At 68.5% G+C, this 50716-nt stretch carries 43 protein-coding genes, 1 tRNA gene and 10 pseudogenes; 19 read left to right on the top strand and 35 right to left on the bottom strand.

Going from position 1 to position 50716, the window contains the following annotated elements; all coding sequences use genetic code 11:
• Nucleotides 1–338: 338 nt before the first annotated feature.
• Complete coding sequence (locus ABT147_RS40765; protein ID WP_351416120.1) at nucleotides 339–776, bottom strand: hypothetical protein; 438 nt, start codon at nucleotides 774–776, stop codon at nucleotides 339–341.
• Between the two features lie 464 nt (nucleotides 777–1240).
• Here ABT147_RS40765 and ABT147_RS40760 point away from each other — a divergent pair, with 464 nt between their 5' ends.
• The 3 genes and pseudogenes from ABT147_RS40760 to ABT147_RS40750 form a co-directional block, all read left to right on the top strand.
• Nucleotides 1241–1792 carry a hypothetical protein gene (locus tag ABT147_RS40760; RefSeq protein ID WP_351416118.1) on the top strand — a complete coding sequence of 184 codons (552 nt, stop codon included), beginning with the start codon at nucleotides 1241–1243 and terminating at the stop codon, nucleotides 1790–1792.
• 280 nt (nucleotides 1793–2072) lie between these two features.
• A complete protein-coding gene (locus ABT147_RS40755; RefSeq protein WP_351416116.1) occupies nucleotides 2073–2201 on the top strand; it encodes a hypothetical protein in 129 nt (42 codons plus the stop codon).
• Between the two features lie 585 nt (nucleotides 2202–2786).
• Nucleotides 2787–2993 (top strand): annotated as a pseudogene (locus ABT147_RS40750) (ISKra4 family transposase); the annotation flags it as partial.
• 894 nt (nucleotides 2994–3887) lie between these two features.
• Here ABT147_RS40750 and ABT147_RS40745 read toward each other — a convergent pair.
• Complete coding sequence (locus ABT147_RS40745; protein ID WP_351416130.1) at nucleotides 3888–4112, bottom strand: IS3 family transposase; 225 nt, start codon at nucleotides 4110–4112, stop codon at nucleotides 3888–3890.
• A 262-nt stretch (nucleotides 4113–4374) separates the two neighbouring features.
• Between ABT147_RS40745 and ABT147_RS40740 the strand changes: the two genes are divergently transcribed.
• A tRNA-Met gene (locus ABT147_RS40740) sits at nucleotides 4375–4448 on the top strand.
• Nucleotides 4449–4529: 81 nt separating this feature from the next.
• On the opposite strand, the pseudogene ABT147_RS47490 reads toward ABT147_RS40740, so the two are convergent.
• The 5 genes and pseudogenes from ABT147_RS47490 to ABT147_RS40715 all read right to left on the bottom strand — a co-directional run.
• Nucleotides 4530–4601: pseudogene (locus tag ABT147_RS47490) on the bottom strand (winged helix-turn-helix transcriptional regulator); the annotation flags it as partial.
• A gap of 381 nt (nucleotides 4602–4982) precedes the next feature.
• Complete coding sequence (locus tag ABT147_RS40730; protein WP_351416115.1) at nucleotides 4983–5516, bottom strand: ricin-type beta-trefoil lectin domain protein; 534 nt, start codon at nucleotides 5514–5516, stop codon at nucleotides 4983–4985.
• Between the two features lie 59 nt (nucleotides 5517–5575).
• On the bottom strand, nucleotides 5576–6106 hold the full coding sequence (locus ABT147_RS40725; RefSeq protein ID WP_351416113.1) for a ricin-type beta-trefoil lectin domain protein: 531 nt from the start codon (nucleotides 6104–6106) through the stop codon (nucleotides 5576–5578).
• A 53-nt stretch (nucleotides 6107–6159) separates the two neighbouring features.
• Complete coding sequence (locus tag ABT147_RS40720) at nucleotides 6160–6606, bottom strand: hypothetical protein (protein ID WP_351416111.1); 447 nt, start codon at nucleotides 6604–6606, stop codon at nucleotides 6160–6162.
• A gap of 81 nt (nucleotides 6607–6687) precedes the next feature.
• A complete protein-coding gene (locus ABT147_RS40715; RefSeq protein WP_502983250.1) occupies nucleotides 6688–7716 on the bottom strand; it encodes a glycoside hydrolase family protein in 1029 nt (342 codons plus the stop codon).
• A 171-nt stretch (nucleotides 7717–7887) separates the two neighbouring features.
• Between ABT147_RS40715 and ABT147_RS40710 the strand changes: the two genes are divergently transcribed.
• From ABT147_RS40710 to ABT147_RS40700, 3 genes are all read left to right on the top strand, one after another.
• Nucleotides 7888–10227: a sensor histidine kinase gene (locus ABT147_RS40710; protein WP_351416107.1), complete on the top strand. Its 2340-nt coding sequence runs from the start codon at nucleotides 7888–7890 to the stop codon at nucleotides 10225–10227.
• Nucleotides 10212–10901 carry a response regulator gene (locus ABT147_RS40705; RefSeq protein ID WP_351416128.1) on the top strand — a complete coding sequence of 230 codons (690 nt, stop codon included), beginning with the start codon at nucleotides 10212–10214 and terminating at the stop codon, nucleotides 10899–10901. The genes ABT147_RS40710 and ABT147_RS40705 overlap by 16 nt, the downstream gene beginning before the upstream one ends.
• 391 nt (nucleotides 10902–11292) lie before the next feature.
• A complete protein-coding gene (locus ABT147_RS40700) occupies nucleotides 11293–11820 on the top strand; it encodes a hypothetical protein (RefSeq protein ID WP_351416105.1) in 528 nt (175 codons plus the stop codon).
• Here the strand turns inward: ABT147_RS40700 and ABT147_RS40695 are convergent.
• Complete coding sequence (locus ABT147_RS40695; RefSeq protein WP_351416103.1) at nucleotides 11768–12562, bottom strand: IS5 family transposase; 795 nt, start codon at nucleotides 12560–12562, stop codon at nucleotides 11768–11770. The two genes, ABT147_RS40700 and ABT147_RS40695, sit on opposite strands and share 53 nt — an antisense overlap.
• 271 nt (nucleotides 12563–12833) lie before the next feature.
• On the bottom strand, nucleotides 12834–13337 hold the full coding sequence (locus tag ABT147_RS40690) for a GNAT family N-acetyltransferase (protein WP_351416101.1): 504 nt from the start codon (nucleotides 13335–13337) through the stop codon (nucleotides 12834–12836).
• A gap of 215 nt (nucleotides 13338–13552) precedes the next feature.
• Here ABT147_RS40690 and ABT147_RS40685 point away from each other — a divergent pair, with 215 nt between their 5' ends.
• A complete protein-coding gene (locus tag ABT147_RS40685) occupies nucleotides 13553–13864 on the top strand; it encodes a transposase (RefSeq protein ID WP_351416099.1) in 312 nt (103 codons plus the stop codon).
• A gap of 83 nt (nucleotides 13865–13947) precedes the next feature.
• Here the strand turns inward: ABT147_RS40685 and ABT147_RS40680 are convergent.
• Nucleotides 13948–14316: pseudogene (locus ABT147_RS40680) on the bottom strand (IS110 family transposase); the annotation flags it as partial.
• Between the two features lie 58 nt (nucleotides 14317–14374).
• Between ABT147_RS40680 and ABT147_RS40675 the strand changes: the two are divergent.
• Nucleotides 14375–14794: a DUF4259 domain-containing protein gene (locus tag ABT147_RS40675; RefSeq protein ID WP_351416097.1), complete on the top strand. Its 420-nt coding sequence runs from the start codon at nucleotides 14375–14377 to the stop codon at nucleotides 14792–14794.
• Nucleotides 14795–15052: 258 nt separating this feature from the next.
• Here ABT147_RS40675 and ABT147_RS40670 read toward each other — a convergent pair whose 3' ends face one another.
• Nucleotides 15053–15598, bottom strand: coding sequence for an IS1096 element passenger TnpR family protein (locus ABT147_RS40670; RefSeq protein ID WP_351416095.1), 546 nt, complete (start codon nucleotides 15596–15598; stop codon nucleotides 15053–15055).
• A gap of 114 nt (nucleotides 15599–15712) precedes the next feature.
• Here ABT147_RS40670 and ABT147_RS40665 point away from each other — a divergent pair.
• Nucleotides 15713–16191: pseudogene (locus ABT147_RS40665) on the top strand (transposase); the annotation flags it as partial.
• Here ABT147_RS40665 and ABT147_RS40660 read toward each other — a convergent pair.
• The 7 genes and pseudogenes from ABT147_RS40660 to ABT147_RS40630 form a co-directional block, all read right to left on the bottom strand.
• Entirely contained in the window at nucleotides 16118–16507 is a 390-nt protein-coding gene (locus tag ABT147_RS40660) for a transposase (RefSeq protein WP_351416093.1), read from the bottom strand. The pseudogene ABT147_RS40665 and the gene ABT147_RS40660 sit on opposite strands and share 74 nt — an antisense overlap.
• 121 nt (nucleotides 16508–16628) lie before the next feature.
• On the bottom strand, nucleotides 16629–17000 hold the full coding sequence (locus ABT147_RS40655; protein ID WP_351416091.1) for an ArsR/SmtB family transcription factor: 372 nt from the start codon (nucleotides 16998–17000) through the stop codon (nucleotides 16629–16631).
• A gap of 198 nt (nucleotides 17001–17198) precedes the next feature.
• Nucleotides 17199–17573, bottom strand: a complete 375-nt coding sequence (locus ABT147_RS40650) for a roadblock/LC7 domain-containing protein (protein WP_351416089.1) — start codon at nucleotides 17571–17573, stop codon at nucleotides 17199–17201.
• Between the two features lie 1230 nt (nucleotides 17574–18803).
• Nucleotides 18804–19109, bottom strand: a pseudogene (locus ABT147_RS40645) (transposase); the annotation flags it as partial.
• An 837-nt stretch (nucleotides 19110–19946) separates the two neighbouring features.
• Complete coding sequence (locus ABT147_RS40640) at nucleotides 19947–20558, bottom strand: transposase family protein (protein ID WP_351416087.1); 612 nt, start codon at nucleotides 20556–20558, stop codon at nucleotides 19947–19949.
• Nucleotides 20559–20926: 368 nt separating this feature from the next.
• Nucleotides 20927–21589 carry a response regulator gene (locus ABT147_RS40635; protein ID WP_351416085.1) on the bottom strand — a complete coding sequence of 221 codons (663 nt, stop codon included), beginning with the start codon at nucleotides 21587–21589 and terminating at the stop codon, nucleotides 20927–20929.
• Nucleotides 21586–22713: a sensor histidine kinase gene (locus ABT147_RS40630; protein WP_351416083.1), complete on the bottom strand. Its 1128-nt coding sequence runs from the start codon at nucleotides 22711–22713 to the stop codon at nucleotides 21586–21588. Before ABT147_RS40630 ends, ABT147_RS40635 begins: the two co-directional genes overlap by 4 nt.
• A 228-nt stretch (nucleotides 22714–22941) precedes the next feature.
• On the opposite strand from ABT147_RS40630, the gene ABT147_RS40625 reads away from it, so the two are divergent.
• Complete coding sequence (locus ABT147_RS40625) at nucleotides 22942–23316, top strand: DUF6223 family protein (protein WP_351416081.1); 375 nt, start codon at nucleotides 22942–22944, stop codon at nucleotides 23314–23316.
• A gap of 214 nt (nucleotides 23317–23530) precedes the next feature.
• Here ABT147_RS40625 and ABT147_RS40620 read toward each other — a convergent pair whose 3' ends face one another.
• Nucleotides 23531–24565: an IS110 family RNA-guided transposase gene (locus ABT147_RS40620; RefSeq protein ID WP_351416079.1), complete on the bottom strand. Its 1035-nt coding sequence runs from the start codon at nucleotides 24563–24565 to the stop codon at nucleotides 23531–23533.
• A 323-nt stretch (nucleotides 24566–24888) separates the two neighbouring features.
• Between ABT147_RS40620 and ABT147_RS40615 the strand changes: the two genes are divergently transcribed.
• Nucleotides 24889–26643 carry an ISKra4 family transposase gene (locus ABT147_RS40615; RefSeq protein ID WP_351416077.1) on the top strand — a complete coding sequence of 585 codons (1755 nt, stop codon included), beginning with the start codon at nucleotides 24889–24891 and terminating at the stop codon, nucleotides 26641–26643.
• An 84-nt stretch (nucleotides 26644–26727) separates the two neighbouring features.
• On the opposite strand, the gene ABT147_RS40610 is transcribed toward ABT147_RS40615, so the two are convergent.
• From ABT147_RS40610 to ABT147_RS40595, 4 genes and pseudogenes are all read right to left on the bottom strand, one after another.
• Complete coding sequence (locus tag ABT147_RS40610) at nucleotides 26728–26925, bottom strand: hypothetical protein (protein WP_351416075.1); 198 nt, start codon at nucleotides 26923–26925, stop codon at nucleotides 26728–26730.
• Between the two features lie 144 nt (nucleotides 26926–27069).
• Nucleotides 27070–28812 (bottom strand): endo-1,4-beta-xylanase, encoded by a 1743-nt coding sequence (locus ABT147_RS40605; RefSeq protein WP_351416073.1) that lies wholly within the window; start codon nucleotides 28810–28812, stop codon nucleotides 27070–27072.
• Between the two features lie 568 nt (nucleotides 28813–29380).
• Nucleotides 29381–30099, bottom strand: a pseudogene (locus ABT147_RS40600) (IS6 family transposase).
• A gap of 933 nt (nucleotides 30100–31032) precedes the next feature.
• Nucleotides 31033–31992 (bottom strand): SCO4651 family lipoprotein, encoded by a 960-nt coding sequence (locus ABT147_RS40595; RefSeq protein ID WP_351416071.1) that lies wholly within the window; start codon nucleotides 31990–31992, stop codon nucleotides 31033–31035.
• Nucleotides 31993–32991: 999 nt separating this feature from the next.
• Between ABT147_RS40595 and ABT147_RS40590 the strand changes: the two genes are divergently transcribed.
• Nucleotides 32992–34206, top strand: coding sequence for a hypothetical protein (locus ABT147_RS40590; RefSeq protein ID WP_351416069.1), 1215 nt, complete (start codon nucleotides 32992–32994; stop codon nucleotides 34204–34206).
• A gap of 119 nt (nucleotides 34207–34325) precedes the next feature.
• Here the strand turns inward: ABT147_RS40590 and ABT147_RS40585 are convergent, their stop codons facing one another.
• Nucleotides 34326–34850, bottom strand: a complete 525-nt coding sequence (locus tag ABT147_RS40585) for a hypothetical protein (protein ID WP_351416067.1) — start codon at nucleotides 34848–34850, stop codon at nucleotides 34326–34328.
• A gap of 89 nt (nucleotides 34851–34939) precedes the next feature.
• Between ABT147_RS40585 and tpg the strand changes: the two genes are divergently transcribed.
• A complete protein-coding gene (gene tpg / locus ABT147_RS40580; protein ID WP_351416065.1) occupies nucleotides 34940–35533 on the top strand; it encodes a telomere-protecting terminal protein Tpg in 594 nt (197 codons plus the stop codon).
• Nucleotides 35534–36079: 546 nt separating this feature from the next.
• Complete coding sequence (locus tag ABT147_RS40575; RefSeq protein ID WP_351416063.1) at nucleotides 36080–36310, top strand: hypothetical protein; 231 nt, start codon at nucleotides 36080–36082, stop codon at nucleotides 36308–36310.
• A 45-nt stretch (nucleotides 36311–36355) separates the two neighbouring features.
• Here ABT147_RS40575 and ABT147_RS40570 read toward each other — a convergent pair whose 3' ends face one another.
• The 4 genes and pseudogenes from ABT147_RS40570 to nadC form a co-directional block, all read right to left on the bottom strand.
• Nucleotides 36356–36652 carry a DUF1330 domain-containing protein gene (locus ABT147_RS40570; RefSeq protein WP_351416061.1) on the bottom strand — a complete coding sequence of 99 codons (297 nt, stop codon included), beginning with the start codon at nucleotides 36650–36652 and terminating at the stop codon, nucleotides 36356–36358.
• A 345-nt stretch (nucleotides 36653–36997) separates the two neighbouring features.
• Entirely contained in the window at nucleotides 36998–37276 is a 279-nt protein-coding gene (locus ABT147_RS40565) for a PhzF family phenazine biosynthesis protein (RefSeq protein WP_351416126.1), read from the bottom strand.
• A 383-nt stretch (nucleotides 37277–37659) separates the two neighbouring features.
• Nucleotides 37660–37845: pseudogene (locus ABT147_RS40560) on the bottom strand (hypothetical protein); the annotation flags it as partial.
• Complete coding sequence (nadC, locus tag ABT147_RS40555; protein WP_351416059.1) at nucleotides 37833–38720, bottom strand: carboxylating nicotinate-nucleotide diphosphorylase; 888 nt, start codon at nucleotides 38718–38720, stop codon at nucleotides 37833–37835. The pseudogene ABT147_RS40560 and the gene nadC, both read right to left, overlap by 13 nt.
• Before the next feature lie 450 nt (nucleotides 38721–39170).
• On the opposite strand from nadC, the gene ABT147_RS40550 reads away from it, so the two are divergent.
• Nucleotides 39171–39539 carry a winged helix-turn-helix transcriptional regulator gene (locus tag ABT147_RS40550; RefSeq protein WP_502983249.1) on the top strand — a complete coding sequence of 123 codons (369 nt, stop codon included), beginning with the start codon at nucleotides 39171–39173 and terminating at the stop codon, nucleotides 39537–39539.
• Between the two features lie 167 nt (nucleotides 39540–39706).
• Here the strand turns inward: ABT147_RS40550 and ABT147_RS40545 are convergent, their stop codons facing one another.
• From ABT147_RS40545 to ABT147_RS40530, 4 genes and pseudogenes are all read right to left on the bottom strand, one after another.
• Entirely contained in the window at nucleotides 39707–40771 is a 1065-nt protein-coding gene (locus ABT147_RS40545) for a hypothetical protein (protein ID WP_351416134.1), read from the bottom strand.
• A 366-nt stretch (nucleotides 40772–41137) separates the two neighbouring features.
• Nucleotides 41138–41562: pseudogene (locus ABT147_RS40540) on the bottom strand (TniQ family protein); the annotation flags it as partial.
• 7 nt (nucleotides 41563–41569) lie between these two features.
• The gene (locus tag ABT147_RS40535; RefSeq protein WP_351416056.1) at nucleotides 41570–42388 is read right to left on the bottom strand and encodes an AAA family ATPase; all 819 of its coding nucleotides are present in this window, start codon (nucleotides 42386–42388) and stop codon (nucleotides 41570–41572) included.
• A gap of 558 nt (nucleotides 42389–42946) precedes the next feature.
• Nucleotides 42947–44101, bottom strand: coding sequence for a hypothetical protein (locus ABT147_RS40530; RefSeq protein ID WP_351416054.1), 1155 nt, complete (start codon nucleotides 44099–44101; stop codon nucleotides 42947–42949).
• A gap of 215 nt (nucleotides 44102–44316) precedes the next feature.
• Here ABT147_RS40530 and istA (ABT147_RS40525) point away from each other — a divergent pair.
• Nucleotides 44317–45949: pseudogene (gene istA, locus ABT147_RS40525) on the top strand (IS21 family transposase).
• A gap of 107 nt (nucleotides 45950–46056) precedes the next feature.
• Here istA (ABT147_RS40525) and istB (ABT147_RS40520) read toward each other — a convergent pair.
• Together istB (ABT147_RS40520) and istA (ABT147_RS47485) are read right to left on the bottom strand one after the other, a co-directional pair.
• Nucleotides 46057–46773, bottom strand: a complete 717-nt coding sequence (gene istB / locus ABT147_RS40520) for an IS21-like element helper ATPase IstB (RefSeq protein ID WP_502983248.1) — start codon at nucleotides 46771–46773, stop codon at nucleotides 46057–46059.
• Between the two features lie 52 nt (nucleotides 46774–46825).
• A pseudogene (istA, locus tag ABT147_RS47485) lies at nucleotides 46826–48422 on the bottom strand (IS21 family transposase).
• Between the two features lie 229 nt (nucleotides 48423–48651).
• Here istA (ABT147_RS47485) and ABT147_RS40505 point away from each other — a divergent pair.
• On the top strand, nucleotides 48652–49269 hold the full coding sequence (locus ABT147_RS40505; protein ID WP_351416050.1) for an NUDIX hydrolase: 618 nt from the start codon (nucleotides 48652–48654) through the stop codon (nucleotides 49267–49269).
• A 158-nt stretch (nucleotides 49270–49427) separates the two neighbouring features.
• Nucleotides 49428–50192, top strand: coding sequence for an IS21-like element helper ATPase IstB (gene istB, locus ABT147_RS40500; protein WP_502983247.1), 765 nt, complete (start codon nucleotides 49428–49430; stop codon nucleotides 50190–50192).
• Nucleotides 50193–50202: 10 nt separating this feature from the next.
• Here istB (ABT147_RS40500) and ABT147_RS40495 read toward each other — a convergent pair whose 3' ends face one another.
• Nucleotides 50203–50514, bottom strand: coding sequence for a GNAT family N-acetyltransferase (locus ABT147_RS40495; protein ID WP_351416048.1), 312 nt, complete (start codon nucleotides 50512–50514; stop codon nucleotides 50203–50205).
• Between the last annotated feature and the right edge of the window lie 202 nt (nucleotides 50515–50716).

Here is a 50716-nt window from a genome sequence, read left to right as displayed (position 1 = left end):
GGCGGCAGAACGAGTACGTCCGTTACCGCAAGCCGCTTACTTGATCGAACGGCCATTGGGCTGTCTGGTCAGTCCACAGGATTTGACAATGCCTCGGGCTTCGAACCACAAGTCACGAGCATTGCTCAGTGACAGCTGAGTCTCTTGTTCCTGTCGAGCACGGATGTCGCGGTGCCGTCGGTCGACGTGAGCATCGAGAACGTGCGCGTTGATGCGCAATGCATCCGGCGGGCGACGTAGAGCAGAAGTGTTGCGACATCTCCCTCGGCAACGAGACGTGGGCGTTGGTGGCTTCGGCCCTGAGCTTCATGGCGTGGTCGAGGATGGGCCAGCCGTTTTCAGCGGTGGGCGCTTCTGCGGTGAGAGCGGTTGATAAGTATCAGGGTGAAGCAGACGGTGGCGCAGGCCAGCCCTGTGTAAAGAAGAGGCGTGATCCAGAACGACACGTCGTTGGTGCTGTGTCCGCTGCTCCAATGGCAGGTGACGGATGGGGGGAAGTGGTGGATGGTCGCTGACGTCAGGCTGTAGTCGCGTCCGACGTCCATGTAGTCGCCACTGGCGGTCTTCGTTGCGCAGAGGTCGACGGGGTGTGTGTAGGCGAGACCGTAGAAGGTGCCGGCACCGTAAGCGGCGAGAGCTGCTGCGCTTCCGATCGCAGCCAGGCGGGCCGTCCGCGTGGGCTTCTTCCTGGTAACCCACAGCGCGTATGGGAACACTGCGATGACGAAGAGTAAGAGCGTGATCGCGGGCGGGCCGAAGAGTGCGAAGAGTTCCATGCGTCCTGACGCTACTTCGATCCAATCAGCCGGTGCTGGTTGGCCTGGTACTGAGCTCGCCGGAGAGTTTCACCGACGGCACCGCGACATCCGTGATCGACAGGAACAGGAACTCCTTCAGCCGGAATTCGACCTCTCCCACGGGCCATCTCCGGGCGACTTCGCGTAGGCCTCGGAGAGACTTGGCTGTCACTCAGAGTGGCTGCGTCACAGAAGTTGAGCCAGAGCCTGAGAACGGACTATCGAGTTTGATCAAGGAACCGGCCCACGCGGGGACTCCCGAAGCCGTCGACAGACGACTTCCGTTCTCGGGCTCCGGCTCAACTTCCGGGCTGTGAACGTAAATGCGCTGGTGGGCAAGGGTCGGGTTGAAGGTGGGGCGTGGATAGACTCGTGGCGTCGACGCGGTCGATGTTCGCTGGTACGGCGCCAGCGGGCGGATGGGAGGCACGCTGGTGTGCAAGGTGGATCACGAGGCCGCAGCAGTGACCGCGACAGCAGCTCTGACGGCGGCGTACCCGCACCTGAGCCATGAGGCTTCTCCGCATCCGGCACTGGAAGGGTGCGAGGACGTGGAGTGGTTGTCCATTCCTGGCTGCCCGGTTGATGTCCCGGTCGTCCTACGCGGGCTGCTCGATCCCGACGCGGCTGAGATGGCCGAACGAGCACTGGACTGGCTTGTGATGTCAGGACCAATGGCCATTAGTGCCACAATGCCGGCGGTCGTCCCGTACCTGCTGCGACTGACTGCCGATCCATCGATCCCACGCCGGAACGAGTTGTTCGGGCTCGTGCTCGTAGCCGCCGCCCTGTCCGCACCGACAGACCCCGACAACGCGTGGGACCTGGCGGTCAGCGGCCCTGAGAAAGACCACCCTGAACGGGCCCTGTGCCGAGCGGCATTCGTTGCCGACGCCGCCTGGGTGCGACGTCTGCTGGCTGACGACGAACTGCTGGCCGGCCTTCATCTGGACGAGGGCGAGAGGGCGTCCCTGGTCCAGGCGGCCGGACTGTAACGCGCAAAGCACCCCCGGGCAGGCTGACTGGCACTGCTGCCAGACTCCGATCCCTGATGGTCAGCCTGCGTCGGCTTCCCGACTCGGAAGCCTCGGGCACCCCCGTGCGCACGGACACTCCGGCCACATGCTGCACAGAATTTGAGCCAGAACCCGTGCTCGTGTACAAGGCCACGGCAGCCGAGCCCATCCCGATCCGGTCGGCATCGACGAGCCGTTCGAGCCGACGAGGGCACGGCTGTCGATCGCGAGGCCGGAGGACGTCGTCCTCTCGGCGCGGGTGGAACTGTTCGAGGATGAGACGGTGAGCCGCCTTCAGGACGTGATCGACACGGTGACGCGCGACCTCGCCGGGGCCAAGGGATTCGGCGCGTACGCTCTCGTGCCCGACGTCGCGCTGAGGTCATGATCGGCGTGCGGCAGGAACTGCCACTCCACACCGGCCACGTCGCAGGCCTCACCCGGCTCGTGCAGGCCGCCACTGGCACCCTCCTGAGGGTGGGCCTCGCCCGTTACCGGAACCGAGTTGGGTGTAGATCTTCTGGGGGTGCCTCGTTGGGATGATTCGCAGAGGTTCGGGGCGTGGCTGGTCGTGCCGGCTTCTACCGTCGCCGGGGTCGAGCCCGCCGTGAGGGGTGCGGGTGCTGAGCGAGGATGGGTGTGGTGTGCCGTCGTTGATGGAGGCGTTGGAGGCCAGGCGGGCTGAGGTGCTGGGCCAGGCCGAGCGGGCTTCGTGAGCAGATCGCTGGCCTGGCCGAGGAGTTGTCACGGGCAGAGGAACGGCTGGCGCGGTTGCAGATCGCGCGGGAGACGGTGGAGGAGGTACTGGCCGAACCGACTTCGCCGGTGCCGGGCGCGGACGCCGCGGGTGGGGGTGGCGGTGGTGTCGCCGTGGCGCTGGTGAAGGCTGAGGCGGAGCTGGACGTGACGGTGATGTCGCCACCCTGGGAGCCGTCTACGATGCCGAACCCGCGCCTCGCGCAGCCGACGACGTGTCGAGGGAGCATGCCGGCACCTGGTCAAAGACCGCCTGGACATCACCGGCGCCCGCTGGGGCCTCTCCGGAGCTGAAGCCGTGCTCAAGCTGCGTGCCGTCCGCGCCAACGCCGACTTCGACACCTACTGGACCTGGCACCAGCAGCGGGAATTCATCCGCAACCACCAGACGCGCTACCGCGACCAGGTCATACCCACCGCCTGATCAACAGCACCTTCATTGGATCTACACCCAACCGCGTTTCGCCAGGCCGACGCGCCCGCCTGGGAGTTGGTAAGCCACTCAAGGGATCAGAGCGGCGATCAATAGGGTAAGGGGCAGGAAAATTAGGGGAGTTGCCATCACCCAGCCCATGCGCGAAGACGTTTTCGCACCGACAAGGATGCAGAACGGTGCCATGAGGAGCACGTAGAAGAAGAATACAAAGACTATGACGCCTGCGCCCACGATGTCCTCCTAGCGGTGCCTGCCGCGTGTTCGCGCCAGCTGCTGCGCGGTCACCCGCACAGAGCTATTTGAACACGTTCAACTTCAATCGGTGTTGTCACGGCCCGGGATGCCTCGGGGGGCACGAAAGCGTGCACACGTGCACGAGCACACGCGTGCAACGAGACGTGACGGCAGGACGGGAAGCCGTCGATGGTTCCCGGGAGGGTCCCGACGCGTGCCGCGTGGCGGGCGTGGCGCGGTTTCAAGCACACGCGGTGCATGCGTGAGGGCGCGCCACGGCACGGGTGGGCCCGGCGGGTGCGTCACGGCCCGTGTCACCGCGTCGGCCAGAGTCCGGGCGCGGCGGGGCTGACCCCGTGCACACGGCGCCCGGAGAGCGGGTGCGCGGGCTTCGGCTCGGCGGCGCTGGGACGGCGGGCAGGTGTTCGGCGGCGAGCTGGGCCCGCGGCGGCGGGTCGCTGTTTCGCGTGCGGGACGCATCGGCGGATGGGTCCGGTGCCCAGCGGGCGGTCGGTCATCGCCTGATCCTCGCGGGGTGCAGCCGGAGTTCTTCCTCACGACCCGGCCGTGCGCTCCGGGCCAGGCCAAGACGCCTACGAGGCGGGGGACAGTCCGTGGTTGCCAATCCCCTCGCAGCGTGGAGACGATTTACGCTGCTTGCTGCCAGACTTGCTGAGCCCAGTACTGCTGCTCGAAATCCACCGGGCTGACGAAGTCGCACACGCTTTGGATCCTCCGGGTGCTGTAGAAGTCCGTGATCCACGTAGCGCTCTTCAGCCGGGCCTCGCTGCGGGTGGCGAACCGGTGCCGGTGTACGTACTCCGCCTTGAGCACGCTGTTGAACGCCTCCGAGACGGCGTTGTCGAAACTGATCTGCTCACGAAGCCCGCTCGGCCTGGCCCAGCACCTCAGCCCGCCTGGCCTCCAACGCCTCCATCAACGACGGCACACCACACCCATCCTCGCTCAGCACCCGCACCCCTCACGGCGGGCTCGACCCCGGCGACGGTAGAAGCCGGCACGACCAGCCACGCCCCGAACCTCTGCGAATTATCCCAACGAGGCACCCCCGGAAGATCTACACCCAAGCAGATTGGGCCGATCCGGGTCGGTGCCGTACAGTTCACCGAACCGACGCGGGGTGGAGCAGCTCGGTAGCTCGCTGGGCTCATAACCCAGAGGTCGCAGGTTCAAATCCTGTCCCCGCTACTTAAACGTGAAGGCCCGGTGGATACCGGGCCTTCACTGCGTCTGGCTCCGCTCGAATCCGGTCCGTAGGCGACACGGCTATTCGACACGCGGCGGGACGATGGGGTGCACGCTTCGCTCCACCAGGCCGTTGCGCTCCAGCATGTCCAGCCGCACCATCAACTCTGCGACCTGAGCTTCGAGTTCCTCCACCTGCCCCCGGACCACGACCTCCTCGGCCTCGATCGCCTCAAGCAACGTCCCCACCGACACCGCCTCCTCCAGTCAGGAAGAGACCTGCCCATCCACACACCAACCAACGTCTCCGCAGTTCAGCCCATCTCTCGAAACGAGCCGCAGCCGAAACAGTCTGCGGGGGCCGGGGCGGAACGGTCGAGGGTGGTCGCGGAGTTGGCGGTGGTCCGGAGGGAGGCACGGGGGGCGGGGCCGGCAGGTATGTGCGGTTCCTGCTGACCGGACGGCGAGAGGGCCCGCCCTTCCACGGTCCGCCGAAGGAACCAGCGGACCGTCAGGCAGGATCTACGCCGGTGGAGGTCAGGCCGGCTTGAAGGCCCATTTCTGCTGCTCGTTCTTCACGCACTCTCGGGTGTACAAGCGTTCCGGAAGCTGGCTCTCGACGTCCAGGCACTGCTTGGTTGCCCAGTTCTTCACGAAGCCCTCCGAGTAACGGGTCCACTTCTGGTCGTTCGCGCCGCTGCACGCGGTGACATTGACCTTCCCGCCTCCGTCGGCGCCAAGGCAGAAGTGCTGAGGACCGTCGATGGTCGACTCCTTGATGAGGTGGCGGATGCTGTTACCGGATCCCTGAACCCAGATGGCCTCTCCCATCGCGCACACGTCTTCCACAGGACGTGAGAGCGCCCACACGTACAGGGATTCCGTCCAGGTGGCCGCGCAGCCCTTGGTCTGATAGTTCTGCATCCTGAACAGGGTGCCGTCGGGGAACTCCCCGGCGGCGCTCGCTGCAGGCGCGGGGATGCCCGTCAGCAGGGCGGTCATGGCTGTCACCCCGAGCAGTGCGCGCGTGAGCGGTTTGCGGCTGAGGGTCTTCATGGCGTGCACGAACATGGCTGGTGTCTCCTTGGTGGGATGGCTGATCTGCCTGACGGAGGGGTCAGCAGTCACAGTCACCCACCGAGTTCGCAGGGACCGGGCCTCGGGACGACATCCCAGGCCTGCTTCGCGTTCAGTTCGCCGCTGGAGAAGCGCATGCTGACCGTCTTGTCGTTCCAGAACGTCAGCTTCGTCGTCGGGCCTGCGCTCATGAGGGAGCCGTCGTCGCACTTGAAGATCCAGATCTGGCCGCCGTCGTTGCGGTCGCAGGGCGAGGTGTACACCTTCAGCGAGGGCTGGCCTCCGGCGTCCAGGCACTCTCCCGAGGCCCAGTTCTTGGCCATGAAGTAGCCGTACTCGTTGTAGGGGATGATGCGCCAGTTGCCCCGGAGGTTGTCCGTGTCGCACCGTTCGAGAACCATCGGGTCGGTGGACCGTTCGTACGCGGTGAGACATTCGCTCAGGCCGTTGCCGGCCTTGATGCGCACCTTCTCCGCGACCCACTGGTCAGCCGAGGCGGACCCGGTCTGAGCCACCGTCAGCACGGCGCCCGCCATGGCGACCACGGCTGCCCGCGCCACCGCACTGCTCCTGAATCCAGTCATGTGATGCCTCCACAGGTCGTTCTTCCTCTCTCCCTCTCTTCCGCCGGCTCGCTTCACCAACTGCATATCCCGGTGTTGCCGTGGAGGCTGAGCCCGTCGTTGCCCGCCTTGAAGGAGGCTTCGCTCTTCCATCCACAGACCTCCAGGGCCAGGAACGATCCCCTCACCCGGATGTAGTGCTTTGCCTGCAGATCGATTCCCTTCCTGTCCGTGGCGGCGACGACGTTGATGTCCAGCCAGACCCGGTCTCCCGGGTTGTGGACCGTGCCCAGCCGGAAGGAACCGATGCTCCCCTTGTTTCCGCTGCAGGCGGCGTCCGCGTTGCCGCTCGTCGTGGTCAGCAGGCAGAAGTCGGCGATGTAGCCCTCGGTCAGTTTCTCGATCTTGATGTTGTAACTGCCCGCGGCGTGCGCCGTGGGGGCGGTCACGGTGGCCAGCCCTGCGGTCGCCAGCAGCGTCGCGCCCGTTGCCAGTGCCTTCTTGCCGATACGCGTCATCATTGAGTCTGTCCTTCTGGTTGGTTGTGGTGGGGTCGTGGTGGCTCGGTGAGACGAAGAAACAGGTTTTCCGAGGAGGAGCGCTCAAGCGGAGGGAACGGCGCGTGCGATACAGATACGCGCGCTGAGCCGCGAGCCGGCTTCATAGAACATGTAGTCGACACCGTTCTCGGTGCCGAACGACGGCGCCGCCACACGTCCGTTGTCGGAGGCGATAGGGGCGTGAAAAATACCGAGGTGGTTTTCGCGGTCGAAGGCGTTGCCGACCTCGGTAATGCGCATCCGGCCGTCGTTACCGTGGTAAGCGACGTAGGTGGTGCCGTTGCGCTTGACCAGACTTGGGCCGGAGATGTCGGTGACCCCGTCGGGCTCGGGGTTGACCAGCGGCGTCGGGCTGAACTGCCAGTTGTCCCAGCCGTTGGGTGACCAGCCGTAGAAGATGCGGCGGCCGTTGCGTACGCCCATGAAGACCATGACGTACTTGTTGTTCCGGCCCGGCAGGGTGTGTTCGAAGACGCGGGCGTACGACGTCTCCGAAGTGCCGGGCACCATACGGGTGCTGAGGATCGGTGTCTCGTCGGTGAAGTGGAGGCCGTCGGTGGAGCGGGCCACGCGGGTGACGGTGTTCTCGCCGTGGAAGTAGCAGAAGAACTGTCGGGTGGCGGCGTCCCAGGTGACGTGCGGGGAGGAGACGTGGGTGACGGTCGTGGTCGGCAGGGCGTTGTCGATGAGCGGGTTGCCCGGGTACTCGGTGAACGGGCCGTCCAGCTTGTCGGAGAAGGCCACGCAGATGCCGCCCGGCCTCTCGTGCGGCGCGTAGTACAGGTAGTACTTCGCCCGGGCCCCGCTGATCTTGTCGTACACCCCCCGGATACAGGGGAAGATGAACTCGTTGGTGGGGTTGTGCGCCGGTACGGGCGGCAGGACGATAGCGTCCCGCAGATAGCGGTACGTCGGCATCCCGGCCGGCCCCGCTGCCCTCGCCGCCCCCGCGCCGGCGAGCGTCCCGCCCGTGCCCAGGGCGATCCCGGCCACTCCGGCCGCCGCACCGCGCAGCACGCTGCGTCTGCCTACCGCTAACGGTTCACTGTCATTGCCATGTGTCGCTTCCATCCGGTGTCCTCTCCGAAGCGGCGCCGTCGTCATGTCAACCAGCATTTCGGGCCGGTCGGGCCGCAGCGTCCGCCCGCAGCACGAACGGCGGGTCTATCGGTGGGTAGAGACCGTCCTCTTTCCCGGGGTGGAGACTCCGGGGCCACCAGCACCTTTAGGCTCAGGCGCGAGATGGAGAACTTACGGAACTGGCTTTTGCCGAGCCTCCTCGCCGCCGTGCAGGTGGCGCTGTTGTGGTCCAATCCGCTGGCCGAGGCGCCGCCCGGCCCGGTTGCCCTCGTCGGGGTTCTGATCGCCACGGTGCTCGTCGTCGCGGCGCTGGGATGGCGGCGGCGCGAGCCGGTGTGGGCGCTGGCCGGGACGCTGGGGGCCGAACCCGTCGGGGGTTTGACGGCCCCGGACTACTCCCTCGGGATCGGCGTGTTGATCGCGCTGTACTCCGTGGCGGTGCGGTGTGGCGGGCGGGTCTCGGTGGTCGGCACCGCCGCCGCCGTTGGCTGTGGGTGCGTGCTGGCGGCTCTGCAGGGCGGCCCGCCGGTCTCCGTGGTGTCGACATGCGCCATCACGACCGTGCTCTGCCTGGTGAGCGCAGCTCTGGGGGAGGGGCGGCGGCAGTGGCTGGCCGGGCGGAGGGCAGCCGCGAGACAGCTGGCCGGAGCCGAGGAGGGCAGGCGGCAGGCCGCCGACACCGAGCGCCACCGCCTGGCCCGGGAACTCCACGACGTCAGCGCCCACCACCTGACCTCGGTCGTCGTCACGGTGGACGCGGCCCGCCGGCTCGGCCGGACCCGTCCGGAACTCACCTCCGACGCCCTGTCCTTCGCCGCGCACGCCGGGCGCGAAACGCTGACGGCGCTGCGGCGACTGGTGACTGTGATGCGGGACGCCGACCCGCCGGACCCGCGGCCGATGACCGGACGTATCCAGGAACTGGTCGCCGGATTCAGCCGACTGGGCCGCCCCATCGTCACCGAACTGCCCAGCGACCTCGCCGGACCGGCGGCCGAGGCCGCCTTCGGCATCATCCGCGAAGCCCTCACCAACGCCCTGCGGCACGCCCCCGGAGCAGCCGTCCGGGTCCGCGTCCGACGCGACGCGGACACCCTGGAGCTGTCCGTGGAGAACGACGCACCACGTGCCGCGGCGCGCCAGCACTCCACAGCGGGTCTCGGATCGGGCCGCGGTGTGACGGGAATGCGGGAGCGGGCAGCGGCCGTCACCGGCACCCTGACCGCCGGACCGTGCCCCGATGGCGGATGGCAGGTGATGGCACGCCTCCCTGACACCACCGGCCCGTGGCGGCAACCCAAGCCCTCCCGACGACGCGACTTCCAGAAGGAGCAGCGCCTGGTCGACGCCTCACTGGTCGTCGCCGCCACGGTGTCTCCGCTGTTCGTGGTGGCCGGCGACATCGAGGACGGCGCGGTGTTCGAACCCTCCGCCGGCGTCGTGCTGGCCCTGCTGGCCCTGGTCCACGCCCTGCCATTGCTGTGGCGTCGGCGCGCGCCGTGGCCGGCGCTGTTCTGGGTGCTCGCCACCACCTGGATCTGGACCGTCACAGGCGCCGGGGACCTGCTGCCGCAGAACTGGGCAATCTATTTGGCATTCACCGGTGCCGCCGAGGCCATGGCGGTGTACGCGGTGGCCGTCTACGGCGGTGGCGCCGCACGGACGTCGCTCTCCGTCGTGGCGGCCACCGCCGGGCTGACCGGTGTCCTGGTCGAGACCATCACCTCCGACATATCGCCGGAGGGCCGGAACGCCTTGCTGGACGCGGCGGGGTGGCGCGCCGTCAACTGGATGGTGGTGACCGTCCTGCTGCTCCCCGTGATGTGGGGCGTGGGCATGGCCGTGCGGGCCCGGCGGCTGCGGGTCGTGGCCCGCGAGCAGGGCGCCCTCACCGACTCCGTACAGCAGGCGGCCCTCGCCGCCGACGCCGAGCGCCGACGGATCGCGGCGGAACTGCACCAGGCCGTACTGGACCGGACGGCACGGGTGGTGGAGCTGGCAGACCGAGGAGAACTCGACGAGGTCGCCGCCCAGGCCAGGTCGGCACTGGCCGCGATGAGACAGCTGCTGGGCAGCCTACGCGGCGCCGCCGACCCCGAGCGCCGTCATGCCCCGCAGCCCACCGTGGCCGACCTGCGGGACCTGTGCGACACGCTGCGTGCGGCGGGCCGGAGCATACGCCTGCACGGCGCGTCCCAGGCCGCCACCGCGCTGCCCGCACCGGTGTCCCTGGCGGCATACCGCATGGTGGAGGCAGCCCTCGGCGCGGGCGACCGCGGCCCCGCCCGGGTGACGCTGCGGCTGCGCCGCGGCGCGGTGCACATCACGGTCACCGGCGTGCCGCTGGCCGCGGCGGGACCGGTCGCCGACCGGCTGAAAATCCAACTGGACGCCGCCGAGGGCAAGTTGAGCGTGGACCCGCCAGGTACGCTGCGAGTCACCCTGCCCGCCGGAAGCCTTCCGGCCCCTGCCCAGGAGGTGCCCCCATCGCCGTACGCGTGATGGTCGTCGACGACCAACCGATGGTACGCGCGGGCTTCGCCGCCGTCATCGATGCCGAACACGACCTGTCCGTGGTCGGCGAGGCCGGCGACGGGACCGCCGCGGTATCCCTCGCGCAACAGACCACTCCCGATGTCGTCGTGATGGACATCCGGATGCCCGGCATGGACGGCCTGACCGCCACCCGGCTGATCACCGAACTCCCGAACCCGCCGAAGATCCTGGTGCTCACCACCTTCGACCTCGACATCTACGTCTACGACGCGCTCCGCGCGGGCTCCTCGGGTTTCATGCTCAAGGACGCCGAGCCCGAGGACCTGCTCACCGCGATCCGCGTGGTCGCCGCCGGAGACGGCATTCTCGCCCCGGCCGTCACCCGCCGGCTGATCGGCACCTTCGCCCAGGGAGCGCCGTTGCCGACGGCAGCGGCGGGAGCACTGACGGAACTGACCCCCAGGGAGCGGGAGGTGCTGCTGCAGATCGCCTCGGGACTGACCAACGCGGAGATCGGCGGCCGGCTCGGCGTCACCACCGGCACAGTCAAGTCCCACGTCAATGCCCTGCTGACCAAGCTCCAACTGCGCGACCGAGTCCAGGCCACGATCCTCGCCTACGAAACGGGCCTGATCCAACCCCGAGGCACACAAGACGACCACGCTTCCGCGCCTCGCTGACAGGCCAACTCCACCGCAGTGCCACGTCAACATGACGTCCTGGGCCGCTACACCTTCACTGATCCCAGCCAGCCGGGGGCCTGTGGTCCCTTCACGTTCGGGCGCTGCCTCAACGAAGAAGAGCCGGGTGCCGATGTCTCTCCCGGCCCGCCGGATCGTTGTCCGCGGTGAGGCACCGGCCAACGACGACCAGCCGCGGAGCTATACGACAGGCATCGAAGCGAACCACCGCACCCACCAGTCTGCGAGCTGGACAACGGACTGAGCTGTACTGAGAAGCCGTCTCTCAACCGAACGTGATCCGTTGATTTTTGCTGGTCAGGCATGGTGTAGCTCGGAATGAGAGAGGCATCCGGCGTCTTGTTTCCGCTCCGTGAGCGAGGGGTGCGCGATGGCGTCGGTGCTGGGAATGCTGGAGGAGCGAGAGGCGGCTGCCCGCGTGCGGGTGGAAGGGCTACGGGAGGAAGTCGCCCGGTTGGCTGAGGTGTTGGAGGCCGCCGAGATCGAGCTGGACCGGCGGGTGATCGCGCGGGAAGAGCTGGTCGAGGCCCTAGCAGCCTCGGCTGCCGAGACCACCGCCGGGACCGAGGCCGAGGAGAAAGCGGTGCTGTCGCTCGCGCCAGTGCCGGGCTCGACGGTGCCGCCCTGGCGGGAAGGGCTGCCGGTGACGGTTCTGGCGCCGGACTATCAGTGCATTCTGGGCGTGCTGGAACAGCAGCGATCTCCGGGTCACGGACCGCTTCGGGCCAAGGAGATCGCGGTGGAGCTGGGCCTTGACGCGACGCCGGCGAAGGTCGAGGGACTGCGGTCGAAAGCCCGGCGCCTGGCGGAGCGCGGGTGGCTCCTCCTGGAGGCGCCGGGGGCGTTCAGTGCCGGCCGGCGGACCGTGGCCGTCCCAGACGCCGGCTCATCCGCGTGACCATCGACCACCGGATCATCGCCTCGCTGGTGGCGGGCAGGGTCTCGTAGTCCCGGGCCAGACGGCGGGAGTTCATCAGCCACGCGAACGTGCGCTCGGCCACCCAGCGCCTGGGCAGCACCACGAACCCTGCCATGTCGTCGGTGCGCTTGACGATCTCAAGGGTCAGGGCGAGTTCGTCCCGGCACCAGCCGACGAGCGAGCCGGTGTAGCCGCCGTCGGCCCGCACGAGGGTGATGTCACGGTGCAGACGGCGCAGCCGGATCAGCAGGCCCGCCGCGGCGTCCCGGTCGCCGATGTTCGCGGCAGTGACCGCGACGACCAGGAGCAGGCCGAGGGTGTCGGTCACGATGTGCCGCTTGCGGCCCGGCACCTTCTTCCCGCCGTCGTAGCCGCGTGAGGCGGCCGGCACCGTCGCGGCGGCCCGCACCGACTGCGCGTCGATGATCCCCGCAGTGGGCTCGGCCTCGCGGCCCTCGCGCTCACGGAGCGTCCCGCGCAGCCGGTCGTGGAACTCGGCGATCAGCCCGTGCTCGCGCCGGCGGCGGAAGCAGGCGTAGACCCGGCCCCATGCAGGGAAGTCCGCGGGCATCGCCCGCCATGAGATCCCGCCCGCGACCAGGTAGCGGATCGCGTCCAGCAGTTGCCGGTGGCAGTAGCCCTCGGGCCGTCCACCCCGCCCCTGGAACCAGGCCGGCACCGGCAACAACGGCCGGACGGCCGCCCACTCCGCGTCCGTCATGTCCGACGGATACCGACGCACCCGGTCCGGATGATCGCCCGCGTTGCCGTACAGGTGCGCAAGGCAATCGCACGACACAGCGGGCGAGTTGAAGTCAACGTGCTCGGGCACGTACAACAAAGACAACAGGGCCTCCGGGAACCACTCGGAATGGGATCGCACCCCCGAGCTACCAGGAGGCCCTGCTTTCACGCGCGGAAACCGCCGCAGTCACCCGATCGAGACTCCCGTTCGATCGACAGCCTTCGAGATCGGTACGTGCAACAACCACTTACGTGTCGGGATGCTCCGGCAGGGCGAGCCAGTCCGACCAGGAGATCTCGCGGCCGAGGAAGCGCGGCTGCTCGAACGGCCAGTCGGCGGCGATCCACTGCGGCACCAGCACATCGAGGGCCTGCTCGACCTTGCTGCCCACCAGCTCGTCCACCACCCACCAGGAGATCTCGCCGTCCGCGCCGGCCCTCTCCGGTGGGTCGATGTAGACACAGCCGAGCAGAGCTGTCTCCGCCGCGTCGAACAGCGCGTAGTTGAAGGACTGGTGTGCGGCGATCTCCTTCTCGTGCCGCAACAGGTCGGCCTGGTCAGCCTCGTAGGTCATGGTGGCCGCGGGCCAGCCCCAGGCCGGGCCGAAGATGGTCCACAGCCGCTCGCGCGAACCCATCACAGCCGGATAGTCGAGCGGGGTGTCCGCCTCCCGGATCGGCCGCAGGTGATGACCACCGCCCGGCAGCGGTACCAGGACGGGGTGGACGAAGTCATCGGGAAGCCAGCTCATGGCGCCCGACCGTAGCAGCGCGCGGCCGTCCGCTCCCCTGGATTTTCCCCGCATACCGCCAAGCCCTGCTCTCATGCTGGGCAGGGCCCGCGATCACCCGATCGAGACTCCCGTTCGATCGACAGACTCCATGATCGGTATGGCAACGGCTTCTGAGATTTGTGGAGTCCCTGATGCCAGGGTTACGGTCCTGGCGAAGGAGATCCACCAGCACCATGCCAGCACCCCGTAAGTACCCCGATGAACTTCGTGAGCGGGCGGTCCGCGAGGTCCGCCCCACCGGCCGCCCGATCGCGCACGTCGCGAAGGACCTCGGCATCCACAAGGAGGCCCTGCGCGGCTGGGTCCGTCAGGCAGAGGCCGACCATGGCGAACGCGACGACCGGCTGACCACCGCCGAGCACGACGAGCTCAAACAACTCCGCAAAGAAGTAGCGGAGTTGTGGCGGGCCAACGAGATCCGCAAGGCCGCCTCGGTGTTTTCTGCCCAGGAGATCGACCGTCCCCGGACGAGGCCGAGCAGGTGATCGACCACCTGCGTGACAACGGTCTCGGGGTCGATCCCGTCTGCCGGGTGCTGGACCTGTCGCCGTCAATATACTTCGCCCGCCCCCTTCGCCAGCCGGAGCACCATCGCCGCGGCCAGCGTCTCGCCGGGCAACGCGGTGTACTGGGCCTGGGCGGCCTCCACCACGGTCTTCGCGAGAGCAGCGGCACCGTGGACCTTGCGGTTCTTCAGCCAGTTTTCGAGCCGTTTGGCGCCGGCGCGGCGGATGGCGGCAGGGGTCTGGTAACCGGTGAGCAGGGTGATTGGACCCTTGTTCGTCAGATCCAGAGCCCGCTCCAACGCTGGGAAGATCTCGACCAGTTGTGCGCGGAGCCGGTTGATCTGCCGGGTGCGGTCGAAGACCACGTCGAGGCGGCGGGTGGTGAGGGTGCGCAGGTCGACGGCGATCTCATCGCCGGGCCGGAGCAGACCGTGTCAGTGGCTGCTGGAATGCTGGCTTCGTCCGCGAGAGCGATACCAGGAGCCGTGCATGGGAACGTGGGGAACAGGCCCATTCGACAGCGATCTCGCTGCCGACTTCGTCGATGAACTCGAGGGACTGACTTCTCAGAAGGTCATCGAAGTGCTCGAGCGAGCCTTCCAACGAGTCACGGATTCCGGAGCACGCGTGGATGGCGGCGACGGCACCGAAGCGGTGGCCGCAGCGGCTCTCGTTGCCAGCACAATCCCGGGCAGCGGGATTGTGATCGACCCTGATGACGGACCCAGAGAACCTCTGCCGCAGCTTCCGTTGGCTCTCCGCTCGTCAGCCGTGCTCGCTCTGCAGTGTGTACTCCAAGACGGATCGGAACTGCTGACCGGCTGGGTGGACAGTGCCGACGCCGCTCAGTGGCGCCACGACGTCCAACGGATCGCGGAAGCCCTGGGAGCGATCGGTCACGAAAAGTAACCGCGTCACAAGAACTGGACCAGAGCCCCCGGAGATGAACAGAGCCACGTGCCGGGCCGGTCGAGCCGCACCCCAACCTGACCACGCTCTCACCACCTGCGCTCGACGTCTGTGCGGTCGCGTCCAAGCCGTCGTCGTTTGAAGGGCGAGGCTCGTTGTCAGCCGCCAGTTGGATTTCCCCGCTCGCGGCCACTTCAGCTCCCCACCGTGGCCACTGCGATTCCCCACTGGCGGCCCCTTCGTTTACGCAGCGTGAGGTCATTCTCGGCGGCGCTCGCCCCACCACGGCAGGATCGGAGGCAGGTCGCTGAGCCCGCGGGCTGGCCGCTTCGGCATCGGCGACTCTCCGTCGTCCCCGTCCCAGCGGCGTGCGTACTGGTCGGGGAGGCTGCCCCAGCCCCAATAGGGAACCGGGCGGTCGGGTGCCTCACCGAGTTCGTCGAGGGGATCGATGCGCTTTTCCGCCACGGTGCACAGGTGGGCCCAGTCGTCGCCCATGTCGAAGACGTAGGCGAACTGCTCGCCGGTCTGCAGCCTGCTCAGCTGAGTGGCACGGCCGTCCGCGGTGCCGTCCGGGGCCTCCTCGTCCCACCAGTCCAGCGGGCTGACCCGGGTGCCGTCGGACAACGTGAACAGGTGCAGGTGGGCCATGTCCCAGCGGCCGAAGGCGAGATCGATGGCCGTGGCGAACTGGGCGAAGGAGTGGGAGCGCGCTGCGGCGAAGACCCGGCCAGGGCGCGGCCACAAGTCCGCACCGCGCCCAGAGACCAACTCCACCCGGATGGACAGCCAGGTACGTGCCACGATTCGCAACCCCTTCAGGCGCCAGGTCCCCGAGCCAGCACCGAGGCTACTGAGTGTGACTGCCAAGTGGGGAACCGAACTGTTCGTCGCGGAGCCGGCGGGCCGACTTCGGCCGCTTCTTTGGTGATGGCCCTCGACGAGGAGATCGCCGAACTCGATGCTCTGATCGAGGCCCGGTTTCGCGAACACCCGCACGCCGCGGTGATCCGCAGCCTGCCCGGGATGGGCCCCAGGCTCGGCGCCGAGTTCATCGCCGCGACCGGCGGCGAGATGGACGCCTTCGGCACCGCTGACCGGCTGGCCGGCTTCGCCGGCCTGGCCCCCAGACCCCGTGACTCCGGCCGCGTCAGCGGCAATCTGCACCGGCCTCGGCGCTACCACCGCGGGCTACTGCGAGCCATGTACCTGTAGGCCATGGTCAGCCTGAAGTGCTGCCCGCGTCCAAGGCGTACTATGACCGCAAGCGCAACGAGGGCAAGAGTCACAAACAAGCCCTGCTGGCCCTCGCCCGCCGCCGCGTCAACGTCCTATGGGCGATGATCCGTGACGGAGAGTGCTACCAGCCTGCACAACCCGCTGCCGCGGCGGCTTGACAACAAGATTGGGAAGCTCCATCTCCAGCTCGCGGATGCGCTTGTCCTTCTCCCGGGCCTCGGCCCGCAGCCGCTCCAGCTCGGCCCGCTCACCCTCCCGCAACCGGCCACCCGAGCCTGCTCCTGCCGACGCCTGGACGGGCGTGTCCGACGACGGCGAGCCGTTGCGCTTGGCCCGCGACACCCAGCTGTGCAGCGTCCCCGGATGCACACCGAGCACCTCGGCCACCTCCGGGATCGGCTTCCCGGTCTCCGTCACGATCCGTACCGCCCCCTCGCGGAACTCCGCGTTGTAGATGCGCTTCCTGGATCCCACGACCCTCAACTATCCCTCCGGTCACGGTCTCCACGCTACGAGGGGAGGCTCAGTCGAGGGGTGACAAGTCTGGTCCGCAGAGTGCCCCGGTGCTCGGGGCTGGGTAACGGGGCCCGGACGGTCAAGAGCGTCTGCCGGCCCCGCCCGGGGTGAGGGCCGGTTGAGGTTCTGCCTGCTGGAGTTCGGCGAGCAACTCGCTCTGGCCGGAGATCAGTTCGGTCAGGATCCTGCGGGCCGCGCGCAGGAGTTGGGCCACGTCGCCGCCGGCCAGGGCGTAACTGACGGTGGAGCCCTCCCGGATGGACACCACGATCCCCGAGCGGCGCAGTACGGCCAGTTGCTGGGAGAGGTTGGACGGTTCGATCTCGATCTCGCTGAGTAGGTCGCGTACGGGGACGGGTCCGTTCTGCAGCAGTTCCAGGACCCGGATGCGTACCGGGTGTCCGAGCATGCGGAAGAACTCGGCCTTGGCCTGATAGAGGGGGACCTGCATGGTGAATCGCGCTCCCTGCCGCATTCGACGGATTCCATCCGGCCTGCGGTGGCCCTGGACGTGCCACCGCAGGCGGTCTTGCGGACCGATCCTCGTACATCCGGCCCGCACGCCCATGGGATTGACCTGATCTCGATGTGACCAGTTGAAGAATTCTTCAATTCATGGGCGCGCGGGGGCTGCGAAGCAGGCGGATTTCTACACGTCCAGTTGACCTTCGACATTCTTGAGCTGGTGGCGGGCCATCGCGAGGTTCGACTTCTTCCTGTCGAGGACGAGGTAGAGGAACAGGCCGTTGCCGCCACGGCCCTTGAGCGGCCGGAGGATGTGGTACTGGCTGCCGAGTGTGATCAGGATGTCCTCGATCTCACCCTTGAGCCCGAGGTGTTCCATGGTGCGGGTCTTGGCGCGGATCACGTCCGTGTTGCCCGCCGCCGCGATGGTCAAGTCGAGGTCCTTGCCGCCCCCCAGCGTGCCCAGAGCCATACCGCTGGTGTAGTCGACCAGAGCCGTTCCCAACGCGCCCTCGACCGACGTCATGATCTCCTTCAGGCAGATCTCCACATTGCTCATACGGGCATCTCCTCCTTCGCATTGCGAGGCTCGGGCGTCGCCCTCCTCGTCGATGCCCGGGACCTTACGTAGGTCCTGCGGCCGGCGGCCCTGTTGTTCTGGTAGTGACCGAGGGAGCCCCGAAAAGTCGGATGACGCGACATCTGTGACCGCTCCTGTCCGGCGAGCGGCTACCGGTACCGCAGAGGCCGAGGCAGCAGACGGCGTGGGTCGCAACCGCTGCTACGCCGCCGTCAGCAGCAGACTGAAGCTGATCCACCTGACACTCCAGCGGCTCTCTCCGTTCGAGCCGGCCGCGTACCCACACCCGCGACATCGGCCGCGGACATCAGGCGGATCCTTGCGGACCTCCACGGTGTCACGGACGCCTCGGACGACTCCGGCCTGTCACCGCGAGCACCCAGGTTCATGACGCTCTGCGACATCGCTGAGGGCAGCCCAGGTGCACGGTCCACACGTCAGGCGTCTTCCCGAAGATGCAGGGTACGGCCGCTGCGGGGCGTGGCCGGGCCCTCGGGGCCGTATCCGAGGCGGAGCACCATCTGTGGGTGGCAGGTGTGGGGGCCGGTCGGGGGCATGAGGCGTTCGCGCAGGTCTGGCCATTCGAGCGCCTGGTGCAGGAGGGAGGCGCGGACGCTGTGGGCCGTGGCGGTCAGCAGGACACGTTCGAGGGCCTGGCCCGCGCGAAGCCAGTCGGCGCGGCGGTCGTGCGCGGTGGTCAGTACGGCGATGGAGGGCCGTTTCTCGAAGGGACGGGCGGGGGAGTGTGTCCGGGTGGCGGTGGGCGCCGAAGTCCCGCATCGGGATGCGGTCCAGGAAGTCCTGGGGGCCCAGTACCTCGGGCGGCATGCCCAGGCCGGTGCCGGTGTCCGGCCCGGTCAGCCAGCGGCGGCTCTCCGCGGCTCGGTCGGGATCGGTGGTGTTGCGGTGCTCGGCCTCCCGGGTGAGGCGTAGCACGGTGTCGGTCCTGGCGGGAGGGAGGTGGTGGAGCAGGGCGCCTTCCGTGTGGGCCGCCTCGGTGAGTTCGGTGAGGACGGGGGTGGGCGGCAGTCGTTCCGCGAAGGGGAGGCGGCTTCTGCGCCGGCGCCAGACGGTGTCGTACAGGGCAGGGTGGGTGGTCGTCGGTCGGGTGGTGTCGGCGAGACGGACTGTGGCGAGGAGGTCCGGCTGTCGGGGCGCGGGAGCAGGCGGGTCACCGGTGTCCAGCCGAAGCGTTCGACCGCGATCCGCATCGACGAGGCGGGAGACGGTGGGATCGGAGGCCACCGGACCGAACACGGCCGGCTGGGCCCGCAGCATGCCCACATCGGCCAGGCAGTCCCCGCCGAGCGCGACCGCCAGGGCCACATCCAGCAGGATCTTCCCCGTGTCGTGCACCGCCGGCGCTTTGCACCACGGCGCCAGAGCCGCCGATATCGCCTGGTCCAGCCCGGTCTTCCGGGCCGTCTCCACCAACAGGACGCCTCCCGCCTGCGAGACCACCGCCCTGCCATCACCCTCGACGCGGACACGCGGGTAAGACCCGATACCGTCCAGGTGCCGTCAGCGTTCTTCTCCACGCCACGGACCTCGACACCGGACTCGATCCGGTCCGTCAGCCCGTACGTCTCGGCGAAGGACGTCAGGTACGACAGGATGCCGCGGCACCGCCGAGCCCTACGGCACGGGAGGAGCCTCTCCGACGGCAGCCCACTGCCCCGGAGGGGCTCCGGGCATTCCGCCTTCCGCCCGGTCCAACTTCGCCGCGACGTCGCGGTTCCCATGCTCCCGCAGATGGTCCCGGCAAACAGCCCTGCTCGTGTGGCGTCTCGTCCGGCCCAACGTCTGTGCTGTGCCCCATCCGGCACCTGCGGGACGACGCCAAAGCCGCGGTCGCGTCGCCCAGACTCTCCTGACAGCCGTTCAGCTCATGGTCGAGAACCTGAGGAGCATCAAGTCCTTCCTCCGCCCACGGCACCTCTGGAAGTTAGGGCGCTACACGATCGGCACCATCCCCGAGACGCCTGACCCGTACAGGGCGACGACCCGACCGAACGAGAGTGACGTCACCACACCGCCGCCCGGAACTCCGAGAACGATAGAAGGCGGATCGGGGCGAACGAAGCCACACCACCGTGCCGTGGGACCACCAGCACTCCGGTCCCGCGGCCGCTTCGGCATGCCCGCGTACCTATCGCACGCTCCACTCGGCGCGTCCACGGCACCGCCCCGGGGCTTCCCGAAGCGGCATCAATGCCGAACCAAGCTTCAAAACCACGAGATCCCGTCCAACTCTGCGAGTTGGACGGGATCTCGTGATCCGTTGACGAGCTGACGACCTTGGGAGCGATTGAGATCCGGGTGGGCCGGCCTGGTGGATCGGCTGGTGGGTGATCAGCAAGCAGCCTGTCGGGCGAGCACCAGTTCGGTGCTGGCCTTGCGGCGGGTTGCCCGCCGGGCGGAGCGGTCGGAGATGAGTCCCGCGATCGCGAGGTGGGTCTCGGCGTAGGCCTCGCGGCGGCCGGTGAACCGCTGCAGTGGGCGCCACTGCTTGAACTCGGCATTGGTGTGTTCGACGCAGATCCGGGCGGAGGACTGGCGTCGCCGCTGCTCGCGCCAGGCGTGGTGCTCGCCCGCTGGCGCGTCGTCCTTTGGCTTCTTCGGCGGGGCGCTGACCTGGCTGGGGAACTCGTTGGCCAGGCCCCGGTAGCCTTCATCGACCGCAGCCTTCACCTGCGGGTGTCGGCGGAACTGCTCGGCGATGCCCTCGGTGCGCACAGCGGTGTGGTCGTGCATCCGGCCCGGCCTGACCACCCCGCTGAACAGGGTCCGCCCCTGGCCGTCGCTGAACGTGGTGGTCTGCTTCTCTTTGCCGGACACGAATGCCCTGCGGCCTGGGCGGCCCACGCGCGGGCGACGGACTTGCACCTCGGTCCCGTCGATCCGCAGGTCCACGTCCTCCGCGTCGGCGTAGGCGAACAGGTCCTCCAGCGTACGTAGCCGCACACCTGGACGGTCGGGGACGGCGAAGCCGCGGGCCGCGAGCAGCGGGCGGACTCGCGGATCGCTCCGGACACGGTGGAGCGGTCCACCGTACAGCTGGGCCAGCGCAGCGTGCGGTAGCCCCAGCCGCGGGTGGACCAGTGTGGCCAGGAGTCGGTCGGTGAACACCAGGCGCGGCACTGTCAACTTTGACTGGGCATCAGATGATCAAGAAGGAAAACCCCAGCCAGATTCTCCCTCCGGCAGGCCGATTCGGCGCTTCATTCGCGGAATCAGAGGTGAATATTGCCAATCACCTCTGTGGTTATCTGACGGTGTGTCAAAGTTGACAGTGCGCCGTAGCGTCCTGGCCAGTCAACGACGCGCTGGGGTCAGAAGTTGCGCGGGGCTACTAGACCGGATTCGTAGGCAAGGACCACGAGCTGGGCGCGATCACGGGCGTGGAGCTTGGCCATGGCCCGGTTGATGTGGGTCTTGGCGGTCAACGGGCTGATGACCAGGCGGTCGGCGATCTCTTCGTTGGACAGGCCCTGTGCGGCCAGGGCGACGGCCTCGCGTTCGCGGCTGGTCAGCTCCTCCAGCCCGCTGCCGGCGCGGGTGGGGTGCGGCTGGGTGACGTACCGGTCGATGAGCTTGCGGGTGATCGCGGGCGCGAGCAGGGCGTCGCCGCGGGCGGCGACACGTACGGCGTGCAGGAAGTCCTCCGGCACGATGTCTTTGACAAGGAACCCGGCGGCGCCGGCGCGCAGCGCGTCGAAGACGTACTCGTCCAGGCCGTAGTTGGTCAGCACGACGACGTGTACGCCGGCCAGGGCCGGGTCTGCGGCGATGTGCCGGGTCGCTTCGATGCCGTCCATGACGGGCATCTGGATGTCGATGAGCACGACATCGGGCAGCTGCTCCTTGATGAGCGCCAGGCCCTCTTGGCCGTCGGCGGCCTCGGCCACGACCTCGATGTCGTCTTCGAGGTCGAGTAGCGCGCGGAAGCCGCTGCGGATGAGCGGCTGGTCGTCGACCAGCAGGACCCGGATCACGACGCTCCGTTCGTGGGGAGTTCGGCCTGGACGGTGAAGCCGCCGGCGCTGCGCGGCCCGGTGTGCAATCGGCCGCCCAGGGCCGTGACGCGTTCGCGCATGCCGAGCAGCCCGAGGCCGGGCGTCGGCGCGAGGTGCGGGGTGGCCTTTCCGTTGTCGTCGACGCGGATGGCGAGGGCGTCCGGCCGGTAGTCGATGAGCACCGAGGCAGTGGTTGCGGCGGCGTGCCGGGCGACGTTGGTGAGCGACTCCTGAACGATCCGGTAAGCGGTACGGCTCACTGCGGCCGGCACGGCGTGCGGATGTCCTTCGATCGTCAGCGTCGTCTCCAGGCCGGTTGTTTGGAACCGTTTCACCAGGTTTGAGATGTGGTCGAGTCCGTGCGGCGGGGTGGTGTCGTCGTCGCGCAGCGCCTCAAGGGTCGCGCGCAGGTCCCGGCTCGCTTCCCGGCCGGCTTCCTGGATCGCCAGCAGGGCCTCTGGCACCTGCTCGCCCCGCCGCCGGGCCACGTGGACGGCGACCTCGGACTGCACCTTGATGACCGAGATCTGGTGGGTGAGCGAGTCGTGCAGCTCCCGCGCGATGCGCAGCCGCTCCTCGTCGGCCCGGCGCCTGGCGGTCTCCTCGCGGGTGCGCTCGGCTTCGTCCGCCCGCCGTTCGGCCTGCCGCACCGCCTCGCCCGCGGCGAAGGCGGCGATCAGCCAGGCGATCTCAAGGGTGTTCCGGGCCTGCGCCACGACCTCGCGCGCGGGCCCGTCGTGGAAGACCAGGGCGGTGAGGTGGAGCACGGCCACCAGGCCCACGGATGCGACCACTGCGACGGCGCGGTGTCCGGCACGTACCGCGCCGTAGACGGCGACCAGGTAGGAGACGGCGAGCACCTCGAACCCGGCCGCCAGGTAGCCCACCGCAGACAGCCCGGTGACGGCCAGGACCACGAGCGGTGCCCGGCGGCGCGCGGCCAGCGCCAGCCCGCCGGCCGCCAGCAGCACGGAGCCGGACAACTCGCGGCCCCCGGCCGGGGGTGGCCCGGACAGCCCGGTGCCCAGCAGCAGCGCCGCCACGCCCACGGCGATCGCCCAGTCGGTGACCGGGGCCGGGAGAGCGAACCGTCCTTTGTCCATGGGTGCACCGTAACCGGGTGCGGTTGTGGGCGAGTCCGGCTCTTGGACGAGCGATCGGCTACCGCGTGTGCGGTACCGGCGCGCCGCCTGCCGCATCCGCGGTATCCGGATGCCGCGGATGCGGCAGTGGAAAGTGCCTGCGTCTGCTGGACGATCGGCAGGGGGCCGGCGCGCATGCTCAAGACGCATCGAACCTCGCAGTCAGCGACGGAGAAGGAGAAGAGCGGCATGAGTGGTTCAGCAGCGCTGAAAGTGGCCGCCGAGGGCGGGATCATCGGCGACGGGCGGACCGGGGCCAACCTGGCCCTGGGGGTAGGGCTGCTCGGCCTGGCTATCGGCTGGCTGGCCCTTGCCCGCGCCGGCGGCCGGATCAGCATCGGCAACGCGCGCACCGGCGGGATGTCGGCCATCGCAGTGGGTCTGGCCGGCACCGCCCTCGCGGTGCTGCACCTGGCCACCTCCAGCGGCGGTCCCGGCACCGGCAACGGGCTCGTCGGCGCCATCGTCGCCGTCCCGCTGGGGCTGGGCGCCGTGCTCCTCGGCCGCCGGGCGCTGACCCGCTCCCGCGGCGCCGACCGGCCGATCGATCGGATGACCGTCTGACCGCCACCGGGGCACGGCGTGCGTGCGGCCACCGCGCGCCGGACCCCGTAGGCGGAGGCACTGACATTGATGCTGATACTCAGGTTCCGGTGGCCGTGACTCGGGCACTGACTGACGTCCTGCTGGGCTGTCCTGCGGCTGTTCTGTCCGACTGCCGGGACCTGTTCTCATGGCTCCGGCCGGGCGGAACATGACCTGATAGCGCCTCTGTGTGTCAAGCGGCTTGGGCGAGGTGGTTCCGTTGGTCGCGTTTCATGATCCGGTAGACCACGTTGGACAGGCGGCGTTTGAGGGCCCTGCGGGCTTCGGATGGTGTCTTCCCCTCGCTGATCTTGCGGAGGTAGTAGTCCTGTCCGCGCCCGCCGTCACGGATCTGGCAGATGGCGATGGTGTGCAGTACCGAGTTCAGCGCACGGTTGCCGCCGGTGTTGAGCCGGTGGCGGACGTTGTTGCCGCTGGAGGCGTCCAAGGGCGCGCTGCCGGTGTAGCTGGCGAAGTGGTGCTCCGTGGGGAAGCGGCTGACGTCCCCGATGTGGCCGATGACCTTTGCGGGCAACACGGTGCCCAGGCCGGGCAGGGTGGTCAGCGTGGTGCGGGTCGCCGCGACGGCTTCGCGCATCTCGGCTTCGTTGTCCTTGACCTGCCGGTCGAGGCGGCGCAGGTCGGCCAGCAGGTCACGAGCTATGTCACGGCGGCAGTTGTCGGTGGCCGTGACCGGCCGGATCCTCTTCATCAGGATGGCGGCCTTGTCGGCCGACAGCCCGGTGGGGGCACCGCCGGGCAGCAGATCGCGAAGCACGGCGTGGAGTCGGTTCAGGACGCGGGTGCGCTCGTGGACCAGGTCGTCTCGCCGCTCGGTCAGGAGCCGCAGGATCGTGGTCTGGTCCTCCTGGACCACGGGTCGCAGGTCATGGCGAAACAGAGCGACCTGGGCAACATGAAGGGCGTCCTTGGCATCGGTCTTCCGGTCTCCGCCGGTGGCCAACAGCCGGGCCCGGGCCGAAAGGGTGGAGGGCACGTCGACCACGTTCTCGCCCGCGGCGGCCAGCTGCTGGGCGAGCGAGCGGCCCAGGCCGCCGGCACCCTCCACCGCGAAACGGCGGTCGGGCCACTGCTCGCACCAGCGCATCAGCTGGCGGAAGGTTCCGGCGTTGACGACGAACCGGCGCTGGGCCACATGGTGGCCCGCGGTGTCGACGGCGACGGCAGTGTGGGACGACTTGTGGGGATCGATGCCGATCAGGATCACAGGCTGGCGCTCTCACACTCGATGAGACAGGAAGGGGAGTGCGGCGGGCACCCTGACTTGAAGTCACCGTGTCACCTTCATGCCTCTGTCGAGCCACACCGCGCGGGTGTCGGCCGGCGGCGGCACGCTATCAGTGAGCCAGCCCGCGAGGGGCGGCAAGGAGCACTGCGGGCCCGTGCCGACCGACACCCTGGACGCTACGGCTGCAGACCGAGCATCTGGGCTCAATTGAACAAGTCAGGAGCGTGCCGCTGTCCCGATTGAGGCGTGCCCCCGGCGCCGGACGATTCGGTTCATGTCCGGCATCGTCGCAGGGAGGCACGTTGATCGTCGTCGGGATAGACGGGCACAAGAACACGCACACGCTGGTGGCAGTCGATCCGCTGGGCAAGCGGCTGGCGGAACTGACCGTCGCCGCCAGACCCGCCGGCCATCTCAAGGCGCTGGCATGGCTGCACGGCTTCGGCCCGGTGCTGGTAGCAGTCGAGGACTGCCGCCACCTGACCCGCCGGTTCGAGGCCGACCTGCTCAACAGCGGACACGCGGTGGTGCGGGTGCATACCCGGCTGATGGCCGGCGCACGACGCTCGGCCCGCGAGCGCGGGAAGTCCGATCCGATCGACGCCGAGGCGGTGGCCCGGGTCGCTCTGCGTGAACCCGACCTGCCCAAAGCGTGCCTGGACGGGCCGAGCCGGGACATCAAACTGCTGGTCGACCACCGACGCACCCTGGTCGCTCAGCGCACCGCCATTGGCAACAAGCTGCGCTGGTTCCTGCACGAGCTCGACTCCGAGTTGGCAGTCGCCTCTCGTGGCCTGCGCCGCCTGTGCGTCCTGGACCAGCTGGCCCAAGCCCTGATGAGGGTCACCCGGTGCGCGCTCAGGTCGCCGGGCCAGGCCAACTGCTATCCGGCCGACAAGGTGCTTGGCCTGCCGCACGAGCGGCACAGCCTGGGAGTGCGCAAGCTGGCCGTGCTCGAGGCGGTGCGCGGCTCGTATGACACCGCAACGGAGGCGATCACCCGCTGCTGCGGGAAGGTCGTGGGCAAACGCCAGGTCGAACACCTCGTGCAGGCAGCGGCGGTGGACGTGGCCGCGTTCTACGCCGCCCGCACCCCGGTGCCGCAGGGCGCATCCACGCTGCTGGTGCTGTCCGTGGACGGCAAGGGGATCGTCATGCGCCCGGGCCATCTGCGCGAAGCCACACGCAAGGCGGCCGAGCGTGCGAAGCGGACCTTCCGCACCCGCCTGGCCACCGGGGAGAAGTCCGGGCGCAAGCGGATGGCGACCCTGGCCGCCGTCTACGACGCCGACCCGGCCGTGCGCCGCCCGCACGACATCATCGCCCCGCCCGGCGGCCGCAGCACCGCCCGCATCCCGCGCCCCGGCCCGAGAGCCCAGGCCAAGTGGCTGACAGGATCGGTCAAGCACGATCCCGAGCACGTCATCGCCGCCGCCTTCGACCAGGCCCAGGCCCGTGACCCGCAGCACCGCAGGTGCTGGGTTGTCCTCGTCGACGGCGCCCGCCACCAACTCGACCTGATCCAGGCCGAGGCCGAGCGCCGCGGCGTGAACATCCACATAGTCCTCGACCTGGTCCACGTGATCGAGAAACTCTGGGCCGCGTCCCGCTGCTTCCACACTCCCGCCGATCCGGCTGCCGAGGACTGGATCGCCGTCAAGGCCGCCCGTGTCCTGCGCGGATGCGCCCAACAGGCCGCCGACGAGATCCGCGCCGAAGCCGACCACCGCAAGCTGACAGGTGATCAACGGACGGCTGCCGACAAAGCCTGTCAATACCTCAACAACAACGCCGACTTCGTCCACTACGACCGGGCACTCGCCGCCGGCTGGCCCATCGCCAGCGGTGTCATCGAAGGCGCAGCCCGCCACCTCATCGCCGACCGACTCGACATAACCGGCAGCAGATGGAGCATCCCCGGCGCCGAGGCCCTCCTCAACCTCCGCGCCGTCATCAGTAACGACGACTTCCCGGCGTACTGGAACTTCCACGTCCAGGCCGAACACCGACGCCTCCACCCCACCGCCGACCAGGCCGACTACAAACTCACCGCCTGAGCAACGACCTCACCGCAGAAGAGCTACACCCCTCGCGAATCGACCCCGAACTGGCGCCACGCGTGACCACGGTGTAAAGCACTGTCACGAGCTCGCCGGCCTATGCCGCAATACGCTGAATCGCTGGACCACTGCATCGACGCAATCATGCAGATGCGGCGTTGGTAGGCCGGCATGCTCACGCATCAGGGCAATGGCCTGCACGTTTCGACCGGCCGAAACAAGGCTGTCCACCTCCCGGCGGACCTCCGCGGACAGCCGGTCCCACAAGGCGTTCTTCATACCTGCATTGAATTTCACGTGCCACCCTCTCGAGCGACCGTGACCTACTCAACTCGCCGCCTTATCAAACGCCCCTGGCAGAACAAGACGCTCTTTGACTCTCACTGCCATCGACACCCTACCGAGAGATCGCACCTTGATTCCTCACGCCTCGTCAAAGGCCTCGAGCAGGCGCTCGTACGCCAGCTTCGGCCGCAGGGCCGCGTCCCACGGCAGGGAATCGGCCGTGCGCGGAGGATAGATCTTGGTGTCGGCGGTGGAACCGTACCGGTCGGTGAATCCCCATGTGGAGAACGATGTGCAGTTCGGCTCCTCCAGGCATACCCGCAGCTTGCCCGCCATCTCATCAGCCTGGGTCTGCCGCCCGTCCTCCTCGTCCTCACCTATGGTGACGTCCATCTCCGACACCCGCGCCTGAACCCCGAGCTCCGCCAGATCCCGCACATGGCTGCGGAAAGTCTCCGGGTCGATGCGGTCGCCGGGTGCGTACTCGTGGTTCTGGAAACCCACGCCGTCGATCGGTACGCCGCGTTCCTTGAGCCGCTTGACCAGATCGTAAAGGGCGTCCCACCGCTCGCCTTCCTCCTCGACCCCGTACTCGTTGAGGAACAGCCGTGCCTTCGGATCGGCCCGGTGGGCGGCCCTGAACGCCTCGTCGATGTACTCCTCGCCCATGGCCTCGAACCACGGGCTCTGCTCGGAGCGCAGACCGAGATCCCCGTTGGTGTAGCTCTTCTCGTCGTCGGACATGGGCTCGTTGACCACATCCCATTCCGCGACTCTTCCCTTGAAGTGCCCGGCGACCATGGCGATGTGCCGGAGCATGGTCCGGCGCACCTCCTCGGGGTCGTCGTTCTCCCGCATCCAGTTGGGCAGAGCCTCGTGCCAGACGAGGGTGTGCGCGTGCACCTTCATGTCGTTTGCGCGGGCGAAGCGTACGAGTAGGTCCGCGTCGCGGAAGTCGTAGACGCCCCGGCGTGGGTGGAGGAACTGTGGCTTGAACGCGTTCTCCGGAGTGAGCATGGAGAACTGGCTCCCCGCGAGCGCCCGGTAGCGTGAGTCGGTGAGCAGCGGGTTCTCGGCCAGGGCGGCGCCGACGTCGAACGGCCGCCCCACGTCTGCGGCCCGCGCACGCAGCGAGTCGTCGGACTGCTCCTGGCGTAGCTGCGGCGCCTTGATCACGCGGAGCGAGTCACCGCTCTCTGCCCGCGCGATCAGCTGCGTCAGACGCCATCCCTCTCGGCGCTCGTCTTCGCCCGCGTCCGCCTCCAGACCGAACCAGACAGTGCCCTCGGCGAACACCCCCGGGTCCTGCACAGTTCCCAGCCGCCGCCCGTCGGCTTTTACGCGGAAGGTGTCACCGATGCTCGACACGGCGAGCGTCACCGTCCCGGAGCAGCCGCAGTCGAAATCCTTGGAGGTGGCCGGCTCATCGCCTTCGCCGTCCCATATCTGTACCTTCACTTGTCCGTCGGCGGTCACGCCGACGCGGAGTGAGGGCCGCTCCTGCCGCCACTCGTCGTAGATGACCGGTACCCGTCCGTACAGCCGCAGCCATGAGTCGCCGTCATCGTCACCCACACCGGACATGCGCGCGGTCACGGTGAAGTCGCCATCGGACCTAAGATGCGGGCCGGCCAGGTTCAGCGGGGGGTTGGGCTGGCCGCCGGAGGAGTCCTGCTCCACGATGTGCCGATCCAATGCGCTGACCCGCAGGATGTCGTTCCGCGCGGTGGTGCCCGGCATCTGCGTCCAGTCGTGGTTCCGCAGCAGGTCTTCGTCGTTTCCGCCGCCCGCGCCTTCGCCCTGCCCCGTACACCCGGCCGCCACCGCCATGACGAGCACCACGGCGGTCAGTCGCTGCCACGTCCCCCCACCAAGGTCCACGGTCCCCCCCCACTCTCTTGTTCGAGACGAGATCAACGTCTCGAAGCCGGGCCACAGTTCATCACGCATGAGGTACGGCGGCCTTGTGTGGCACGTCCCAGCTCGTGTGGCGGAGCGGGCCCGGACTGTTGCGGCCTGCGCGGAAGGCGCATCAAACACGCGTGTGCCAGCGAACTTCAGGGTATCCACGGAGACGGTACGCAAGTACGCTCACTGTTCGCTGACCGGCGGATGGTGGGACTGGCGGACGAGCCGCGGCCGGGCCGCCACAAGTCAGAACTGGTACTCAGCGAGGCTGAGCGTACGGAGTTGACGCGCTGGTCGTGACAGGCGATGACGACCGGGCCGGGATCGGCGCCGGGGCTGTTGGTGTCGACATTGGTGATGCACTGCCTGCACGCCGACACCACGCCTGACGAGAAAGCCAAGCAGGCTCGGTGCCATCGCAGACTCCGTCCTCTCCGGCCGCGGACAGCCGATCCCACAAGGCGGGCGGTGTCACGTTGTTGGGTGTGGTGTTGTCTGACGGTGTGCCGGGGCGTGGAGGAGTCGGGTTCCGGCTGTGTGCTCACGGCGCGGTGGGCAGGCCGGCGGTTCCGGTGCTCTGCTCCCAGATCGCGAAGCGGACGGTCATCTCGGCTCGATAGTGGGATGCGGGGATCAGATGGCGGCGGGGCCGGAAGTGGGGCGAGATGCCGCTGAACGCGGACAGAAACCGCTGTGCTCCGCCCACCGAGCGGAAGCCTTTCATCGCCCGTTCGCGCTGCCTCGTTGGCTGGTGACTGTTTTCCGCCCGGTTGTTCAGGTACATCGACTGCCGATGCTCGACGGAGGGCATGACCTCGCGGTGGGCCGCGCCGTAGGAGCGGAGCTTGTCGGTGACGACCACCCGCGGCACCGCACCCGTGTTCTTCAGCAGACGGCGGAAGAAGCGTTGGCCGCAGCGGTGTCCCGCCGGTTTTGTACGAGGATGTCGAGCAGCGTCCCGTCCTGGTCGACGGCCCGCCACAGGTACCGCAACCGCCCGTTGATCTTGATGAAGACCTCGTCCAGGTGCCGTTTGTCACCAGGCCGGGGCTGCCTGCGGCGCAGGGCGCCTGCGTAGGTCTGCCCGAACTTGGCGCAACAGCGACGGATGGTCTCGTAGGAGACGACGATCCCGCGCTCGAACATGAGCTCCTCGACCTCGCGAAACGACAGCGGGAAGCGGTAGTACAGCCACACGCAGTGGGAGATGACCTCGACCGGGTACCGGTGGCCCTTGTTCGACGGCGACACGGCCCCCACAGACAGCCCCCCGCACGATCAACCAGAAGATCATCCCATCCAGTCAACCAACGTGACAGCGCCTTCCCGTGCGCTGCGGCTGGGACGATAGAGCGCGGCAATCCTCTCAATCGGTGGCCGCCGTGCCGTCGAGTTCGGCACGGGGCGCCCTAATTGCGAGTGGTCGAGCGCCTGGCCCTCGTGGACGGATACTGGGATCGCGCGGCCCAGCTCTACGCTCGGCTCGGGCACCCCGGACTGGGAAGCGCTGGAAGCGAACACAGCGAAGAGCCCATCCCCGGGTGGGACCAACTCGTGCGGCACCCCGATGCCCCGTACGCCTTCAGGCTGCGCAATGCCGCATACCTGCGGGAGGCGGCACTGGGACGGTCCCGCTGGGGCGGGAGCTGAACGGCGCCGGCCAACACCCCGCGTCGGCGACGACCTGCGGTCAGAGACTGCGGAAGAGTCGCAGGTGCGAGCACCTACAGTGAGGCATGGATGGCCCGCGGTCGCTCAGCGCGGTAGGCGTCGAATGCCCCGTCCTCGCGTCCCGTCCCACCGGCTACCGCCGACGGCCGGGTTCGAGGTGCTGCGCGAGGTCTCCCTGCACACCAACCAACATCAACCGCGCGGTCGCGGAAACACTGATCGCCTGGGCGCGGTCAGGGATACAGGGCCTGCTCCAGGGTGCGGTGGCAACGGATGACAGCGTCGACACCGACCAGCTGCGGGACACGCAAGGGGGGAGTCCCGGTCGACTGGTTCACCAACCAGTGCCTCCACACCGCGCGGAGACGTCCCACTCCACGAGCACGAGACCACCACTGCTCGACTCCAGCCCCAGCCGGCGACTGGAGTCGACGCGTCGAGCCTCCACTGATCCCGGAGCGGTTCACACAGGGGCGGCCCCGAGCCATTGTCGGGGCCGCCACCGTCAGTCCTACGTTCGGATCAACTCTGCTGCTGTCCCTGCCGCATGGCCTCGTCCGTCATGTCGGTCACCTGGCCTGCCGGCGGTGCCTCGGCGTCGACCTCGGTGCCGAAGTCAAAGTAGTTCATCACCATGGTCATCTTGACCTGCTCGGGCGAGGCGCTGTTGTCCGCCTTCGCGCCGGCCCCGGCCGGAGCCTTGACCGTCATGTCGATCTGCTGGCGGCGCAGCCGGCCGTCGTCGTCGAGCCAGACGTGCATCGGCAGCTTCGGGCCGACCTGCTCGCGCAGCTGAGCGCCACCCGGCAATTCGGCGACGTTCACCGAGACCCGGTAGCGGGTGGTCTCGACATCGTCGACCTTCTCGGTACCGACCTCGGTGACGTCCTTGTCGGTGATCGCCTTGGCGTACGCGGCGGACTGGGCCGGGTCGCCGATCTGCTGGCCGCTCACTCCCTGCGCCTGCGCGGCCTTCTTCAGGTCGATCTTCATCCAGGGCTTGCCGCCCTGGGCCTTCTGCCCGGGCACCTTCTGATACAGCACCTGGTCGACGACACGCTGCTCGATGCTCTTACCCTCGGCGGTGACGGTCATGACGCTTTCGCCCTCTTGGAAGTCGAGCGCGCCCTGGCCGTCCGTGGTGATCGACTGGCCCTTTGCGGACACCTTCATGTCGATCGTGATCTTGGCCGTCTCAGCCTCGGCCGTCTTGTCGTAGGCGGCCCGTACCGCGGTGGTGCCGTCCTCCTGGGCGCCCGCACTTCGGCTTGCACCGGACGAGGAGCCGGCCTTGTCCGACGCCGGTTCACTGTCATTTCCACAGCCCGCCAGAACGATGCTGCCCATCACCGCAGCCGTCCCGATCGCCGCGGCTTTCATCCTCCTGTTGCCCATGTGAATACCCATCCCCTCATCGACCGCCGGCCGACTTCTGCAGACCGACTTTCTGTCGTCCCGAATTCCCAAGATCCAGCTGAACACGCCTGTCGCCTAAGCGCCTTGGCGAGAAAATGCGGGTATGGCGAGGTGTAGGCGGGCTCTCTGAGACAACAAGCCGTTCAGCGCGAATGGACCTTGCGATCGGGGGAAACATGCGCGCATTCCGGCAGTGGAAGGTCATCACGGCCATCGCCGGAATCCGGAATCCATTCCAGCATTGATCTCGCTGAGTCAGTAGCCAGAACTTGCCGTGTTCGCGCACCGGATGCGGGTGCGGGTGTAGCTGGTCGACGACTCGGTGGCGTCCGAGGCGGGGGAGGCCCGGTGTCCCGCTTCGCCGGTTCGGGCCAGCGGGGGCACGGGTGGGGCAACCCGGGCCGCCCTTGATCGGGACCTGAACTGGTCAGGTCCGCTGGCCGCACTCGGCTGAGCCGCAGCCCGGGCCGTGTCGTCGGCGTGGCGGAATCCTGGGCCCCAAAGGAAACTCCAGGATCAGGGGTCAAGGCCCAAGCCCCGTGCTCGCTGCAGCGTGCGGGGGCGGCGGCTGTGTGGCGCCGCCCCCGCTGAGTGCTGGCGTCAGGTCATAGGTGTTCGCGCAGCCACGCCAGGATCGCTCCGGCGGCGAGGGCGCCGATGGCGGTAGCTGCTCCGCGGACCAGTCCGCTCAGGGCGGTACGGGACAGGTGGCGCCGTAGTGCGGGGCGGCAACGTCGGCCGGACGGGGGGTGCGGTTTGGCGCTGATGGTCGTGCTCCAGTCGTGTGGGCCTGTGGGCATACCGGTGGCCTGGCACCGGGTTGCGGATTCGGCCGTGTCGGGCGTGAACACCTGAGAAGATGCCGGGACCCGATTTGTTGCCCAAGCCCCAACAATGGCTTTGAGCAGGCTTTTTGGAGTGAGTTAGGTCATGGCGAGCGGTGGCCCGGAAGGGGCCGGCGGCGGGGGAGCGGGCCGTGGACGAGGCCGTCCTCGTAAGGATCTCGACCCGGCATTAGCGTCCGAAGTAGCCCGGTGGGCGGCCCACTTACGGCAGCTTGTCGATGTGTCCTTCCCGAAGGACGCGGACGCGGCCCTAGCGCTCCAGATCACCCCGGCGACCCTGTCGTGCTTCTTGTCAGGCAAGAAGGAGGTCCCCGAACGGGGCTTCGTGCGGCGGCTGCACGAGGTACTCGCCCGGCGCGAGGGCAGGCCGGTAGACCCCCAGGCCCTGGAGCACAGCGATGAGCTGTACATGGCCGCGCTCGCGGTACTCCAGCCCTTGGTGTGGAAGGTCCACAACCTCACCGACCAGCGCAACGCCGCCCGCCAACGCGAGCAGGTAGCGCTCACTCAGCTACACCGTATGCGCACCTCCCTGGAAACAGCGGAACGCGATGCCACAGCGCTGCGCCGGGATCTGCGCCGTGCGCGCAAGGAACAGGAAGCCTTCGCCTCCCAGACCCAGGATCTCCTCGAACAGCTGCGCCAGGCACAGGTGGCAGCAGACGAAGCCGTCGTGGCGGAGGCGATCAGGATCGCCGAGCAGGCTGCGGTGGCCCTGTCCGCGCGCCGCTCAGCTGCGCGCACGGCGAGCAGGATCGCTCTGATCAGCTCTGCGGTGCTCTGCGTAGCGGGCATCGGGATGGCGGTCGTCGGACCGTCGTTGACCGGAGACCTGGCCGCCTGGCTGATCGGGGGAGCGGGCACCACGATCATGGCAGTCCTGGCCGGGATCAGGGTGGGCCGGTGGCGCCGGCGCCAGCTGCAACAGCTTGGGGTGCACTGGGACTGGGCTGCTCATGCGCTCGCCATTTCCTTCGCCGGGGCGATCGCTGTGGCCTCGCTCGTGCTGCTGGCCATCGGCGTCCACTACCATCAGGACGCTCTGGCACACCGGCTGCAGGTCACGGCTGCGGTGAGCGAATGCACGAAGATGGGCACGTACCGGACTGAGCACGGCGAGTTCCCGTTCTACGACTGCACCTATGAGTGGACGCTCAACGGCGTCACCTTCGCCCAGAGGGACAGTGGGCTCAAGGAGCTCGAGGGGAAGACCGACACGGTCCTGGTGGATCCGACGAAGCCGGACGAGATGGTCCCGGAGCGCATCGCCACCCACAAGTCTTTCTACTGGCTCGCGGCCGCTGTCCTCTTCGCGCTCGGGTATCCCGGCTTCAAGATTTGGGAGTTGTGGGAGAGCGTCAGCAGTCGTGTACAGGATGCGGTCAAGAGGGCCGAGTACAAAGAGAAAGCACGGGTCAGCGCGATGGCCGGGTGAGCAGCGCTCTCGCCTCGGCACTGTGCGTGCGTCCGACGTCAGGACCGTGCCGGCCCCCGCGCCGATCCATCTGAGTGCGGGCCCGAGCGGGACGCCGATCTGCCAGTGGCACGGACTCGTCAAGCAGCTGCCCCGGACGGTTCGCCGCGCAGCAGGTCCGGGCGGGCATCGGCCAGGGCGAAGACCCTGGTGAGCCCGGGGAGGAGGGCGTTGTCGATGCGGTAGTGCCGTGCCCGCTCATCCCGCTGCAGCACAGGGCCGGCGCCGTCCGGGCCGATGCGGCCCTGCACCGCCTTGATGCTTGTCAGGCTCCCGCCGATCCGCGAGACGGGGATCGGATGCGTCGGATGGTGGGCGAAGTGCTGCTGGACGTCGTCGTACGAGGCGGTGCCGCCCTGCTCGGTGATGCGGCGCAGGACCGCCCGGGCCCCGGGCATCAGTGCGGCAATCAGCTGGAACAGCAGTTGGTCCGTCCAGCCGTCGGCGAGGTTTTCGTCGGCGAGGTCCCGCGGGCCGGGGCGTGGTTCGGCGGCGGGTGCGTCGGGCCAGGCGACCGGGACGTCCGGCCGCAGCCCGTAGGCGGCCTGGACGGCGGCGATCGCCTGCTCGTAGGTGTCCGTCCCGGTGTCGATCGTCAGCCGCACAACCGCCCCTTCCCGTGATGATGTGCTCGCCCATCCTGCCCGGCTCCCGGTGGCCCCTGTCCACAGAGGACCGGCCCGAGGCTGCCGGTATGGATGATCAGCACACCAACGCGGCGTCGGCCACGCTCCGGCGCAAGCTCTTCGACGGCCTCGGACGGGCCGAACGTGCCTTGTTCACCCGTCCCGCGCCGAAATCCGCACGAGCCCAGATGAAATTCCTCCTCACGCGCGCCAAGGGCTCCACGACGGCCGTAGCCGAGCGCCTGGGCGTCTCCCGCCGCACCGTGGAGCGCTACCGCTCCGGCGCCGTCAAGAGGCCGCAGAAGCGCCTCCAGGCGGCCTTGGTGGAGGAGACCGAGGCGCAGTGGCAACCGCAGGTCAGGGCACAGGCGAGGCAGCGCGCCGTCACGTCCGGAGGGCTCATCATCTCCTGCCGGGCCTACTTCGGATTCGGCCCGGAGGGGACCTCGGACGCGGGCCGGATGCGGGACATCATGACCGCCGTCTCACCCGCGCACGCCGACCTGATCCTGGCCGCGCGAGAGAGCGGAGCGACGGATGATGATCTGCATGAGCTGGTTGCGGAGGCCATCGCCGACGCCTATTTCCGCAAGGAAGGCGGCGGACGCGCGGGCGTGCACGTGGAATTCAAGGACGTGGACCGGCTCGATATCTCGTTTTAGCTGCACGGAATTCATGGCTGCTATAAACCTGTCTACGTGAGCCGAAGCACGTTAGTTGTCACATAGGCAGGCTTCTTGTCACCTACAGGGACGGGCGCTGCTGTCCTGGTGTCCGCGGGCGGCCCGGCTGAGGCTGAGCACGATAGGTGTCATATTTGCAGGACAACTGTCGTCATCCGCGAAGTCGCCGGCCCGGCCGCGAGCCTCGAGTACATCCTGCGTGCTCAGCCCGGAGGCGTGCCCGGCACCTGGGGCCACCGCTTCGACGACTACCTCCTGCACGCTCCCCTCACCGACCAGCACCGCAACAAGATCGCCCACCAGGCCGCGCTCATCGAGTCCGCACTCGGGAGCGACCCGGCGGACGTTCCGAGCACGGCCCCCCGCGCGCGCCACCGGCCGCCGCGGCCCCCGGCAACGTCCTGCGCACCGCCACCACCTGGCCGCCGACCACGGCCCCTTCGATCTGGTCCTGGCCGGAGGCCTCTTCGACTACCTCGAAGAACGCTTCGCCCGAGCCCTGATCCGCACCACCCTGTCCCGCCTGTGCCGCCCCGAGGCACGTTCTACTTCTCCAACATCGCGACCCCGAACCCGTACGCCGCCCTGATGACCCACATCGGCCGCTGGAACCTCGTCGAACGCACCCCCGCCGACATCGAGGCCGACGTCCGAGCCGCCGCGCCGCCGGGAACCGGCGCTGGACTGGACATCACCACCGATGCCACCGGCCTGACGCTTTTCGCGACCGTGCGGTGCGCTGACGAGCCGGGGTGATCCTCGCAGCCGGCATCGTGTTCCTCCCTGACGCAGCATCGGTCGTCACTCGAGGCCTTCGATGATGCGGAAGTCGCGCTCGAAGCCGTCGGGGAGTTCGGCCAGCGCCTTCTGGTAGGCCGCACTCTCGTATGCGGCGACCGCCTGTTCGAAGCTGTCGAACTCGATCAGGACAACGCGCTCGGCGATTCCGGCTTCGTGTGCGACGACCCGGCTGCCGATGCTGGCGAGCACCCGCCCGCCTGCGGCCTTGACGGCCAGACCGGCCAGTTCGTTGTAGACATCAAGCCCCTCAGGGTCTGCGATGGTGGGGTAGACGCTGACCCAGTAGCCCTTGGCCACGGTTCCTCCGGTGTTCGGAATTGACGATCAGAAGCATGCTCAGATCCATGGCCGGCGCGCTGTGGGTCAGCGAGCCGACGGAGACGGCGTCGAAGTCGGACGGCTTCGATCAACCGGCTGGGGCTGCGATCGGAGCCGGTCGAGTCGATGACCGGCCTCGCCGGAAGGGCGGCGGCCTGAGCTGAAACGAAGAGGAGACGACAAGTAGGGAGGAGTCGCACCAGTACGGCGTGATCGGCCATCAACCGCGAGCCCCTGCCACAGATGCCGCCAGAACTGGCCGGGCTCTCACCGGAGCAGTTGGACCTGCTGCGCACCGGCACCCTGGCCTTGAGCGCGCGGGCCTCATCGCATGACCCCGCGCACGATCGCTGCCTGGCCGCCGACTCGGATCCGGTGTCCCGTACGGTCGCGGTGGACGGTCGCTGTGATGGTGGACGAGCTGCCGAGGTGGTCCCCCATGTCGACAGCGAGGCGGTGTGTGCCGAACCCGGCAGCATGCGCTGCCAGGCACGCCGTGCTGTTGGCGTTGGCGATGTCTTCGGGGACGCCGATCGACGGGGCGAACACCCGGGCAGCTGCTCGGCCGTGTCGGTCCGGGGGCGAGTAGGCGTAGCAGCCCAGCAGACCGTAGCGGTCACAGGCTGCGCGTAACAGGGTTGAGTCCGGCGTGAGTTCGCCAGTGCGGCGCGGGATCGGATGGGCAGCAGAAGCCTCGGCCGCCCGAGGGACGCCACGCAGGCGTCGCCGGCGACCGCGTCCTCATTCAGTCCGAGGCCGCCTGCGACTGCCCTCAGTTCGGGTCCACCGGTGCTACGCAGGCTGACCGGGCCCGGGTCGAACGACGCCGTCAGGCCGTCATCGTTTCGGCTTGCCCGACCGTCGAAGCTGCGGTGGGCCGTACGCAGGGCGGCGCGGTAGTCGTGGTCGCCGCCTTCCCGTTCGGCGAGGGCGGCGACGGTGCCGTGGCCGCAGGCGGGCAGTTCGTCCTGGGCGGTGAAGAACCGCAGTGTGTACGCGGGCCGACGACGCTCGATTCCGGTCGCGCGGAGAAAGACGGCGTGCGATGTTCCCAACTCCGTGGGAATGCGGCATCGCTCCTCGTCGGTGAACGGCGCATCATCCAGAACGGCGGTCGGGCTGCCACCCGCGCCGTCTCGCTGACACGCGACGACGACCGCTACCTCGGACACGGCACCGGGCAGGTGGTCAGCAGCATGGTCAGGTCCAGTGCGGGCGCGCTGTGCGTCAACGCCCCGACCGAGATGAGATCGACGCCCGTCCCGGCGATGGCGGGAGCTGTGTCCAGGCGGATGGTGCCCGAGGCCTCCAGCAGGATCCGGGAAGCTTGGGCCCGCCCGGCCCGGACCTTCACGACCTGCTCGATGTCGGCCACCGGCATGTTGTCGAGCATGATCCAGCGGGCTCCGGCGTCGAGGGCCTCGACGGCCTGTGTGACAGTCTGCACCTCGACATCGCTTTCCACGGTCTGCCCGGTGCGCGCCATCCCGCGCCTGACCGCTTCGATCGCGGCGGTCACCCCGCCCGCCGCAGCGATGTGGTTCTCCTTGAGCAGGACCATCGCCGCGAGATCGAGGCGGTGGTTGTGGCCGCCGCCGGCGGTGACCGCGTACTTGTCCAGGGCTCGCAGGCCCGGCGCCGTCTTGCGCGTGTCCAGGATGCGCGCCCTGGTCCCTGCCACAGCTTGGACGTAGCGGTCGGTCAGCGTCGCGATGCCGCACATGCGCTGCAGGAAGTTCAGCGCCGTACGCTCCCCGGTGATCAGGCTGCGCGCCGGACCGGACAGGTGCACCAGGACCTGGCCGTCGGCCAGTCGGGCGCCGTCGGCGACGGCCGGCTCGACCTTGACCTCGGGGTCGACCTGCGCGAAGACCTCGGCGACCACGGGGAGGCCGGCGGCAATGCCGCTTTGCCGGGTGCGGATCTCGGCCGTGGCCGCCAGGTCCTCGGGAACGCTCCACACGGTGGTGATGTCCTTCCCTGACGCGTCCTCGGCCAGGGCGGCAGCGGCGGCGGCCCGTGCTGCCGCCGAGGGAAACTCGGTCATGGTCATCTGGTCTTCAGCTCTGAGTGGACGTTGGCCCGGTGGCGGCAACCGCTGACGAGGCAGCACTGAAGTTCCGCCAGGCCGGTTCGCAGGACCTGGTGGATCCTGTACTCGATCTCCCGCGTACCGGTCACCTGTCCCCCGCCACGAACAGGTTCCGGGTGAGCCGTCCGCAGCGACTCGGCGCCGACGTCGAACCCGGGGCACCTTGCGCATGTACTGGTCCTCCCGGCCGGTCTCGCCTCCGTCGACTCGGGCTTTCAGGAACGCCCCTCACCCAGGTCGTCAGGGCAGGTGCCACAACAGCCTCCTCCGTTTCGATTTCCGAAGCGGTCGCCGATGCTAGCGTGTCGGAATTCGAAGCATCAACCCTGGAGAGCTGGACATCCCGACATGGCAACACCCAGACCTGGCAGTCCTGTTCGCGGCTCGACCACCGGCCGCCCCCTCATGGCCGCACTCGATCTGTTCGGGCGGCGGTGGAGTCTGCGCATCCTGTGGGAGCTGCGCGCGGGTCCGCTTGGGTTCCGCCCCTTGCAGAAGCGGTGCGACGACATGTCCTCCAGCGTGATGCGGCAGCGCCTGACCGAACTGCTGGATGCCCAGGTGATTCACCAACTACCGGACAGCAGCTACGAGCTCACCCCGCTGGGGCAGGAGGCGCGCCACGCCCTGAACCCCCTCGCCCGCTGGGCGGAACGCTGGGCGGCCACGATCGACCCGCAAGGGGCGGACCACACCGACGACCAGTCCGCCAGCCGCGTCTCACCTCCGGACACCGTGGGCGACGGGGCGCCGGAGAGGGGCTCCGCAGACTGACGCCCCGCCTCGGATCGGAGGCGGGGCGGGACCGCCGGGTCACGAGGTTGCCGGCGCTCGGCCGAGCGCCGGGGGCAGGCGCGAAACCTCCGCCAATGCCGAAGCGCAGTAGTGGTCGCCCCCGGGGCGCGCGCCGACCTGCGAGCTACCGCGAGCGCAGCACCGCGTCACTCGTGAGGTAGCCGGCTTGTCAAGTCGATCGCCTTGGCGAGCTGCTCGGCGTGGTCTTCGAGCAGCGGCTTGAGGGCGCCGTAGTAGGGCTGGCGGTCCGCTTTGCGGAGCCAGTGGAAGACGTTGTGTCGCTCGCGGGTCCAGACGGCGCGGAGTTCGGGGTCGGGGGCGATGTCCGGCGGGCAGGGTGCGAAGTCGGGCTCGCCTTCGGTGACGCGGGTCCAGATGTAGGCGCTGACGCCCAGGCGTCTGCGGTCATCGCTGATGGGCTTTCGATTACTCGTGAGCACTGGGAGTTGGGCGAGTACGTGCTGCCAGTTCTCGGGTTCCAGGGTCCAGGTGGAGAGGGCCTCGCGTCGGCGCTGGTAGTCGATGACAGGGCCGGCGAGGAGTTCGGCGGTGATGGCGTCGAGGGCCTGTTCGTAGTCACGGGCCGTGCCGCGGGTACGGAGATGGCGGTTCAGCAGCTGTGTGTAGCCGTTCCTCTTGCCCTGGGGGTTGATCCCGAGGAACTGGGCGGCTTCATTGAGGCTGCCGCCGCGTGCGCGCCGGACGAGGAAGACGGAGGCGCTGCGTCGGCGCATCTTGGGGGCGATGGCCGAGAGGAAGTTGAGGTGGCGTTCGGCGAGGGCTTGGGGCAAGAACGCGGGGATGTGTTCGGGTCGCAGGCCGACACCGGTGGAGGGGAGGCGGAGTCCGCCTTTGCCGGTGCGCCGGAAGGTGGGAACGATCGTGTCGGCGGCGTGCTGGAAGCGTTCGGAGCATGCGCTGCGGTGCTCCTTGAAGTTCTTGTCCCAGATCAGGTGCCGTGTGGGCGGGATCCCACTGCGGGTCCGGTTCTCCTCGGGCGCGAGCGCGGAGAGCGCTTCGCGCAGGTCGTCGGCGGCCAAGAGGCGATCGGTGACCTGGAGGAGGCCGGCGCAGGCGAGCGCGTCGACGGGTGCCCCGGTGGAGCGGTAGGGACGGGAGTCGGTTCCTTCGTAGATGGCGAGGTGCTGGGCGACGGCTGCGGCGAGTTGGCGGGTGGTGCCGATCGGCTGGAGGCGTGGCCAGCTGATCATGACCAGTCCTGCGAGCAGGATGAGCTCGGTGAAGTACTGCTGTGCCGGCTGTTTCGGCCGCCCGGCTGGAGTAGTCGAAGGATCTTGTGCTGGAGCGCGAGCAGGGCGGGGCCGGGCCGGTGATGGTGCAGTGGGTCGTGCGCAAGCGGTGCCCCGCAGGGGGCGCCGGGCCAGCTGGTCGGGATGTCCTGATCCGTGGAAGACCGGCAGTGGGCAGGGTGGACTCCGGAGGCGGCAGGACGGGGAAACAGCTGGGCTCTGCTGCTGAAGTTGACCGGTTTGTGGCAGCGGGGGGCAGAGGTGTTCCAGGAACACCTCGTGGAGCGGGCAGGCGAAAACGACGGGAAGGCGCCAGAGGATCTGCCAGGGCCCGCCGTGGGCGTTCTGGATGTCGGAGCCGTCGCCGGCGAGGCAGTGGGAGCAGTAGCGGGCGGTCGTGGCGAACAGCCATCCGTCCGTGTGCATGGAGTAGACCTTGCCGGCCCGCACGTTGGCGACGCTGCGGGCCGCCGGCGGATAGCGGGAGGCGAGAGGTTCCAGCGTCATCGCGCGGACCTCGCGGGGGTCCAGGCGGTGGTGGCGGCGAAGTTCTTGATCTCGGCGGTGGTCAGCCGCGTGGAGAGTGACGCCCGGGCCCGACCGAGCCGGTCCTGTTCGGTCAGGCCGGTCAGCCGGGCGAGCTCGTGGGGCGAGATGTGCAGGCGGTGGGCCAGACGCAGGACGAAACCGGTCAGGGACTCGCCCTTGAGAGGGACGAGGCTGAGTCCTAAGGGCCGCCGCCCGGAGCTCATGGCCATGTCAGCCACCCGCGGCCGGCCTGCTCCCGCGGTCGTCGAGGACCGTGTTGCGTCTGCGTCGGCGGCGGGGCTTGGTGGGCGGGGCGGTGTTCTGCGGGATGTCGGGGACCTCGCCGGCACCGGGGTCGAGGTCGTCCAGGTTGCCGAGGTGAATCGTAGTCTTCGCGAGCAGTTCGGGGGTGAGGCGTTCTTCGCCGGTGAGGATCGCCTCGGTGCAGCCGTCCTCGATCAGCCGCCGCAGCAGGCCGACAACGCCGCGGGTGCGGCCGAAGAGGTACTCGGGCATCTCGCCGGTGGTCAGCATGCCCTCGAAGGACCGCAGGAGCCGCAGTTGGTCCTCGATCCCGGCCAGGTGGTCGAGGAAGGCAGTGATGGCGGCCGGGGTGGAGTAGTCGAACGGGTCGAGATCGACCATGTCGAACCGGCGGCCGGTCTGCGTGGCGGCCGCGGTGCTGTGGCGCCCGCCTCGCCCGTTGTCGGGGAAGACCCACTGTCCGGTGCGCTGGTCGACGTAGGCGCCGCGCAGGAGTCCGGAGCCGGGGATGTCCACGCCGATCAGGATCAGGGTGACGTTGAGGTCCATCAGTTCGCGGATCAGGTCGAGGGTGTCCTGGTCGTCCTCGCGGTGAAGCCGGAGCCGGGTGATGTCATCGATCAGCAGGGCAGTGGTGTGATGGTCCCGGATCGCGTCCCGCACCGCTCTGACCAGGTCGTCCAGGGTTCCGGGGTGCGGGTTGCCGTAGACGTTCAAGATCGCCTTGCAGAGTCCCTTGGGTGTCGCGCGGACCGGCAGACGGCAGTAGGCGACAGGGACGAACACGTCCCGGGTGCCGGAGGCGGGGCCGGGCAGCAGCTGGTGGTGGACCTCGCGCCAAACGTCCTCGAAGGACGCGGCCGCGTCGCAGGCGGTCTCGGTCTTGCCCTGGACCCGCCGCCGTTGATCATCAGGCCGTCGCGGGTGCCGGGCATGAACTTCACCGCGTTGTTCTGCAGCCGGCCGCGCATCAGGTTCGCGACCCGCGCGCTCATCGGCGTCTCCTGCAGCCGCATGTTGACGTGCGTCGCGGTGCGGTGCAGGTCGTGCAGGGCCCGGCGCCGGGGACTCAGGCTCTGGTTCTCGGCCAGCGTGAGCGGCGGTGCGGGCACGAAGGTGCCGCGGATCCTCCGCCACTGCTGCCATCCCAGCGGGTGCGGTCCGGCGGCGGGCCGGCCCGCAGGAAGGGGACGACCGCGTGCTCATCCGGCGTCGTCTGGTCCACCACGGTCCTCCTCCAGGTCGTCCTCGGGCAGGACGAACACGCTGCGGGCACGGAAACTGTGCCCTAGCTCGGGCGGCGGGACGGGAGCGGGCCGGACGGCCTCCCGCCGCCGGCGCCGTTCACCGGCGACCGCTTCCTGCGTCTGGCGGGCCCGGCCCGGCCAGCTCAGCACCGTCGCCGTCTCCTCCCCAGCAGGATCGGGCGGGGGCGGGTGGTGGGGCCGGTGCGGGCGTGCTCGGCGGTCGGTCGGCCTGCGCGGCCCTGGCCTGATGCGTCTCGCGGGCGTGCTCGGTGCGCTGGGACTTCTTCAGCTGGGTCGGCCACTTGCTGACCGGGATGTTCGAGCCGATCAGCTCCAGCAGCACCGGCAGCAGCTCGGTGTCCGACTTCGGCTTCAGCCCGGCCGCCGCGGCCTTCGCGAGCAGGGCGCTGGCCCGCGCGTCCCCGAACGCCGGCATCTGACCGGCTCGGGGCATGCCCGTCCAGGGCAGCGGGTGCCAGGCATGGCTGATCGGGTCCTGGAAGAACACCTGGCGCCGGTCACGCGGGTCGCGGCGGATGAGCCACTTGCCCTTGTGCTTGCCGCCCCGCGTCGACAGCTCGCCGCGGTAGTCGCGCAGGACGTCGGTGTCGTCGTACCAAAGTCCGCGGATCTTCACCCCGCGGCGCTTGTCGATACGGACGTAGTGGGCGGGAAGCAGCTCGTAGAACAGCTCCGGGGAGGGGATGTCCATCGCGAAGCCGGTCTGCGTGAACGACGCCGCGAACAGCGAGTTCGGGCTGTGCGAGCCGTCCGGATCCCAGGCCGGGGCGTACTCGCCCAGCTTGCGTTTTTGCCAGACGCCGACGATCCAAGTGGCGATCAGGTGCTCGAGCTGGTCGGCCGTCAGCACCGCGTCCGCGGCCGGGTCGGCCCCGCGGTCGGCGACGTCGACGCCGGTGTAGCCGACCAGGTGCTCGAACAGAAGCTGCCTGATCACGCCGAAGGCCCGCTCGACGGCGGCCTTGTCGGTCGGCCGCAGCACCGGCGCGGGCAGGACCTGGCAGCCGAGGACCCGTTCGACCTCGACCAGGTGGTGGTTGCGATAGACCGATCCGTGGTCGGTGGTCACCGTCTCCGGGGTGAAGAACGGCAGGCCGGCCACCGCGTGCCCGGCGAACTCGGCCACCACCGCAGCGAGCAGGCCGGGGTAGGGCCATTCCAGGTCCTCGCCCCAGTCCGCCCGCATCGGCAGCGGCATCGTCACGTCCCGCAGCACCATCGCGACGTCCACCGAGGTGTCGGAGACCAGCGTCAGCCGGAAGGCGACCAGCGAGTGCGTGCAGACTGGCTGTGACGTTGTTCAGCGGCCCCGGCATGTTGGCTTCGAGCGGCCCCAGTTGGTGGGTCGCACGGGTGCATTGAGGGGTGGTGACGGGGCGAAGTGGCCCCACCTCGGCTCTTGTGGTGAGACGGTTCCTGTGGTTTCCGGCAGGGGCGGTGCTGCGGATGTCTTTGTCCAAGCAGGAGCTGTTCGACCGGATCCGGCGGGACAGCTGGCAACAGCAGCTGTCGATCCGCGCTCTGTCGAAGAAGTACGGCGTTCACCGCCGCCTCGTACGGGAGGCGCTCTCCTCGCCGGTTCCCACCCCGCGCCGCCGGGCGGTGAGGACGTCACCTCGGATGGAGCCGTACAAGAAGACGGTCGACGCCTGGCTGCGAGCTGATCTGGATGCGCCGCGCAAGCAGTGGCACACCGTGCGTCGGATCGTCGCGCGGATTGAGGAGGAGTTCGGCCAGGCGATCCCGTATCCGACGGTCCGCGACTTCGTCGCGGCTCGGCGCAAGGAGATCGCCGCTCAGGTGGGGGCTCCTGTTGAGGCCTTCGTGACCCGGCACAACGCACTCGGTGCGGACGCCGAGGTCGACTTCGGAGACGTCTATGTGGATCTCGCCGGTCAGCGCACCCGCTGCTATCTGTTCGCCTTTCGCCTGGCCTATTCGGGCAAGGCCGTGCACCGCATCTCACGTTCGTGCGGTCAGCAGGCGTTCTTCGAAGGCCACGTGCACGCGCTGACCACGCTGGGCGGAGTGCCGGCCGGTCAGGTCCGTTACGACAACCTCACCCCGGCGGTGAAGAAGGTGGTCTTTCGCAGCCGCTCGCGGGAGGAGAACCCGCGCTGGACCAACTTCCATGAGTACTACGGATTCACTCCGTTCTACTGCGAGCCGGGCCTGCGCGGCGCCCACGAGAAGGGTGGTGTCGAAGGCCAGGTCGGCTACTTCCGCCGCAACTACCTCACCCCGGTGCCGCAGGTGGACAGCTTGGATGAACTCAATGGCCGGTTGGCCGAGTTCGAGGCGAAGGAGGACGAGCGGCGGATCGGGGCGAGGATGCGGACGATCGCGCAGGATTTCGCCCGCGAGGCCGGCCATCTGCTGCCGCTGCCGGACGATCCGTTCGCCACCAGCATCACACTCATGCCCCGCGTCGACCGCTACGGCATGGTCACCGTGAAGATGTGCCGGTACTCGGTCCCCGTCCACTTCATCGACCGCAAGGTCACCGTCACACTCACCTGCGACGACCTGACTGTCTATGACGGCCGACGGGAGATCGCCCACCATCGGCGGCTGACCGGTCGCGGTGCCGAACACCTCGTGCTGGACCACTACTTGGAAGCCCTGCTGACCAAGCCGGGGGCGCTGGAACGCTCCGAGGCCCTCCATCAAGCCCGCGCCGAGGGCACCTTCACGGCCGTCCACGAAGCGTTCTGGGCTGCGGCCAAGAAGGCCCTCGGAGACATCGAAGGAACGAAGGCCCTGGTCAAAGTGCTGTTGCTGCACCGCCACCAGCAGCACGCCGACGTAGTCACCGGGATCCGCGCGGCCCTTGCAGCAGGCACCTTCAACGAGGACGTCATCGCGCTGGAGGCCCGCAAGGCGGCCCAAGCAGCCGGGCCGGCACCGACCGTCACCGCCAGCACCCCCGCCCCGGATCCGTTGGATCTGGACCCGGCCCAGGGTCACGCCCCTGACTCCGCGCCGTCTCGCCCGCGCTCTGCCCGCCGATCAGCGTCCCCTGCCCCGTCTGGAGCAGTGGGACGAGCTGTTGCAGCTTCGCCGGAAGGACTCATCATGACCTCTGCCCATCACGCGCTGACCGCACAGGCATCCGACGCTGTGGACGCTCACGTAATTCCCCAGGGCTGAGTTCACGTAATTCCCCAGCCCCGGGGGCGGTGACGGCTACTTGATCTTGGGGTCGTCCGGCTTGCTGGTGGGGTTCTTGGGTCGCTTGTTCGGTCGGTAGCTGGGACCGTTCATGATCACCTGGTGGCTGGTGTTGATGAGCCGGTCAAGGAGGGACTCGGCGACGACGGGGTTGGGGAAGAGGGGATACCAGTCGCTGGGCGCCCGGTTGCTGGTGATGATCAGAGACCTTCCCTGCCGCTCGGAGACGAGTTCGTAGAGGTCGTCCGCCTGGGTGGCGTTCAACTGTCGCATCGCGAAGTCGTCGAGGATGAGGACGTCGGGGCGGACCAGTTCGCGGATCCGTTTCTCCCAGGTGCGGTCCGCGTGGCCGCCGGCGAGGTCTGCAAGGATGCGGCTGGTCTTGGCGAAGCGGACGTGGGCGCCCTGGCGGACGGCAAGGTGGCCGAGGGCCTGGGCGACGTGGGTCTTGCCGACGCCGACCGGGCCGAAGAGGATGACCGACTCGCCGGCGTGCAGCCAGCGGAGGGCGCCGAGGCCTCGGATCTGGGCGGCGGGCAGTTTCGAGGAGGCAGTGAAGTCGAACTCCTCCAGGGTGACCTGCTGCTCGAACTTCGCCCGCACCAGGCGCCGTTGGAAGGCGACGGTCTCGCGGCGGGTGATCTCGTCCTTGCAGAGGACCTGGAGGAAGTCGAGGTGGCCGAGTTCGCCGCCGTGAGCCTGGGCGAGGCGGGCGTCGAGGGTTTCGAGCATGCCGGACAGTCGCAGGGCCTTGAGTGACTCCCGCAGAGCGGCGTCATCACGGTCATCGGGCTTCCACCGCGGCTTCGTCGTGGACCTGGTCGTCGCGGTCGTCGTCCGTCATGCCGGGGGTCGCGACGGCGGCGAAGAGTCGGGCCGGGCCGTGAAGGAAGGCCGCGGCCCCGGCGTCTCCGCTGGGCTCGGGCTCGGGGTCGGTCTCGGTGCCGGCGATGAGGATGCCCTTGATGGTGCGGTAGGAGGGGTCGCCGACCGCGATCGCCCTGGCGCAGGCGGCTTCCAGCCGCGTCTCGCCGTACTTCTTCCGCAGACCGAGAACCCCCTGGGCGGCGCGAGCCGATAGAGGACGTTGACTTCCAGCAGCTGGTCGATGACCTCGCGGCAAGCGTCGCCGATCTCGGACGCCTGGCTGCGGCACCAGACCGGCGTCCGCATCTGGAAGGCGATCTTCTCCGGCGGATAATCGCTCTTGTCGGTGCGTTTTCCCTGGTCGAGGGCAGTGTGGGTCTTGACGAGCTGACCGTCGTGGAAGACCTGGACCATGGTGGAGTGGAGCGGACGTCGACCTTGCGGCCGATCAGCTTCCACGGCACCGAGTAGAGGGTGCGGCCGGCCTTGATGTGGATGTCCGGGCCGACCGTGGCCGTCGACCAGCGGGCGAGCACGAACGGAGTCGGCGGCAGAGGCAGTAGTTCGGCCGCCTCCAGTGCTTCGAACACGGTCATCGGGGCGGCCCCGCCCAGCGGTCGGCACTTTCGCCGTCCGGCGACCTGCTGGCTCCAGGTCACGGCCTCGGCCTGCATGTGCTCGATCGAGGTGAACTCCCGGCCTCGCCAGAACGAGTCGCGGACATAGGGCATCGGCCGCTCGACCCGCGGCTTGTCCTTCGGCTTCGCCGCCCGGGCCGGATCGACCAACGCGCCGTAGTGAGTGGCCAGTTCGGCATAAGCCTTGTTGATCTTCGGGTCATAGAGGTCGGGCTTGTCGACCCCGGTCTTCAGGTTGTCCGGAACGAGCCGACGAGGGACACCGCCGAAGTAGCGGAAGGCCGCGACGTGCGCTTCCGTCCACGCGTGCTGGTCCAGGTGCAGCACCGGCCGGACGAACATGTGCCGCGAGCACGGCAGCACCATCACGAACGCCCAGACCCGATGGCGCTTCCCGGACCGCGGATCGATCCACTGCCCGAGGAATCCATAGTCGATCTGAGCCTCCGAGCCGGGCTCGATCTCGTCACGCAACACGGTGACCTGCGACTTCGCCACCTCATCCGGCAGCGTCGCATGAATCCAACGACGGAACGAGGAGATCGACACCTGCAGCTTGCGCTCATCACGAAGCCGCTGATGGATCGTCGAGACGGTCACCGTCCCGAGCAGGCTCTTGATGTAGTCGCGGTGCTGGTCGATCTCCGGCCAGGTCACCTGCCTCAGCCTTCTGTCGATGAGCCCGGGGAACCACTCCTTGATCAGCTTCGACCAGTCGGCCTCGCTCATCGGCGGCCCGCCCGGGCTGATCCCGGACGCCTCCGCCGGGGCCAGGTACTTCCTGACCGTCTTGTGGTCCACCCCCAGCGACGCGGCCAGCTCGCTCTTCGAGCGGCCCGCGTACCAGTGGACGTAGATCTCGGTGATGTCGACCACGCCGAACGTTCTCCTCGCCATCCGGGCTGCCCATCGGCCATCCGAACCAAGGGACGAGGGGCATGAGCAGCTCCGCGACGACCAGGTCCCTCGATCCCGACCTTCGCGCTATCCGTGGACAATGCGGAGAATTCAGGATGATTAATTAGATGACGCCAAAACCGCCCAAGCTGGGGAAATTGATCCGTCATCGACGTCGCCTGTCAGTGCCTCCTGACAGGATGCGCGGATGACCTCAACTGGCCACCCGCTCACCGACAATGACGATCAGCCGCGTGCCCGCCTTCTGGAGCTGGTCGGCGCCATCGAACCCTGGGACAGCCTGGAGCGCACCCACCTGAAGACCGCCGCGCAGTGGATCGCCAGCGGAGCCCCGGTCTACCGGGTGCACAAGCCGGATGTTCCCGCGATGCACTTGGTGAGCTACTTCGTCGTCCTCGACGACACACGCGGTCAGCTGTTGCTCGTCGCGCACCGCAAGGCGGGCCTGTGGCTGCCGGCCGGCGGACACGTCGAGCCGGGTGAGGACCCGTGGGCCGCGGTGGTCCGCGAATGTCGTGAGGAGCTGGGCATCCACGCCACGGCATCGCCGATCACCGGCGAGCTCCCCCTCTTCCTCACCGTCACCGAAACGCGGGGGCAGGGCGCACACACTGACGTCTCGCTCTGGTACCTCCTCACCGCCGACGCTGACACCATCACCTCCTACGACCAGGAGGAGTTCAACGCGATCCGGTGGCTGACCGACGAGCAGGTGCTCGAGGAGTCGGACGAACTGCTCGACCCCCACATGCACCGCTTCACCCACAAGCTGCAGCACGTCCGGGCCGGAAGGTATTGCGGGTAGCCTCCCCCCGGCCGTCCACGGTGCTGTACGCCCCAGCCACGACGACACAAGGCCGAGAACGACACCAGCACCGCTCACGTTCACCGCCCCCATGGGGAGTCGTGACCGCGAGGGTGGGGAATTACGTGACGCTCAGGCCGTCGGAAGTGGGGAATTGCGTGAGCGTCGACACCGACGCGGCAATCGACACTGCCTGCCGTCTGCTGCGGCTGCCGACCATGCGAGCCCAGGCCACCGACACGATCGCCCGGGCCGAACGAGAGGGCCTGTCCTACGCCGGGTTCCTCGCCGAGCTACTGATGGCCGAGTGTGAGGACCGGGACCGGCGCCGGGCCGAACGCCGCATCCGGGCGGCTCACTTCCCCCGCGAGAAGTCGCTGCGGGAGTTCGACTACCGCGTCAATTCCAACGTCGATCCGGCGGTCATCCACAATCTCGCCACCTGCGAATGGATCGCAAAGGGTTACCCACTGTGTCTGATTGGAGACTCGGGCACGGGCAAGTCGCACCTGTTGATTGGGCTGGGCACCGCGGCTGCCATGGCCAGCTACCGCGTCCGCTACACCACAGCCGCAGCCTTGGTGAACGAGCTGGTCGAGGCGGCAGACGACAAGCAGTTGGGCAAGACCATCGCCCGCTACGGGCGCGTCGACCTTCTCGAAATCGATGAGCTCGGCTATCTCGAACTGGACCGCCGCGGCGCGGAAATGCTCTTCCAGGTTCTCACGGAGCGTGAGGAGAAGAGCAGTATCGCGATCGCCTCCAACGAGGCGTTCACGGGCTGGAGCCGGACCTTCACCGATCCCCGACTTTGCGCGGCGATCGTGGACCGGCTCACCTTCAACGCCACCCTCATCGAGACCGGCACCGAGTCCTACCGCCTGGCTCGCTCCAAAGCCCAGAAGAGCAAAGCCGCAGGGTGACACGCTCTGGTCAGCCTTCCAGGCGAAGCTCCTCCTGGTCCAAACGGATGCTGAGCTGGCTTCCCAGCTCACGAAACCCCAGCGCCCGTGCAACGTTACGGGAGGCCATCGGACGGGCACGCCACTGCGGCAGCAGACCGTCCGCGAGTGCCTGCGCCACCGCCACAGAAGCGACCTGCCGCGCCAACCCGCGGCCTCTTTCCCCCGGCGCGGTGAGCACGCACAGATGGGCGGCTGCCGCGGGCCAGACTTGAAACCCCGCCGCAGCCACCACGTCCGCGCCCTCACGTACGACGAACGCAGCGGAGGTGATCTCGTCCATCCCGCTCTCACCGGCGTCCTCGGGGGACACCGACTTCACCAACGCCATCAAGTCCGGATGCCCGGAGGCAAGCTGTTCAACGGAACGGTCAGCCGGCGCCGGTCGGAAGTGTCAATCCCCTCGAATCGCGGAGACCTTCCTATGCAGCCAGCCCCTCACCGAGGCTGGCCCAGTAGTCGTTTTCGTAGTCGATCGGGCTCTT

Source organism: Streptomyces sp. NPDC001868 (genome assembly GCF_040297125.1).
Lineage (GTDB): Bacteria > Actinomycetota > Actinomycetes > Streptomycetales > Streptomycetaceae > Streptomyces.
Note: the sequence above shows the minus strand (reverse complement) of the source record. Positions and strands in the feature narration are given on the sequence as shown.

What these genes read in the sequence shown, in the direction of transcription:
- istB (WP_502983248.1), bottom strand. Translation starts at nt 46,773, where the DNA reads ATGCTCGAAACCCTCGACGCCCGCCTCGCCCAGGCTCACGGCGGCGAA.
- ABT147_RS40625 (WP_351416081.1), top strand. Translation starts at nt 22,942, where the DNA reads ATGAGTGGTTCAGCAGCGCTGAAAGTGGCCGCCGAGGGCGGGATCATC.
- ABT147_RS40650 (WP_351416089.1), bottom strand. Translation starts at nt 17,573, where the DNA reads ATGAGCAATGTGGAGATCTGCCTGAAGGAGATCATGACGTCGGTCGAG.
- ABT147_RS40700 (WP_351416105.1), top strand. Translation starts at nt 11,293, where the DNA reads ATGGCGTCGGTGCTGGGAATGCTGGAGGAGCGAGAGGCGGCTGCCCGC.
- ABT147_RS40710 (WP_351416107.1), top strand. Translation starts at nt 7,888, where the DNA reads ATGGAGAACTTACGGAACTGGCTTTTGCCGAGCCTCCTCGCCGCCGTG.
- ABT147_RS40685 (WP_351416099.1), top strand. Translation starts at nt 13,553, where the DNA reads ATGCCAGCACCCCGTAAGTACCCCGATGAACTTCGTGAGCGGGCGGTC.
- ABT147_RS40715 (WP_502983250.1), bottom strand. Translation starts at nt 7,716, where the DNA reads ATGGAAGCGACACATGGCAATGACAGTGAACCGTTAGCGGTAGGCAGA.
- ABT147_RS40690 (WP_351416101.1), bottom strand. Translation starts at nt 13,337, where the DNA reads ATGAGCTGGCTTCCCGATGACTTCGTCCACCCCGTCCTGGTACCGCTG.
- ABT147_RS40545 (WP_351416134.1), bottom strand. Translation starts at nt 40,771, where the DNA reads ATGATCAGCTGGCCACGCCTCCAGCCGATCGGCACCACCCGCCAACTC.
- ABT147_RS40725 (WP_351416113.1), bottom strand. Translation starts at nt 6,106, where the DNA reads ATGACTGGATTCAGGAGCAGTGCGGTGGCGCGGGCAGCCGTGGTCGCC.
- ABT147_RS40655 (WP_351416091.1), bottom strand. Translation starts at nt 17,000, where the DNA reads ATGCAGGTCCCCCTCTATCAGGCCAAGGCCGAGTTCTTCCGCATGCTC.
- ABT147_RS40550 (WP_502983249.1), top strand. Translation starts at nt 39,171, where the DNA reads ATGGCCGCACTCGATCTGTTCGGGCGGCGGTGGAGTCTGCGCATCCTG.
- ABT147_RS40730 (WP_351416115.1), bottom strand. Translation starts at nt 5,516, where the DNA reads ATGTTCGTGCACGCCATGAAGACCCTCAGCCGCAAACCGCTCACGCGC.
- ABT147_RS40695 (WP_351416103.1), bottom strand. Translation starts at nt 12,562, where the DNA reads ATGACGGACGCGGAGTGGGCGGCCGTCCGGCCGTTGTTGCCGGTGCCG.
- ABT147_RS40765 (WP_351416120.1), bottom strand. Translation starts at nt 776, where the DNA reads ATGGAACTCTTCGCACTCTTCGGCCCGCCCGCGATCACGCTCTTACTC.
- ABT147_RS40720 (WP_351416111.1), bottom strand. Translation starts at nt 6,606, where the DNA reads ATGATGACGCGTATCGGCAAGAAGGCACTGGCAACGGGCGCGACGCTG.
- tpg (WP_351416065.1), top strand. Translation starts at nt 34,940, where the DNA reads ATGGATGATCAGCACACCAACGCGGCGTCGGCCACGCTCCGGCGCAAG.
- ABT147_RS40505 (WP_351416050.1), top strand. Translation starts at nt 48,652, where the DNA reads ATGACCTCAACTGGCCACCCGCTCACCGACAATGACGATCAGCCGCGT.
- ABT147_RS40630 (WP_351416083.1), bottom strand. Translation starts at nt 22,713, where the DNA reads ATGGACAAAGGACGGTTCGCTCTCCCGGCCCCGGTCACCGACTGGGCG.
- nadC (WP_351416059.1), bottom strand. Translation starts at nt 38,720, where the DNA reads ATGACCGAGTTTCCCTCGGCGGCAGCACGGGCCGCCGCCGCTGCCGCC.
- ABT147_RS40675 (WP_351416097.1), top strand. Translation starts at nt 14,375, where the DNA reads ATGGGAACGTGGGGAACAGGCCCATTCGACAGCGATCTCGCTGCCGAC.
- ABT147_RS40495 (WP_351416048.1), bottom strand. Translation starts at nt 50,514, where the DNA reads ATGGACGAGATCACCTCCGCTGCGTTCGTCGTACGTGAGGGCGCGGAC.
- ABT147_RS40610 (WP_351416075.1), bottom strand. Translation starts at nt 26,925, where the DNA reads ATGAAGAACGCCTTGTGGGACCGGCTGTCCGCGGAGGTCCGCCGGGAG.